This window comes from Paenibacillus kribbensis (assembly GCF_001705305.1).
Classification (GTDB): Bacteria; Bacillota; Bacilli; order Paenibacillales; family Paenibacillaceae; genus Paenibacillus; species Paenibacillus kribbensis_B.
Map to the genome: position 1 here is coordinate 115,027 of NZ_MCBP01000010.1, position 57,671 is coordinate 172,697.

49 protein-coding genes and 1 tRNA gene (2 of these 50 only partly in view) are annotated in these 57,671 nt (G+C 46.6%); 13 read left to right on the top strand and 37 right to left on the bottom strand.

What is annotated here, in order from left to right; all coding sequences use genetic code 11:
* The 4 genes from BAZ21_RS18120 to BAZ21_RS18135 all read right to left on the bottom strand — a co-directional run.
* A protein-coding gene (locus tag BAZ21_RS18120; RefSeq protein WP_068503749.1) for an aminotransferase class I/II-fold pyridoxal phosphate-dependent enzyme crosses the window boundary here: on the bottom strand, window positions 1-33 show its 5' end (the start). It extends 1,179 nt beyond the left edge of the window; 33 of the gene's 1,212 nt are visible here — the first part of the coding sequence; the start codon lies at window positions 31-33; the stop codon falls past the left edge of the window.
* Between the two features lie 12 nt (window positions 34-45).
* A complete protein-coding gene (locus BAZ21_RS18125) occupies window positions 46-546 on the bottom strand; it encodes an Lrp/AsnC family transcriptional regulator (RefSeq protein ID WP_010349225.1) in 501 nt (166 codons plus the stop codon).
* 131 nt (window positions 547-677) lie between these two features.
* Complete coding sequence (locus tag BAZ21_RS18130) at window positions 678-1,064, bottom strand: spore coat protein (RefSeq protein ID WP_068503752.1); 387 nt, start codon at window positions 1,062-1,064, stop codon at window positions 678-680.
* A gap of 33 nt (window positions 1,065-1,097) precedes the next feature.
* Window positions 1,098-1,334 carry a hypothetical protein gene (locus BAZ21_RS18135; RefSeq protein ID WP_007429544.1) on the bottom strand — a complete coding sequence of 79 codons (237 nt, stop codon included), beginning with the start codon at window positions 1,332-1,334 and terminating at the stop codon, window positions 1,098-1,100.
* 114 nt (window positions 1,335-1,448) lie between these two features.
* Between BAZ21_RS18135 and BAZ21_RS18140 the strand changes: the two genes are divergently transcribed.
* The gene (locus BAZ21_RS18140) at window positions 1,449-2,687 is read left to right on the top strand and encodes an NAD(P)/FAD-dependent oxidoreductase (protein WP_068503754.1); all 1,239 of its coding nucleotides are present in this window, start codon (window positions 1,449-1,451) and stop codon (window positions 2,685-2,687) included.
* A gap of 71 nt (window positions 2,688-2,758) precedes the next feature.
* On the opposite strand, the gene BAZ21_RS18145 is transcribed toward BAZ21_RS18140, so the two are convergent.
* The 4 genes from BAZ21_RS18145 to BAZ21_RS18160 all read right to left on the bottom strand — a co-directional run bounded on the left by BAZ21_RS18145 (window position 2,759) and on the right by BAZ21_RS18160 (window position 7,741).
* The gene (locus tag BAZ21_RS18145) at window positions 2,759-4,012 is read right to left on the bottom strand and encodes an MFS transporter (protein ID WP_068503756.1); all 1,254 of its coding nucleotides are present in this window, start codon (window positions 4,010-4,012) and stop codon (window positions 2,759-2,761) included.
* Between the two features lie 119 nt (window positions 4,013-4,131).
* The gene (locus BAZ21_RS18150; protein ID WP_068503758.1) at window positions 4,132-4,845 is read right to left on the bottom strand and encodes a hypothetical protein; all 714 of its coding nucleotides are present in this window, start codon (window positions 4,843-4,845) and stop codon (window positions 4,132-4,134) included.
* A gap of 55 nt (window positions 4,846-4,900) precedes the next feature.
* Window positions 4,901-5,314, bottom strand: a complete 414-nt coding sequence (locus BAZ21_RS18155; RefSeq protein WP_007429540.1) for a DUF350 domain-containing protein — start codon at window positions 5,312-5,314, stop codon at window positions 4,901-4,903.
* A gap of 60 nt (window positions 5,315-5,374) precedes the next feature.
* Window positions 5,375-7,741, bottom strand: a complete 2,367-nt coding sequence (locus BAZ21_RS18160; RefSeq protein WP_068503760.1) for an endonuclease MutS2 — start codon at window positions 7,739-7,741, stop codon at window positions 5,375-5,377.
* Window positions 7,742-7,894: 153 nt separating this feature from the next.
* Between BAZ21_RS18160 and BAZ21_RS18165 the strand changes: the two genes are divergently transcribed.
* On the top strand, window positions 7,895-8,254 hold the full coding sequence (locus BAZ21_RS18165; protein ID WP_068503761.1) for a phage holin family protein: 360 nt from the start codon (window positions 7,895-7,897) through the stop codon (window positions 8,252-8,254).
* A 152-nt stretch (window positions 8,255-8,406) separates the two neighbouring features.
* On the opposite strand, the gene BAZ21_RS18170 is transcribed toward BAZ21_RS18165, so the two are convergent.
* The 15 genes from BAZ21_RS18170 to ilvB form a co-directional block, all read right to left on the bottom strand.
* Entirely contained in the window at window positions 8,407-10,431 is a 2,025-nt protein-coding gene (locus BAZ21_RS18170) for a cell division protein ZapA (protein ID WP_068503762.1), read from the bottom strand.
* 207 nt (window positions 10,432-10,638) lie between these two features.
* Window positions 10,639-13,086: a phenylalanine--tRNA ligase subunit beta gene (gene pheT / locus BAZ21_RS18175; protein ID WP_068503764.1), complete on the bottom strand. Its 2,448-nt coding sequence runs from the start codon at window positions 13,084-13,086 to the stop codon at window positions 10,639-10,641.
* 28 nt (window positions 13,087-13,114) lie between these two features.
* The gene (gene pheS, locus BAZ21_RS18180) at window positions 13,115-14,146 is read right to left on the bottom strand and encodes a phenylalanine--tRNA ligase subunit alpha (protein ID WP_007429535.1); all 1,032 of its coding nucleotides are present in this window, start codon (window positions 14,144-14,146) and stop codon (window positions 13,115-13,117) included.
* Window positions 14,147-14,581: 435 nt separating this feature from the next.
* A complete protein-coding gene (abc-f, locus tag BAZ21_RS18185; RefSeq protein ID WP_068503939.1) occupies window positions 14,582-16,447 on the bottom strand; it encodes a ribosomal protection-like ABC-F family protein in 1,866 nt (621 codons plus the stop codon).
* Window positions 16,448-16,815: 368 nt separating this feature from the next.
* Window positions 16,816-17,856, bottom strand: a complete 1,041-nt coding sequence (locus tag BAZ21_RS18190) for a polysaccharide lyase family 1 protein (protein ID WP_068503766.1) — start codon at window positions 17,854-17,856, stop codon at window positions 16,816-16,818.
* 274 nt (window positions 17,857-18,130) lie between these two features.
* Window positions 18,131-18,201: transfer RNA gene (locus BAZ21_RS18195), tRNA-Gly, on the bottom strand.
* A 106-nt stretch (window positions 18,202-18,307) separates the two neighbouring features.
* The gene (locus BAZ21_RS18200) at window positions 18,308-20,449 is read right to left on the bottom strand and encodes a putative bifunctional diguanylate cyclase/phosphodiesterase (protein WP_068503768.1); all 2,142 of its coding nucleotides are present in this window, start codon (window positions 20,447-20,449) and stop codon (window positions 18,308-18,310) included.
* 338 nt (window positions 20,450-20,787) lie between these two features.
* Entirely contained in the window at window positions 20,788-21,888 is a 1,101-nt protein-coding gene (locus tag BAZ21_RS18205; RefSeq protein WP_068503770.1) for an ATP-binding protein, read from the bottom strand.
* 338 nt (window positions 21,889-22,226) lie between these two features.
* Window positions 22,227-22,643: a hypothetical protein gene (locus BAZ21_RS18210; RefSeq protein WP_007429530.1), complete on the bottom strand. Its 417-nt coding sequence runs from the start codon at window positions 22,641-22,643 to the stop codon at window positions 22,227-22,229.
* A 258-nt stretch (window positions 22,644-22,901) separates the two neighbouring features.
* Window positions 22,902-23,441, bottom strand: a complete 540-nt coding sequence (locus tag BAZ21_RS18215) for a peroxiredoxin (RefSeq protein ID WP_068503772.1) — start codon at window positions 23,439-23,441, stop codon at window positions 22,902-22,904.
* Between the two features lie 342 nt (window positions 23,442-23,783).
* The gene (leuB, locus tag BAZ21_RS18220; protein WP_068503775.1) at window positions 23,784-24,860 is read right to left on the bottom strand and encodes a 3-isopropylmalate dehydrogenase; all 1,077 of its coding nucleotides are present in this window, start codon (window positions 24,858-24,860) and stop codon (window positions 23,784-23,786) included.
* Window positions 24,861-25,153: 293 nt separating this feature from the next.
* A complete protein-coding gene (locus tag BAZ21_RS18225; RefSeq protein ID WP_068503776.1) occupies window positions 25,154-26,695 on the bottom strand; it encodes a 2-isopropylmalate synthase in 1,542 nt (513 codons plus the stop codon).
* Window positions 26,696-26,822: 127 nt separating this feature from the next.
* Window positions 26,823-27,815 carry a ketol-acid reductoisomerase gene (gene ilvC, locus BAZ21_RS18230; RefSeq protein ID WP_007429526.1) on the bottom strand — a complete coding sequence of 331 codons (993 nt, stop codon included), beginning with the start codon at window positions 27,813-27,815 and terminating at the stop codon, window positions 26,823-26,825.
* Window positions 27,816-27,977: 162 nt separating this feature from the next.
* Window positions 27,978-28,463, bottom strand: a complete 486-nt coding sequence (gene ilvN / locus BAZ21_RS18235) for an acetolactate synthase small subunit (protein WP_007429525.1) — start codon at window positions 28,461-28,463, stop codon at window positions 27,978-27,980.
* 1 nt (window position 28,464) lies between these two features.
* Window positions 28,465-30,210, bottom strand: coding sequence for a biosynthetic-type acetolactate synthase large subunit (gene ilvB / locus BAZ21_RS18240; RefSeq protein WP_068503778.1), 1,746 nt, complete (start codon window positions 30,208-30,210; stop codon window positions 28,465-28,467).
* Window positions 30,211-30,824: 614 nt separating this feature from the next.
* Between ilvB and BAZ21_RS18245 the strand changes: the two genes are divergently transcribed.
* Window positions 30,825-31,265, top strand: a complete 441-nt coding sequence (locus tag BAZ21_RS18245; protein ID WP_068503780.1) for a GNAT family N-acetyltransferase — start codon at window positions 30,825-30,827, stop codon at window positions 31,263-31,265.
* 33 nt (window positions 31,266-31,298) lie between these two features.
* On the opposite strand, the gene BAZ21_RS18250 is transcribed toward BAZ21_RS18245, so the two are convergent.
* From BAZ21_RS18250 to BAZ21_RS18290, 9 genes are all read right to left on the bottom strand, one after another.
* Window positions 31,299-31,637: a hypothetical protein gene (locus BAZ21_RS18250; protein WP_068503782.1), complete on the bottom strand. Its 339-nt coding sequence runs from the start codon at window positions 31,635-31,637 to the stop codon at window positions 31,299-31,301.
* Between the two features lie 263 nt (window positions 31,638-31,900).
* Window positions 31,901-32,860 (bottom strand): ABC transporter permease, encoded by a 960-nt coding sequence (locus BAZ21_RS18255; protein WP_010349245.1) that lies wholly within the window; start codon window positions 32,858-32,860, stop codon window positions 31,901-31,903.
* A gap of 1 nt (window position 32,861) precedes the next feature.
* Entirely contained in the window at window positions 32,862-33,941 is a 1,080-nt protein-coding gene (locus tag BAZ21_RS18260; protein WP_068503784.1) for an ABC transporter permease, read from the bottom strand.
* The gene (locus BAZ21_RS18265; RefSeq protein WP_068503941.1) at window positions 33,934-35,472 is read right to left on the bottom strand and encodes an ABC transporter ATP-binding protein; all 1,539 of its coding nucleotides are present in this window, start codon (window positions 35,470-35,472) and stop codon (window positions 33,934-33,936) included. Before BAZ21_RS18265 ends, BAZ21_RS18260 begins: the two co-directional genes overlap by 8 nt.
* 137 nt (window positions 35,473-35,609) lie before the next feature.
* On the bottom strand, window positions 35,610-36,647 hold the full coding sequence (locus BAZ21_RS18270; RefSeq protein ID WP_068503787.1) for a BMP family lipoprotein: 1,038 nt from the start codon (window positions 36,645-36,647) through the stop codon (window positions 35,610-35,612).
* A 371-nt stretch (window positions 36,648-37,018) separates the two neighbouring features.
* Entirely contained in the window at window positions 37,019-37,378 is a 360-nt protein-coding gene (gene rplT, locus BAZ21_RS18275) for a 50S ribosomal protein L20 (protein WP_007429517.1), read from the bottom strand.
* A 53-nt stretch (window positions 37,379-37,431) separates the two neighbouring features.
* Window positions 37,432-37,632: a 50S ribosomal protein L35 gene (rpmI, locus tag BAZ21_RS18280; RefSeq protein WP_068503789.1), complete on the bottom strand. Its 201-nt coding sequence runs from the start codon at window positions 37,630-37,632 to the stop codon at window positions 37,432-37,434.
* Window positions 37,633-37,652: 20 nt separating this feature from the next.
* Window positions 37,653-38,150: a translation initiation factor IF-3 gene (gene infC / locus BAZ21_RS18285; RefSeq protein ID WP_007429515.1), complete on the bottom strand. Its 498-nt coding sequence runs from the start codon at window positions 38,148-38,150 to the stop codon at window positions 37,653-37,655.
* 318 nt (window positions 38,151-38,468) lie between these two features.
* The gene (locus tag BAZ21_RS18290) at window positions 38,469-39,707 is read right to left on the bottom strand and encodes a glycosyltransferase family 2 protein (RefSeq protein WP_068503792.1); all 1,239 of its coding nucleotides are present in this window, start codon (window positions 39,705-39,707) and stop codon (window positions 38,469-38,471) included.
* 603 nt (window positions 39,708-40,310) lie between these two features.
* On the opposite strand from BAZ21_RS18290, the gene BAZ21_RS18295 reads away from it, so the two are divergent.
* Entirely contained in the window at window positions 40,311-40,838 is a 528-nt protein-coding gene (locus BAZ21_RS18295; protein ID WP_068503795.1) for a phosphatase PAP2 family protein, read from the top strand.
* A 51-nt stretch (window positions 40,839-40,889) separates the two neighbouring features.
* Window positions 40,890-42,023, top strand: coding sequence for an MGDG synthase family glycosyltransferase (locus tag BAZ21_RS18300; RefSeq protein WP_444939613.1), 1,134 nt, complete (start codon window positions 40,890-40,892; stop codon window positions 42,021-42,023).
* A 45-nt stretch (window positions 42,024-42,068) separates the two neighbouring features.
* Here BAZ21_RS18300 and trmB read toward each other — a convergent pair whose 3' ends face one another.
* Together trmB and BAZ21_RS18310 are read right to left on the bottom strand one after the other, a co-directional pair.
* Entirely contained in the window at window positions 42,069-42,782 is a 714-nt protein-coding gene (trmB, locus tag BAZ21_RS18305) for a tRNA (guanosine(46)-N7)-methyltransferase TrmB (protein WP_068503799.1), read from the bottom strand.
* A gap of 104 nt (window positions 42,783-42,886) precedes the next feature.
* Window positions 42,887-43,084 carry a hypothetical protein gene (locus BAZ21_RS18310; protein WP_068503801.1) on the bottom strand — a complete coding sequence of 66 codons (198 nt, stop codon included), beginning with the start codon at window positions 43,082-43,084 and terminating at the stop codon, window positions 42,887-42,889.
* A gap of 307 nt (window positions 43,085-43,391) precedes the next feature.
* On the opposite strand from BAZ21_RS18310, the gene BAZ21_RS18315 reads away from it, so the two are divergent.
* The 4 genes from BAZ21_RS18315 (at window position 43,392) to BAZ21_RS18330 (ending at window position 47,037) form a co-directional block, all read left to right on the top strand.
* Window positions 43,392-44,345, top strand: coding sequence for a TIGR01212 family radical SAM protein (locus tag BAZ21_RS18315; protein ID WP_007429509.1), 954 nt, complete (start codon window positions 43,392-43,394; stop codon window positions 44,343-44,345).
* Entirely contained in the window at window positions 44,346-44,927 is a 582-nt protein-coding gene (locus BAZ21_RS18320; protein ID WP_068503803.1) for a class I SAM-dependent methyltransferase, read from the top strand.
* Window positions 44,928-45,059: 132 nt separating this feature from the next.
* The gene (locus BAZ21_RS18325) at window positions 45,060-46,034 is read left to right on the top strand and encodes a type I phosphomannose isomerase catalytic subunit (RefSeq protein ID WP_068503805.1); all 975 of its coding nucleotides are present in this window, start codon (window positions 45,060-45,062) and stop codon (window positions 46,032-46,034) included.
* A 25-nt stretch (window positions 46,035-46,059) separates the two neighbouring features.
* Complete coding sequence (locus BAZ21_RS18330; RefSeq protein WP_068503807.1) at window positions 46,060-47,037, top strand: alpha/beta fold hydrolase; 978 nt, start codon at window positions 46,060-46,062, stop codon at window positions 47,035-47,037.
* Window positions 47,038-47,122: 85 nt separating this feature from the next.
* On the opposite strand, the gene BAZ21_RS18335 is transcribed toward BAZ21_RS18330, so the two are convergent.
* From BAZ21_RS18335 to BAZ21_RS18345, 3 genes are all read right to left on the bottom strand, one after another.
* The gene (locus BAZ21_RS18335; protein ID WP_084011744.1) at window positions 47,123-47,653 is read right to left on the bottom strand and encodes a YfiT family bacillithiol transferase; all 531 of its coding nucleotides are present in this window, start codon (window positions 47,651-47,653) and stop codon (window positions 47,123-47,125) included.
* 136 nt (window positions 47,654-47,789) lie between these two features.
* Complete coding sequence (odhB, locus tag BAZ21_RS18340; RefSeq protein WP_068503811.1) at window positions 47,790-49,076, bottom strand: 2-oxoglutarate dehydrogenase complex dihydrolipoyllysine-residue succinyltransferase; 1,287 nt, start codon at window positions 49,074-49,076, stop codon at window positions 47,790-47,792.
* A gap of 5 nt (window positions 49,077-49,081) precedes the next feature.
* A complete protein-coding gene (locus tag BAZ21_RS18345; RefSeq protein WP_068503813.1) occupies window positions 49,082-51,973 on the bottom strand; it encodes a 2-oxoglutarate dehydrogenase E1 component in 2,892 nt (963 codons plus the stop codon).
* Between the two features lie 445 nt (window positions 51,974-52,418).
* On the opposite strand from BAZ21_RS18345, the gene licT reads away from it, so the two are divergent.
* The 4 genes from licT to BAZ21_RS18365 form a co-directional block, all read left to right on the top strand.
* On the top strand, window positions 52,419-53,252 hold the full coding sequence (licT, locus tag BAZ21_RS18350) for a BglG family transcription antiterminator LicT (RefSeq protein WP_010349261.1): 834 nt from the start codon (window positions 52,419-52,421) through the stop codon (window positions 53,250-53,252).
* Between the two features lie 113 nt (window positions 53,253-53,365).
* Entirely contained in the window at window positions 53,366-55,276 is a 1,911-nt protein-coding gene (locus BAZ21_RS18355; RefSeq protein WP_068503815.1) for a beta-glucoside-specific PTS transporter subunit IIABC, read from the top strand.
* Between the two features lie 24 nt (window positions 55,277-55,300).
* Window positions 55,301-56,764 carry a glycoside hydrolase family 1 protein gene (locus BAZ21_RS18360; protein WP_068503818.1) on the top strand — a complete coding sequence of 488 codons (1,464 nt, stop codon included), beginning with the start codon at window positions 55,301-55,303 and terminating at the stop codon, window positions 56,762-56,764.
* Window positions 56,765-57,006: 242 nt separating this feature from the next.
* Window positions 57,007-57,671, top strand: partial view of an MFS transporter gene (locus BAZ21_RS18365; protein ID WP_068503820.1) — the 5' portion only. It continues 607 nt past the right edge of the window; 665 of the gene's 1,272 nt are visible here — the first part of the coding sequence; it begins with the start codon at window positions 57,007-57,009; its stop codon lies beyond the right edge, outside the window.

Consider the following 57,671-nt stretch of genomic DNA (forward strand, 5'->3'; position numbering starts at 1 on the left):
GCTATCGGTAAATACTTCTGATTTGAGATTCATCATGATCTTCCTTTACGGCGAAATCATCAGACGATTATCTTCCTGATGGTCCTCAAAGATAATTCCGTCCTGCTTGTATTTTTTTAGTGTAAAATTGGTCTTGGTGGACAATACGGAGTCAATAGGTGACAGCTTTTCAGACACAAAATTAGCGACCTCACGGAGGTTACGGCCTTCAACTTCCACCAGCAAGTCGTATGCCCCGGACATGAGATAAACCGATTTCACTTGCGGATACAAATAGATCCGTTCGGCAATGCCTTCAAAGCCTCTTCCACGCTCAGGTGTAATCTGTACTTCGATCAAAGCAGTAACCTTCTCGTCATCGACTTTATCCCAATTGACCACAGCGGCGTACTTGACAATCACATGCTGGTCTTCAAGCTCTTTAATTGATTTACGCACATCCTGCTCGTCAACTCCCAGCAAAGTAGCCAGCAAAGTCGGTGTTCTTCTTGCATCTTCTTTTAACAATTCCAATACTTTTAATTTCAAATCATCAAGTTCTGTCATTCTACATAAGGCCTCCATCAAAAGAGATTACTATACATCATACAATACGTACTTTAAACCTGCAAAGAAAAACCGTCCGCCCCGGTAAACCCGGCAGACGGACGGCTGTTATGGGAAATTGCTAACCCGTTTTACATATAATAAGGGTTGTGTTGATGAGAAGGCTGTCCCTGTTGATGCATAGGCTGACCATATCCTCCTGCAGAGGACGATTTTTGCTGAATGAACTGTTGGCATTCCTGTTGAGTCTTGCGAGCTTCTTGAATTTGTTTATCCACATCGGCGCGCAGCGCCTTGCACGTGATGGAGTACATATTGTTCTGACTCATCAGACGATACAGATCGCCTTGCGCGCGCAATGTATCGTTCGTAAGGTCAGTGAACATCTGGCGTACAGATGAACAATTGGATTCGGTAGTCGCCGTTGTATACTCCCCAACTGTACGTTTCAAATCAGCAAGAATGGTATAGAGCAAATCTTCTACGGGCATAAATGACATATTGTTCTGTGGATACATCCTGTCATACCTCCTTTATTGGTGAGTGCTGAATTACTGCTGCGGTTGCATAGGAGCAAGCTGTTGGTGCTGTTGAAGGGCATTTAAGAGCAGGTTCATGTGGTGTTCGTGCGTTCTCGCGAACTGCAAGCAGACTTGTTGAATGGCTGGCTGCTGAATAGACGCTGCTGTCGCCGCACATTGCTTGAGCAAAAGTTCTTCGTTAGAAATGGAGTCCACGATGTACTCCAGCTCTTTGCCAGTCAAAGGTTGCATGTTCATAGATTGCATAGTCTGTGCCTCCTTAAAATGTTTTGTTGCACGCTGGTTATCTTGTCCGTTTCGCGAAATACTATGTACGACATATATGAGATACTACATATTGCCTATAAGGAGTTCTATGATATGGATCTGATTAGTGGGAATACCTATTGGCCGAGTACGTTGGAGCAGCCGCTGGACTTTCCGCCTTTGACAGAGGAGTTGGATTGTGACGTGCTGATTATCGGAGGCGGAATGAGCGGGTCGCTCTGCGCTCGGCTGTTGGGAGAACGACAGGTGAATACAGTACTTATCGACAAGCGCAAGCTGGCTCATGGAAGTTCTTCGGCGAATACCGGGCTGCTGCAATATAGTAATGACAAGACATTAACCTCTTTTATACATACGCTTGGTGAGACTAACGGCGTGCTGTTTTACCGGATGTGCAAGGATGCTCTGGATCAGTTAGAAAAGCTGGCGACTACGCTGGATATCGATCCTTTCTTTATTCGACGCAGCAGCCTGTACTATGCAAGTACACCGGAGGATGTGCAGGTGCTACAGGAAGAATACAAGCAGCTAACCCGATTTGGTTTCCCGGTGGAATACTGGGATGAGCAGCAGGTGGCTGCCCGGTTTCCTTTTCGAAGGCCGGCAGCACTGTACACCCACGAAGATGCCGAGGTTAATCCATTTCGTTTTGCCAAAGGACTGTTGCAATCCGCGAATCGTCTTGGTGTGCGCTTGTATGAGCATACGGAAGCCAAGCATTTTGAATTCGGCGAGGATGAGGTCGTTTGTTATACCAGCGGTGGGACCATCCGGGCGAAAAAAGTCATTTTTGCAACAGGTTATGAAACACAGGAGATTAAAGTGGATCGCGGTGCCGTACTGGAAAGCTCTTATGCTATCGTCACCAATCCGGTAGAAAATTCATCCTTGTGGCACGAACAGTGTCTGATCTGGGAAACTGCACGGCCCTATCTGTACATACGCTCAACACAAGATGGACGTATCATTATCGGTGGTTTGGATGAGCCTGTGCTGGATTCGAACCAGCGTGAAATCAGGCTGCTGTACCAACAGAAAAAGCTGTTACAAGCGTTACAGGAGCATTTTCCCGATGTGCCTTTTCAGATTGATTATGCATGGGCTGCCGTGTTCGGCTCCTCTCATGACGGACTGCCCTATATTGGTCCGCATCCGCGTTTCCCGAACTGCTACTTTGTAGAGGGGTACGGGGGAAATGGGACGGTTACCAGTATGATGGCCGCACAGCTATTGGCTGATGAACTGACAGGCACACAGCGACCTGAACTGGAGCTTTTTTCACTAACCCGCACCACCAGTCCATCGCCCGAAACAACGAAGCCAGTGGTCTAATCATATGTACCGCGAAAAACCTCCTGCCACATCTAAAGTGGATCTGGAGGTTTTTTAATTGCCTTTTCAGACTATTCGGTTTGCTTGTGCCAGCGTCGTGCATTGGAATGAGATGTGTTCCGCTTTGTGTTTTGCTCCATTTTTAGCACATTTCGCATGAAGAACCATCCAGCCACCGGCATTAATGCTAGTCCAATTAACAACCAGATCATCGCAGCAGGGGCCTTGCTAATACTTAACACACCCAAAAAAATGAGCGTTCCAGTCAATCGGCCGACCATGAGGCATAGCTCACGCAGTACAACAAGTTCCACTCTCTGATTGGCATCTCCTTTGCTCGTTCCCATTAGATCAAAGCTTGCAGAAATCATGGGAATTAAATACAGAGGCATGAACAAGGCGGTGCCTATCCCCATGATCAGTAGCGTGCTATATCCCATGTGCCACAATAATGGTAAAAGCACAATCACCAGCAGCACGGCACCCAAAAGCATACCAGCAGAGCGATAGTGTGGTTTGAGCCATTTGCCAACAGCCCAAAAGCTGAAAAACGAAACACCTGACGTAATAAGTGAAAACTGTGCCAGCTTCCACTCCTGCTGCGTTACTACATACACAAGCAGTGTAATCAGGAAGGCAAAAACACCTTCACGGATGCCCTGTGCAACAAGGGATAACGACAACGGACGCCACATACTCCCTTTTTGTGACAATCGCTGCTTGGGCTCCTTCCAATTGTATTTTCCTGTCGTTTTGCGCTTACGTAGAAAGAAACTCAGCACCACCCCCACGACATAAAATGCCAGGGAAATGCTGAAGATCACGCGATAACCGGCATCATCCTCCATTCGGGCAATAATCCAGCCGGACAACCAAGGACCCACAATGCCAGAAAATGAGCCCAGCAAACCCACCCAGCCGTTAAAATGATCACGGCTTACCTGGTCTGTGACTTCAAAAAAAATCACATTAAACGCCAGCCAGAATAAACCCAACGCTGCCCCCAACAACATCCCGAGCGGCCATATGTAGTTCACAGCCTGCGGTCCCGTATATAATACGACCAAATAAAATAAGCCGGACATGGCGGTCCCTACGCGCAGAGCATTCATTTTGTTATGTTCCTTGACCCATTTCCCAGCCACCCAGACCATAATTCCAAGTGCAATTTGCTGGCTGACATTAAACCAACCAATCATTGCATAATCCTGTCTGCTTTTCCACAAATACACGTTAAGAAAAGTGCCGGACAAAGCTGCTGCAAACACAAACAATCCATTCAGGCTTAGCAGCAGAATGGATTGTCCGTTTAGGTTTGATTTCAATGCAGTTCCCCCTAACCGAAAATCACCCATCAGCTTATGACATACAAGTCAGCTTGCATTAAGATTTCTTCGATTTAAGATGCCCCTATCAAGCTAGGGACTATCCGGGGGATTGCTATTTAATTGCTGGAAATACCACTGAGCTTCTCCAGCATCCGCAGTCGGTCATCCTCTGAAAGCGTCTGCTGAACATGGAAACAGCTCGGACACACATAAACATTTAAGACAAAAGGCAAATCCAGAACAGGTCGGCCAAGCGCAGGAGAGCGCGACGGTTCAAAGCCTTCTCCGGTTACAGTTTGCATTCCCGCATGCAGCATATATTCTCCGCACTGAGAGCATTCAAGAACTTCATCCTGTCTATCCAGTATTTGTTCAGCGCCTTGCTCATAAGCCATCAAATCCGCACCGCTTTCTTCAAATTTTTGCAGGGTATGCAACACAGGCATCTTATGAAGTTCGTTGTCCTGCAACAATGGAGCGCCCTCTGGCTTTTCAACTACGGCTTCATCTTCTGCTTCATATAAAATATCCTGCTCCTCATCATCGCCAAGCTGAATGCTCAGTGTACGATAGCCCTTTAATGCTTCCTTCTCTTGAGAATGAAGCAATGAGCTGCCAGATGCAGCATGATCGTGTTTTGTATGTTCGTGCCGATTCTCAGCCGCATGTCTGTGTACAGACGCAGAAGTCGACTCAGACTCATCTTCATCATCGTTTATATCTGAGTATCCTTTCAGGTCATTATGGCAATAAGGACACTCTTCTTCAGGGCCCAGTTCTTCATCCCAAATAATTTCCATGTTACACCATGGACAAATAGTCATTTCCAAGCTTTATCATCCTTCCGTTCCCAAGCGTATACCAAGCTTTAGTATACAGGATGTGTCAAGTCACACTAGCACCAATGACATAAGATAATGATATCGAAATAATCATGGAGAACAAGCCGACAGCGCGGTTATCCTCTTTAATCTCCTGATCGATAGAAAATACCGGTGTCAGAAACTCAAACAGAAAATACGCCGCAAGCAGCAGTAAAAAGCCAACGAATGACCAAATCATCGTATCATACACACTGGATTTGGCTTCCATGGCAAAGCGGAGCACGTTGCAGATGCCGAACATTTTCCCGCCCGTAGCCATCGCTACCGAAATATTTCCACGCTTGATCTCTTCCCAGCATTTATACCGGGTTACGAGCTCAAAGCATGACAAAAATACAATCAGCTCCAGCACCGCCACCGAGAAATAGCCCAGCATCATTCCCAACGGATGTGATAGCAATTCATCAATCGCCATCTTCACTTCGTCCCTCCCGTTCTACAAAGCATTGCCGGCAGAAGCCGGCAAACCCGTAGCTCATTCCAATTCAGCAACAGTTACCCCTGTGCCGCCTTCATTGTAATTGCCAATGCGGTAGCTTTTCACATGCTTATGCTTGCGAAGATATTCCTGAATCCCAGTACGCAAAACCCCCGTGCCTTTGCCATGAATAATGTGAACCTGACCGAGATTGGCTAAAAATGCTTCATCCATGAAACGATCTACCTCTATTAGAGCTTCCTCCACATTCGCTCCCCGAAGATCAAGCTCATTGCGTACATTATCATCCCTCGTTCGTTTGACGCCTGTGACTGGCTTTTGAACCCTTGGTGCAGGCGTTTGAGCAGGCTGTAGCAGCTCCAAATCATCCAGACTGACCTTCATTTTCATGATACCCAGTTGAACGACAGCTTCCTTGCTTCCTGATAGCTCGACCACATGGCCTTTTTTGTTCAAGCTATGAACCGAAACCTCATCTCCGGCCATAATAGAACGAGTACGTGTAGCAGGACGTTTGACCGTGTTCTTCTTGCGTAGCTTAGGTTCAGCCTCATCCAGCTCTTTACGAGCTGCAATCAGCTTATGCTCCTTAACAGAAGCTCCTTCTTCCTGAGCCAGTTTGCGCAAATCGTTGATGATTTTCTCTGCTTCGCTACGAGCCTTATCTACTAGAACTCTTGCTTCATCCTCTGCTTTTTCCAGCATACGGTCCCGTTGTGACTCCAGCTTATCCAGCTCAGTCTGGTGACGGCTGCGCAATGCTTCCATTTCCCTACGCAGCTGCTCCGCCTTCTCCCGCTCCTGCTCAGCCGTCAAACGGTTCTGCTCCAGTGACGCAATCATGTGCTCAACGCGCTGATCTTCTTCCGTTACCTCACCACGGGCATAGTCTAAAATACGGCTCGGCAAGCCCAATCGCTCGGCAATGGCAAAAGCGTTGCTTCGTCCAGGTACACCGACCAAAAGACGATAAGTCGGGCTTAATGTAGCGACATCAAATTCCATGCTTGCATTAATGATTCCTTTGCGCTCATAGGCATACGCCTTCAATTCACTATAGTGAGTCGTCGCAACCATACGGCAACCCATTGCATGCATATGCTCCAAAATAGATACAGCCAGCGCCGAGCCTTCCGCCGGATCTGTTCCTGCTCCCACCTCATCAAGCAACACAAGGCTTTTAGGTGTCATATTTTTCAGAATGCTAATGATGTTGGTCATATGGCTGGAAAAGGTACTCAAGTTTTGCTCAATGCTCTGCTCGTCACCAATATCCGCATAGATGGCATCAAATACGCATAGCTGACTTTCATCCTCAACAGGTACAAAAAGTCCCGACATCGCCATCAAGCTTAGCAGACCGATGGTTTTCAGGGTAACTGTCTTTCCCCCTGTATTCGGTCCCGTAACGATAATGGAGGTGTAGGAATTGCCCAGCTCCACGTCAATGGGAACGACCTGCTCCAACGAGATTAGAGGATGCCTGCCTTTTTTCAGCTTCAAGTATCCGCGATCATTCATCAAAGGCAAGGTGGCCTTCATTTCACGGGCGAGACGCGCTTTTGCAAAAATAAAATCAAGATTGCCCAAAATGTCCACGTCATACAGCAGCATATCCGCTTGTTCGGCGACAAGCGCGGTCAGCTTTTGTAAAATGACTTCAATTTCACGTTCTTCTCTCAGTCGTGTTTCCCTCAGCTTGTTGTTCATAGATACAATCGATTCAGGCTCGATAAACAGCGTTGCACCGGACCCGGATTGATCATGCACAATTCCGCCAAAATAAGAGCGGTATTCAGCCTTAACCGGAATTACAAAACGATCTCCACGAATTGTAATCAACTGATCCTGTAGCATTTTGGAGACGGTGGAGGAACGAATCATGGAATCCAGCTTTTCACGAATACGCACTTCACCTGAGCGCAGCTCCCGGCGAATTTGCGAAAGCTCTGTACTGGCAGAATCCAGCACCTCTGCGTTTTCGTCAATGCAGCCTTTAATCGAGTTTTCCAAGCTTCTCTGCTCTGAAAGCTGCTCACTCCAAAACAGCAAGGTTTCGACAGGATTTTCCTCATGCAGACTTTCTACGTACACCTGTATACGACGTGCAGCCTGCACTGTAGTCCGAATGCCAAGCAGCTCCTGCGGACTCAGCGTTCCGCCAATACGTGCGCGTTTCACCGCCGGAGTAATGTCCACCACTCCGTTAAATGAAGGCACTCCTTTGAGCCGATCAGCGGCATAGGCCTCATCCGTGCCTTTCAGCATTTTCTTGATATGCTCCAAATCATCGCTGGGCTGTAGGCGAAGAGCTGTTTGCTGGCCTGTTGCTGTTTGGGCATAGTGACTTAGTTTATTTAGAATTTTTTGGTATTCAAGGGTTTTAAAAATTTTAGAGTCCAACTTCACTACTCCTTTCACTTATATCTATATTATACCGAAAGCCGCAAACTTACGCTATTTGCCAACACTGTTTTACACATAAGAAAGCTCCCTATGCTACACACTAACCTTTGTCTAACCCTGTAATTTCAAAAAAACGAAGGAGGTTATTCCGTGAGCATTCTTGGGCACATTGTGCGTTTCATCGTGGCCGCCCTGGTTCTGATGGTCGTAAGCTGGATCGTTCCCGGATTTAGTGTAGGCGGCTTTTGGAGCGCGCTGATCCTTGCGATTGTCATTGCCTTGATTGGTTATATTATTGAGGCCATGTTCGGTCGGCGCGTTTCTCCATTCGGACGCGGTATCGTAGGTTTTCTGGTGAGCGCTCTGGTTATCTGGGTGGCTCAATATATTGTGACCAGTGTGAGTGTTTCTGTGATGGGCGCATTGCTCGCTGCATTGGTTATCGGGATTATCGACCTGTTCATTCCGGTATCGACACCTTTTGAAGCTGGTCGTAAGGCCAAGAATTAATTTTCAGTTTACACCGCGGCAAAGCTGTCCCAAGCAGATTTATTCTGCCAAAGGACAGCTTTTTGTCATGCACACACCTACGGTGAATCCAATATACAAATAATCCCCGGCGATAAGCAGCCGGGGATTTGCGTTACATCTATAATCCGTATCTACTGATCCTGTTCGATGAGCTCAATCCATTCATTGTACTCCGTTTGAAGCTTGGTGTATTCTTCCTGCAATTGGTGCAATTCCGTTGAAATCTTTTCTGTATTTTCCCGATCTACATCCTGTTGAACTTGCAAAAGACGGAGCTGATGAGCCGCCATTTCATATTTTTGACCCACTTCATTAAGCTCAGACTGTAAAGCAAGCCGTTCCTGCTCTACAGATTGCTGTTCAGCCTTGGCCGTTTCGGCAGCTTCAACTGCCAAACGGATCTCCTCCTGCAGTTGCTCCTTTTGTTCAACCGTTACGGCTATTTCACGTTCCCACGAAGCAAATTCTTCCTTACGTGCAGCGTCTTCAGCCTCCCAACGTTCCACCTCGGCCTTCAACTGCTCATATTTAAACTGCCATTCCAACAATTCTTCTGCGGTACGTTCCAATTCACTCTGCCGTTCGGTATCTTCACGCTGGAGTTTCTTTATGTTCTGCTCCAATTGCTGAGCCCGGCTCTTCATGCTGCGATGCTGCTCCTGAAGCAGGTTGTAGGCCTGTATTCCTTCTTGCTCACGACCGTTTACCTTCTTCAACTCATCCTGGACACGTATTTGCTCAGACGAAAGCTCTTTGATTTTGGCTTCCAGTTGTAACAGACGCTGCTGCTGTGCCGCAAACTTGCTATTAACAGCTTCTACTTCTGCCTCAGCATGCTGTAATTGCTCCTGCGTTATTTTCTTCTGCTCTCGTGCCTCCTGTAGCGAAAGCTCCAATTCATCGACGGCATGCTGACGCTCCTCAGCAAGCTTCTGCCATGACTTCTCACTTTCAGCCAGTGCAGCCAGTTCGCTTTGCAACTTGCGAGAGGATACGTGCGCCTGCTCCAGCAGCTTGTGCATCCGGCGCTGCTCTTCCTCCAGCTTAGCCGCTTGCTGCTGCACAGCCTTGGCTTCCGTAGCCAAAAGATCATAACGCTCTTGCAGCTCTTCACGCGCAAGCGCATCCGCCTGTTCCCGTTCTGCTGCGGCCTGCCGCTGCGTTTCCAGCTGGGACTCCAGCTCGGTCTGCTGCTGCTTCAATAATGCAGCTTGCTCTTGCGCTTCTCCCAAACGGGATGCGAGCTCTGCTTTGCCGGCCTGTACCTCGTCCAACTGCTCCTGAAGCTCCTCGATCCGAATCTCCTGCTCCAGCGCAGCTTCCTCGGCCCGTTTCTCCGCTTCCTGGTGCTGGAGATTTCTCTCATTCAGCTCTTGCTGTGCCTGTGTACGCTCCTGCTCTAGCTGCTCATTCAGCCCGGAACACTTGGTCTGCCATTCTGTTACCTTCTGGCTATGCTCCTGCTGCAAAGCAGTACGCTGCTTGTCCAATTCTGCGCGTTGACGCTCCTGATGAGCCTTCTCCGCAGCCAAAAGCTTGGCTTCAGACTGCTTCACCGCCTCAGCCAATTCCTTCTTCGTCTGCTCCTCCGCCTGCCGTATACGGGCATTCGCCGCTTCCTGCTGCTCTTTCAATTTACGGGAAGCTTCTTGACGGGACTCCTCCAATTCACGTTTAGCCTGCTTTTGCTCATTTTCAAGCTCGGCTGCTTTCTTCTCCTGCTGTTCCAGCCTTATCCTCAATGCAGCAATTTCCTTGGCTGATACGGATTCGGTTTCTGCCAGCTTCTTCTCGGTCGCTTCCTTCTCTTCCTTCAATTGAATAAGAGACTGCTTCATATCTGTATTTTTCTGCTGCTGTTCTCCCAGGGCTGTCTGGAGTTGCGCCAGCTCTCCCCGGAGTTCGGCACGTTCCGCAGCTAATCGGTTCATTTGGCTTTGAATTTCCTGAATTTGTACAGCCTCTTCTGCCATATGGACTGCAGCCAGCACGGCAATTCGGGGCATATCCAGACGCGAATGAGCTTGAGAAATGCCGTGCATGCGTTCATCCACGTAACTGGCAACCTGTTTCATATAATCGGGATTACTGCCGACGAGTCTATAAGAAGTACCGTAGATCTCTACAGTGACGCGAGTACGATCCGGTGTAGTCACAATTATGCCCTCCTTCAATACTACTGTATGTTGATTCTAAGTTGTGTCCGATTCTATGGTACCCCGCCCTTGGTGGAGCTTTCAACCCCATAGTCCGGCTTCCCCGCAGCGGGTGAATATCAGAGTAGAGAGCTTCAACGATGATAGGCCAAAAAGCCGTATCGAACCTCTGTCACTAAGATTCGATACGGCTTCCCGCATTTCCTGCTACTTTCTCAATTCCGCTCCAAAAGTTTGCTCCAGAGACGTAACGACAGGAGAATGCGCTGCATTAATTTCTTCATCCGTCAGCGTGTGCTCCCAATGACGGTAGGTCAGGGATATAGCTACGCTCTTCTTGTCCTCACCAAGCTTGCTGCCTGTAAATACGTCAAACACCCGTGCATCCTGCAACAGTTCTCCGCCTGCAGCGTAAATAACACGAAGCAGTTCACCTGCCTCAACGTCTTTGTCAACCACGAGAGCAATATCACGTTCCACGGACGGGAAGCGAGCCAGCTCTCTAAATTGGATGTGATTGTTGGCATGTTCAACGATTTGCTGTAATGCAATTTCCGCCACATACGTATCATTCAGTCCATAAGACTGCTGCAATTCCGGATGGATCTGCCCAATCGTGCCGATCCGCCGGGAGCTTCCATTCACATCCAGCCATACCGAAGCGGAACGTCCCGGATGATAACTTTGTGGTTGGTCAGCTACATAACGAATGCTTGCACTCAACCCAAAATAGTCGAACACCGTTTCAAGTGCCCCTTTAATATCAAAGAAATCGACCTTCTCAGCACCGATGTTCCATTGCTTTTCACGGCGCACACCAGTCAACAACAGACTGAGCACTTGAATTTCCTGCGGCTGACGGGTTAATGTTTGCTCCTCTGTGTAAAATACAGTGCCTATTTCAAAAATCGCCAGATTCTCCTGCTTCCGGTTCATGTTGTATACCGCTGTATCCAGCATCTGCGGAATAATGCTCGTGCGCAGAACGCTGCGGTCTTCGCTCATAGGCATCGCCAAACGAACCGGATGGCTGCCTTCTGTCAGGGCATTAAACAAGCCCGCACTCTGCGGATGTACGAACGAATAACTGATTGTCTCTTGCCAGCCGCCATGCACCAGCAATTTGCGCAAAGAACGACGCAATGATTGTGATGCCGTCAATGCACCCGGAGTGGTCGGCCCTTCAATCGGCGTCGTCGGAATGTTGTCGTAGCCATATAGACGAGCCACTTCTTCGATAAGATCCACATCAATGGTGATATCCCCGCGGCGCGTAGGCACTTCAACTTCCATCACGCCTTGCTCTGCATCACCGCAACCAAAATGCAGTCTGCCAAAAATCGTTTTAACCTCAAGCAGTGACAGCTCTGTTCCCAAATATCGATTTATTTTATCTAGCGACAGCTTGATAATGCGATTTTCAGCTTTTGCAGAAGCAGATTCTACGATACCTTGATGTACAGTTCCCCCTGCGTAACGTTGGATCAGTGCTGCCGCACGGTTTACAGCAGGTACAACGGCACCCGGATCAACCTCTTTTTCAAAACGCAGACTCGCCTCCGAGCGAAGTCCAAGTTGACGGGAGGTTTTGCGCACCGTACCGCCATCAAACTTCGCGGATTCCAGCGCAATGCTGACAGTCGCATCTGTCACTTCCGAATTAGCCCCACCCATCACACCTGCCAGTGCAATCGGCTTCACACCGTCCGTAATCAGCAGCATTTGCGGCTCCAGCTTACGTTCCTGATCATCCAGCGTAATTAAGGTTTCGCCTGCGCGAGCGAGCCGAACTTCAATGTTGCCATTTTCCAGCTTATCCGCGTCAAAAGCATGCAACGGCTGACCGTATTCCAGCATGACATAGTTCGTAATATCCACGATGTTGTTGATCGGACGAATACCCGCTGCCATCAGGCGGTTTTGAATCCACAACGGGGAAGCCCCCACTTTTACACCTGTAATATAACGGGCTGCATAGTGTGTACACAGCTCAGGAGTATCTACCTTCACGGACAGATGGTCTGCCGCCGCATCACTGATTTCCACCAGATCCTTAGCCGGGTCAGCCAACGAAATATCTCGTCCCAGAATGGCGCTTACTTCATAGGCTGCTCCGTGCATGCTCAAGCAGTCCGAGCGGTTTGGCGTCAGATCAAAATCCAGTACGTAATCATCCAGTCCCAGCAGCTTCGTAATCGGCGTACCAATTTCAGCATCCTCCGGCAGCACCAGAATGCCTTCCTGCAATTCCTTTGGCAGCAGCTTGTCATTCATACCCAGTTCCTTAGCCGAGCAGATCATGCCCATGGACACAACACCACGCAGCTTGGCCTTCTTAATATGAAAATCTCCCGGCAGCTTTGCACCCACAACGGCAACAGGAACCTTTTGACCTGCGTCCACGTTTTTGGCACCACACACGATTTGCAGATCTTCTCCCTGACCCGCATCGACAATACACACATTCAGTTTATCCGCATCCGGATGCTTTTCCTTGCTTTTGACATAGCCGACAACAACGCCAGTAATCCCTTGATTGCGATGTTCGACTTCATCTATTTCAATGCCCGAACGGGTGATTTTCTCTGCCAGCTCCTCCGCGCTCACCTGATCCAGCGATACATAATCGGACAGCCACTCGAATGATACTTTCATATGGGTTCACTTCCCTTGATATAGTTGTTTATTGACGCGCAAACTGTTTCAAGAACGACAGGTCGCTGTTATAGAAATGACGAATATCGTCAATGCCGTATTTCAAAATGGCAATCCGCTCTACACCCATACCGAATGCAAAGCCACTGTACACCTCGGGATCAAAACCACCCATTTCCAGTACTTTCGGATGCACCATGCCACAGCCCAAAATCTCAATCCACACACGTTCGCCATTTTTCTTTACAAAGGTAACGTCAACTTCAGCGCTCGGCTCGGTGAATGGAAAAAAGCTTGGACGCAGACGAATTTCGGTCGATTCCCCGAACATTTCGCGTGCGAATTGCAGCAAGGTTCCTTTCAAATCACTCATGCGAATGTCTTTTCCAATCACAAGTCCTTCAATTTGGTGGAATTGGAAGGAATGTGTTGCATCGTCATCATCACGGCGGAAAACCGTACCCGGACAAATGACCTTAATAGGTGTTTCACCCTTCATGGCTTCCATCGCGCGAATCTGAACCGGTGACGTATGGGTACGCATTAACAGATCCTCGGTCAGGTAAAAGGAATCCTGCATATCGCGTGCCGGGTGATTTTTAGGCAAATTCAATGCTTCGAAGTTGTAATAATCCGTCTCTGCCTGTGGTCCCTCAGCCACTCGATAACCCATCCCTGTGAAAATGTCTTCGATCTGCTCAATCACTTTGTTGAGCGGGTGAAGTCCGCCTTGCGGCAACGCGCGTCCAGGCAGTGTAACGTCGATTTTTTCCGCTTGCAGACGTTCATTCGTTTCTGCTTTCGTGAACTCGTCCTGTTTGCGGTTGACCACTTCTTCAATTGCCTCGCGCACTTCATTGGCTACCTGTCCAACAACCGGACGCTCTTCCGCACTCAGCTTGCCCATACCGCGCAATATCTCAGTCAACGCACCCTTTTTACCCGAATATTTAACCCGCAGGTCAGCCAGTTCCTTGGCTGTTGCCACCTTCTCCAATACTTCCAGTGCTTCTTCCTTCAAGGCCAGCAAATGTTCCTTCATTTGGATGGTTTCGCTCATCGCCTGTTCAGTCCCCTTTCTTCATCTCCAGCTTTTCAGACAACAAAAAAAGGTCCTTTCTCCCGGTAAGGGACGAAAAGACCGTGGTACCACCCTCGTTAGACAATCAAGCTCAGCTCACCTCACCTATTACTCTGCCTATCGGCAAATACAGGTGCTTATTCACGCTATGCATCATCATCTCGCTCTGCACGTTGTAACGGTCGTGAACCGGTATCCTCTACTTGCCCATTCGCCATCTACATGACGCTTGAGGTTCAAGGAACTGCTCCGGAGCGAACTTCAACAGCCCATTATTTGCAGAAACGCTCTCAATCCTACGGCGCTTCCTCCCTGTTCAATCGGACACTGCCTACTCTTCTCCATCAAGACATTTTTAATTTCGAACTATTGTTCATTATTATATGCAAACTACCGCGCTTTGGCAAGCAGGGCCTACACTTCATTCTTGTGGATACCGGGAAAATCCAGCTGATCCAGCTTGGCACGAATGTGTCTGATTTCGCTCAGATGCTCATCATTCTCATCCATCATACCCGTCATTCCCATCAGCTCCGTAAGACGCAACTGTAATCGCAGACGCTCCTCGCGCTGCTCCTGATCCTCCGGCTCCTCTTGACGGCTTCGCTCGTCTTCTTGCTTTTCGTCGGCTGTTCCCTCATAGATCTCATATCCGCCTCCCGGCTTCATATCGAGCAGCCGGGTTGCCGTGCACCGCACCAGCTCCCGGTCATGCGAGACAAGCACCAACGCCCCGTCATAGCTGCGCAGAGAATCCTCGACAATCTCACGGGTTTCAATATCAAAGTAATTTGTCGGCTCATCCAGCACCAACAGATTGGCTCCACTAAAGAACAAGCGTAGAAAAGCTGCTTTGCATTTCTCCCCCATACTGAGCGTCCCGATCCTTTTGAATACGTCTTCTCTGGCAAAAAGAAAGCAGCCCAGCACCGTTCTCGCTTTCGTCTGTGTCATTGTCGGGAGGGAAAGCAGACTGTCCAGCAACGTCTGATGCTCTGGAAGCTGCTCCAGCTCCTGTGAGAAATATCCGATCTTCAACTGTGGATTGGCTGTAATTTTTCCGGTCTGAGTCTCCAACTGACCTGTTAATAATCGAAGCAGCGTGGTCTTGCCAATTCCATTCGGTCCCCGAACGGCGAGGCGATCACCACGCGCAATGTTCAGATTAAGATCCTTCACAATGACACGGTCGCCGTAGCTAAAGCCAACCTGCTCGGCACGCAGCAAATATTTAGCCTGAAACCCGCTGTCACTTAATTTCATATGCAAAGACGCAGCTTCACGCGGCTTTTCCACCCGATTGGCTTCCAGCCGCTCCAACTCCTTCTCCTTCGCATGATAACGGGAAATATTTTTATTAGCCTTGGCCTTATAAAAGCTCTGCGTAATACCCACCTCAACATCGGAGGCTGCACGATGCGCTCGATTAAACCATTCATTGTAATTTCGAATCGTTTCCTCCAACGCCTGTCTCGCCAGTTCCTGCTTCCGATAGCTGGCTTCCTGCTCTCGCAGTTCGCGCTCCTTTTGCGCTTTATACTCCTTATAGCCGCCTTTATAGCGCTCAATGCCCGTGGATGCCAGCTCAACTATGCTGGTAGCCACCTTATCCAAAAAGGCTCTGTCATGCGATACAAACAGCAGCGTTCCGTGATACGTGGACAGCCACTGCTCCAGCCAAAGCAAGCTTTCGGCATCTAGATGGTTGGTCGGCTCATCCAGCACCAGCAGCTTCGGCTGACTGACCATCAGCCCGGCCAGCCGCACTCTCGTCTTCTGCCCGCCACTCAGGTCACCATAAGCAATGGACCACGTCTCCGCAGGCATTCCCATTCGGGTAAGCGCCTTTTCCACCTCAGACTCCCAGGCAAAGCCTTGCAGGCGTTCATATTCATCCATCAGCTCGCCATAACGCTCCAGATGGTGCTCCGTATCCTTCCCAGCATCGGTCAACTCAGCTTCCAACTGTCCCAACGTTTGCTTGAGACGCCAGTGCTGAGGGCTAGCCTGCTGTGCGGCCTCCAGTGCAGTTCGAGACAAATTCACTGTATCCTGCTGCTTCAGCCAGCCCCGCTCTTCCAGCGGCAAATCATGCTCTACTTGACCAGAGGTTGGCGCTTCATCACCCAGCAGTATTCGTAATAGTGTCGTTTTGCCTGCTCCATTTCTTCCAAACAGCGCGAGCCGCTCTCCCTCTGTCATATCCATTGACACATTCTCAAACAAAGAGGTTCCGTTCCATTCCTTTATTACATTTCGAACACGTAAAATCGTTTTCATACCACGATCATCCTTTCCCAGTCCGGTTTCCACACCGGAAGCAATAAAAAAAGCCGCAGAAGGCTGCGGCTTGCATACAAGGAATACAGAATGACTGCTATGAATCGTTTCAGAACATACGCTTATGCACAAATAAAACCATGAACGAAAAAAATGACTCCCGTTCCGGAATAAACGTATACGTCCCAACTCTCATTTCAGACACACTTCTCCCCGTTGCAGCTTACAGCCGCCTGCCAGTAACTGTGCAGTTGAATGGGAAAATCAGTGTGCTTACTTCATCGGACGTATGGTTACCTTCCTTTTCATGGGATACTTGCTTGCAGTCAGTATAACAGAACAAAACAGATTTGCAAACAAAATGAGGGTTATTTTCCGAATACCAAAGTTGTATTAGAAGAACCAGCATATTTAGTTACAAACTCTTTCGTATACTCAGGAGTTTGAACCTGGTAGCTGTAGTTCTTGCTTGGATTCCAACGGGTCACAGGCGATTTTTGGTTCTTGATGGCAGGATAACTACCCACATCTTTAAACTCGCCATTGGCTTTATCATCGAGAATTCCACCCTTTTCACTACCTTTGCCAAAGTAGTTGTACTCCGAATAAATTCTTGCATTGGTAGCTATTGTGTAAGCCAACTGGAAATTATTGATATAGTTATTTTTAACATGGAAATATCCGTATCTCATAAGCCCTGGACCACGGACAAGCAAGTTTTCAAAATAATTATTGGCGATTGTGATATGGGGCATGCCATCATAATTTTTATTGCTATCATCAGGGTAGCCCAGAATGAGACCATATTTGTGATTAGCAAACTTCGAATTACTGATGGTTACATAATCGGCCGATTGTCCTACATACAAAAGCTTGTCCAAATCCGAACCATTCGGATCATAATTGTGACCCGCAAAAGTAACATGATCAATCCAATAATTAGTACCCGCAGTAAGATATAGCTGGATGTCATCGTTGCCTTTAATGTTGGCACTGTGCTCAAAGGTTAAATTTTGAAAGATTACATTTCCGGAGTTAGCTGTTGTTTTCAAATGAATATTGACCAGCTTGTTTTGCGCGTAAGAGCCAATAAGTGATTTGTTGGAGCCAATGTTGACGACGGTTTTAGAGGAGGCAGAAATATTCTTTTCAATCACCAAAATTTTCGGAGTGGAATCCCCTAACTGATTTTTCAAATCATTTAGATTGTTGATATAGATAACCTGCCCATTTTTTCCCCCGGTTGTACTAGGCTTGGAAGCCCCATTTTCATTTTTAGCCTGTCCAGCAAAGCCAGTCAATCCATTCGTCGACGTATTCGGAAAGTCAGCCGCAGCGAACGTAGAACTTACCGGAAAGGTGAAGAGCACAAACGTTAAGGCTAAAAAAAGAAAAGAAAATTTCCTCATCACAGGTACACCATCCTTTTTTTGTATTATATTCCATTGATGCGACTATACTTATTTTTTAGGGGATGGTAAATAGTTCTTTTTATCTGTTTATTTATAGCATATAAGAGAAATATTTGGATTTTCGTTTTGTATAATAGTGTAAAATATGGTTCATAAGAACGTAAAAAAACCGGGATACCCAATGGACCCCCCGGCTAAAGTATGTTCATCTAATTATGAGCAAAACAAAAACCCTTGCAGTACAAGGGTTTCTAACGTCTCAAAACAAGAAAGCGGGTGATGGGAATCGAACCCACGCTATCAGCTTGGAAGGCTGAAGTTCTACCATTGAACTACACCCGCATTTTAAAATATCTCAATTCTTATGTGGACATGATCAAACTATTGTCAAACAACTGAATCAGGATGTTATATAGTATAACTCACCCGTTTGCAAAATGCAAGTAAACTACATACTATCCTGAGACAGCCAATTCATAGGCTCGCGTAAAAATAATTTTTCAAAGGCTTCTGCCGGAATAGGACGACTAAAGTAATACCCCTGCCCTTCATGACATTCCTGGGCCTGCAAAAAATGAAGCTGTTCCTCGTTTTCTACGCCTTCTGCCGTAACCTTCAGCTTCAAATGATGAGCCATGGAGGCAATGGTAGATACGATGGCCGCATTTTTGCTGTCGACCAGTACCTCATTTACAAAGGAACGATCAATTTTAAGACGATCAATCGGAAGATTTTTCAAATAATGCAACGAGCTGTAGCCTGTACCAAAATCATCGATACTGATTGCAACCCCGATGGCCTTTATTTTTTTCAACTGTTCAAAGGCTCGATCCTTGTCAAAGGTCATACTTTCAGTAATCTCCAGCTCCAGATAGCGCGGTTCCAATTCTGTATAGGCCAAAATGCCCTGAATGTCATCCACCAGTTTTTTTTGCTGAAATTGGCGCATGGATAAATTGACCGATATGGGGATCGGTTGATATCCGGCCTCCTGCCAGCGCTTGTTTTGCAGACATGCCTCCCGAAGCACCCACTCTCCCAACGGCACGATCAGACCGCTTTCTTCGGCCACCGTGATAAAATCTCCCGGCATCACCAACCCGCGCTGTGGATGATTCCAGCGCACTAGTGCCTCTAAACTGGTCAACTCGCCGCTTTGCAGGTGAACACGTGGTTGATACACCAATGAGAATTCTTCATTTTCAAGCGCGCGCCGCAGATCATTTTCCAATTGGAGTCTTTCATGCGCCCGCATCTGCATCACACTGGTATACCGCTGAAAATTCACTCCTTGTTCCTTGGCACTATGAACAGCAGTATCCGCATTCTGAATGAGCTGCTCGCTCTGATCCGCATCTAACGGGTACAAAGCTATACCTACGCTCACCATTACATGATAAGACTCTCCATTAATAGGAAAAGGCTGATCGAACAGCTTCACCATATCATCAATCCGACTTCTCATGGCCCCCATATCTTCGTACCCTGTTAGAAGAAATGCAAATTCATCTCCACCCATGCTGAAGACCTCTTCCCCCTCATGGCTAAAATGCCCCAGGCGTTCGCCTACCGCATACAGCAGGTAGTTCCCTGCCATATGTCCAAGCGAATCATTAATCGTTTTGAAACGATCTATATTCAGCACTAAAAGCGCTACAGTCTCATCAGGTTTCAATGAATCACGCAGCATTTTATCCAGACGTTGGGACAGTCGGCGACGGTTCGGAAGTCCTGTTATATCATCTGTATAGGCAATGAAATTAAATTCAGATTCCGCAGCCTGCTTTTCCCGGTAGGGAATGAGAACCATTTGCCGGACCAAACCGCTCAGCAGAATATAAAACGCCATCGTATTGGTTAAAAACCCCATAAGGTGATTAACATCACTCATTTGTTCAGAAGACATATAGAACAGCTGACTCACAATACAAAGCCCAGTCCCGCGAATCATAAGCAACATGCCATGTTCCTCCGGGTGAAATTCGCGATATCTTCGCACCCCGAAGACAATAGTAGATACGAGCAGAAACATGATAGCCAGATTCAAGATCCATCCGAGGGTGTCCGCTTCATATCTTATATGAAGATCCGGCAATCCTGCACCATAAGCCTTAAGCCCCCCAAGAATGAGCAGAGTGCAGCCTACACCTGCCCACAAAGCAACGGTCTTGTATCCAGAATTTGTTTTTCTATAGGGGAGCAAACAAATGATTAGAAACATAACAGATGTAAAGACACGATTCACAAACAGAAGCCATAACGAAATGCTCGGAGACAAAGTAAAGTCCGTCAGGCTTACGAAGCTAACCGAAACGACATGAACAAGGTAAAGCAGACCAGCCACCAGAAATGTAGGCGCGATAAAAAGTCTCTGCAAGGATAACTGCTCCAGCAGAACGGACCAGGATTGATAAAAAATAGAAAAACAAATCGCAGCGCAGGCAAATCCTATAACCGGATATACCAAGAAAAAAACATTATGAGAGTATAACTTATTCAAAGTTACATGAAATAACTGAACCAAGACAAACAAACCTATCGCAGCAATGCCGATACCTACCGTTTTCTTTACTTCCAGTCGTATACTCATCCAGCCTCTTCAGCCTCCTGCATATCGGAGATTCCGATCTCTAAGACGTTTGACAGCTTTGGAAGCCGTTGTTTAAGTCTATAGTCTCAAAAATAATGTTGTATTCTGGTATATAATAGCATTTAATCTGTGAAAGGTGAATCTTTTTTTAGTCTTATATTCACGAATTCATTTTCGCATTCACGCAAAAAAACGAGCTTACAGCCCCAAAAAAGCGCATGATCTCTTCAGATCATGCGCTCCAACCGACATTTTTCAACTAAGTGATACCTATACTCCAGTGCTGCACAACGCAAAAGAATTTGCACACAGTGCTCTCTTGCGAAAACTGTACATTTTTAAACCACAGGAAGCGTGATTTTAAATTGTGTTCCCATTCCATGCTTGCTGTCTACATGAATAAAGCCTCCATGATTTTTGATAATTCGATAGCTCACAGCCAATCCCAGACCCGTTCCACTTTCTTTTGTTGTAAAAAAAGGATCGAATAAACGTGACAATGTATTGTGATCCATACCCAATCCGTTGTCTTCAATACAAATGTGGACATAGGAGCCCTCGAGCACCGTATGGATATCAATACATCCTTCTCGTTCCCCGCTGATGCTTTCAATGGCATCCATCGCATTTTTAATCATATTGAGAATAACCTGCTTAATCTGCTTTACATCAATGGAAACCTTCATGAGCTCGTTATTTTCATCCAGTGCGATCTGGCAGCCCTTCATCAACGCCTCGCTTTCTGTCAGCATCACAACCTCTTTCAGCAATCCCATTACAGATACAGCCGTTTTTTGCGGAGCCGAAGGCTTGGACGAATTCAAAAACTCGTAAATAATGTCGTTCGCACGATCAATTTCGGTTAAAATAATGCGGGCATACTCATCCCTGCCCAACTCCATCAAATGAGGTCGAAGCAATTGAATAAAACCCCGGATTGCAGTAAGCGGATTACGGATTTCATGGGCTATGGAAGCAGAGATTCGTCCCAGCATCGCCAGCTTGTCATTTTGGTATGCCGTCTGCTCAATCTGCTTGTAATCCGATACATCCTTGACGCTAAACAAAAAATCGCCATCCATCTGATCCCCGTAGGTCACTGTCATCAACCAATGCCGACCATACTCATCAATCAACTCGTGATAGCGCTTTCTATGAAAGATAGTTTCTTTATAAATCCGCAAGATTTTCTTCTTAAACCGACTTAACTCAGGAAGATGCAATATCTGCATCAGGTTGCGACCCGCCAGCGAACTACGTGGTAATTCCAGCAATTTCGCCATTTGCACGTTAATAAAGCTCAGTACCCCGTCACTGTCAAACAGCATGATACCACTATCCAGGTTCTCCAGCACATTTTCATACTTGTTATTGGCGATCTGTGTGGGAGGGCAAGCTCCCACGGTATCAAGCAAGGCTTCTTGGAATTCACTGATCATGCCAGGCTTCCCCCTTGTTTCGGAATGATAAACTGGCCGTATCGGACGCGTAACATTCTTGAAGAAGAGAAAGACAATCTATCGACTACCCTTCAATGGTGTAGAAAACAGATTCACAAAACTCCGACCAACTCTTTCCAATTCGAGTCTTATTTCATGATAGACAAAATCAAGGATTCGAGTCAATCGGAAAAAGTGTCGAATCCATACTTTTATCCTGTTTTCTTTCGTCATAATATCTGCGCAACATTACCAAAACGAAAGAATAAGTTAGGAATATGCGCCCTACACACCAAAGAAGCTCTCGAGAATTGAGAGCTTCTTTGGTGTGTAGGAAGTCAACTGCCGCTCTTATTATGTTGAAGCCGGGATCGTCTTTGGCTCATCACAGCCAGTCTTCTCTTAAGCTCTCCCTGCCATTTTTCATCATTCATCTGTTTGGCTACCATCAATAAATCAAGTGACATGTCAATTTGACGTTTCACAATTTCAAATGCATCTTCACTCTCACGATTTACACAGTTTTCAAATATCGTATCATCATCTTCCATGACATAATCCTGAAAATCAATCTCGCTTGCCCCATCTCCATGTGCATATTCAGCCAAAATTTCGTATTCATTTTCGACTTTATAATGAACTTCAATGCGACGACATACCGGGCAAAACAGCAAAGGAACATTATGGACTTGGGTACGATAATGCTTCAGCGTTCCCTTGGTTCCTACCATGCTTGCTCCACAGCAATAACTCATCCGGGCTCAGCCTCCTCTGAACAAAACCTGTTCTGCCTTGTTATCCTCTACACTACCTTATTCGCTTTCATCTACCAAAATTCCTCTAGGACACAACAACATTTCCATAATTATTTGTTACTCACTCTGTACTACTCCATACCAACAAACTCACTTCTAATATTTGTACTACATAACACAGGCAAGCAAGCCCCCAATATCGGCATAAAAAACCGTTTTGGGGGCTTGCTTGTTGAATATAAATTGGTGAATCTGATATTACAGGTTTTTGTCGCCTGGTTTCCAGTTCATCGGGCACAAGCCACCGGATTGCAGAGCTTGCAGTACACGCAATGTTTCTTCTACACTGCGACCCACATCGTTATGGTTAACTACTTGATATTTCAGTTCGCCTTCAGGATCAATGATGAACAAGCCGCGCAATGCAACGCCTTCTTCTTCGATCAGAACGCCATAATCGTTTGCTGTTTTTTTGGTGATGTCAGAGGCCAACGGGAAGTTCAGTTTACCCAGACCATTATTTTCTTTAGCTGTGTTAATCCATGCTTTGTGACTGTGTACAGAGTCTACACTGATACCCAGAATTTCAGTATCCAGCTCTTTGAATTGGTCAGCAGCATCGCTCAATGCTGTAATTTCCGTTGGGCACACAAAAGTGAAATCCAGTGGATAGAAGAAAAATACGAGCCATTTGCCACGGTAATCGGAAAGCTTCACCGAACCAAATTCTTGACCGTCCCCACTTACGGTTTCCAATGCAAAATCAGGTGCGGGTCTTCCTACCAATCTTTCTGCCATAACATGAAATCCTCCTTTAAAATATGTAAGAAAAACACCGTTTGTGTTCTTCTCAATCATCTGTATTGTATTAAACAACTTACTTGATAAATGTTATCATTCGCACAATTCAAAGTCAATATTGTAACCATTACTTTTTTATAATTATTTTAAACTAGATGAAAAATTCACAATTTATACACATCTTGAGTATCTTACACTTACTGATACGCAAGCAGCCCCTGATTACTCAGGAGCTGCCGTGCCAAACATGGAATTATAAAAGCCTACGATATGATTCATTGTATAACCTTACTATATAATAGGAAGCTTTTTTTCAGAACAGGTTCGTTTCTGGAGCTTTTAGCGAATAGCTACTGCAATCAGATCGCCCATTTGAGTTGTCGAGATGGCTTGAGATTTATCTACCGCAATATCCGCTGTGCGATGCCCTGCATCCAGTACCTCAGCTACCGCTTTCTCAATAGCGTCAGCTGCTTTCTCATACCCGAAGGTGAGGCGGAACATCAAAGCAACGGACAATATCGTTGCAATCGGATTGGCCAATCCTTGACCTGCAATGTCCGGTGCCGAGCCGTGCACTGGCTCGTACAGACCAAAACTGCCTTCTCCAAGTGATGCAGAGGACAGCATACCGATAGACCCTGTCAACATAGCCGCTTCATCACTTAGAATATCACCAAACATATTTTCCGTTACGATGACGTCAAAGCTGGATGGACGACGCAGCAATTGCATTGCACAGTTATCCACCAATACATGCTCCAGCTCTACATCTGGATAATCTACAGCGACCCGGTTAACTACTTCTCGCCATAAACGGGAAGTTTCCAGTACGTTAGCCTTGTCTACCGATGCGAGCTTTTTGCGGCGTTTTTGTGCAATCTCGAAAGATTGGCGAACAATCCGCTCAACTTCCGTTACATTATATGCACAGGTATCAACTGCCTCCTCACCCTGAGCACTCTCACGTCTGAACTTCTCACCGAAGTAGATGCCGCCCGTCAGCTCACGCACGACGATCAGATCCGTTCCTTCCAATACTTCTGGTTTCAGTGTAGAAGCGTCCTTAAGACAATCAAAGACCACGGCGGGACGAAGATTCGAAAACAGGCCGAGCTCTTTGCGAATACCCAGCAGTCCGGTTTCAGGACGAAGTTCCTTGGGATTGTTGTCCCATTGAGGTCCACCTACCGCCCCCAGCAATACGGCATCTGCAGACTGACATACAGCCAGTGTTTCTTGCGGCAATGGTGTTCCCTTTTTATCAATAGCGATTCCACCAAACAGCGCATGCTCCGTTTCAAACGAAAGGCCAAACACTTCTTCCGTACGCTTTAAAATTTTCTCCGCCTCAGCGACTACTTCCGGTCCGATTCCATCACCAGCTATTACCGCAATCTTTTTCACGTCTGCCATCACGTACACTCCTCTTGTTATACAGCCCTACGGGCGTATTTTTCATATCTTCTTTGTAACATATATGGCAGGGCTTTGACTAAGATATAGAATCTATCAATTCAATAGGCTCAGCCTATAAGACGAATTTTTCATTTGAAACAACAAAACAGGACCGGGAATCCCCGATCCTGTAAGCATTTTACATAATTCGATTTGCAATGCTCCAAAGTACAATTATAGACGAACTAAACTGTTTCGATCTATATACTGCTGATTTGAAATCGCTTCGGGGATTTATGCAAAATGCTCATTTAGGAATTATAATCTACGCGATTGCTGTAGTTTTTGCGCTTGTCGATCAAACCGTTCAGTGCATCCACGTAAGCTCGGGCACTTGCTTCCAGAATATCGGTGCTTACGCCACGCCCCTGCACAGACAGCCCGTTTTGCGTCAGCACCACGTGCACTTCACCCAAAGCATCCTTACCATGAGTAACAGACTTGATGGAGTAATCCGACAGTACAACGCTCTCGCCGCTGGCTTCATCAATCGCATTGTAAATCGCATCGACAGAACCGTTTCCTTCAGCCTCCGTCTCAATAACCTGACCTTCGTCATTCACCAGACTCACTTTGGCAGAAGGCGTAGTCTCATTGCCATAGGTTACGAACATCGTTTTCAGCGTGAAGACCTCAGGTGTATCTGCCAGCTTTTCTTCCAGCAATGCCAAAATGTCATCATCCGATACTTCCTTCTTCTTGTCAGCCAAATCCTTGAACTGCCCGAAAGCTCGGTTCAGCTCTTCTTCACTCAATTCGTAGCCCAACTCGATCAAACGCTCGCGGAAGGCATGACGCCCGGAATGCTTGCCCAGAACCAGCTTGCTTTCCTTCAGACCGATACTTTCCGGCGTCATGATTTCATAGGTCGTTTTTTCCTTCAGCATACCGTCTTGATGAATACCTGATTCATGTGCAAAAGCATTCGCACCAACAATCGCCTTGTTCCCCGGCACTACCATCCCTGTCAAACGGCTGACCAGACGGCTCGTACGAGAAATTTCTGACAATTGCAGAGATGTTTTGGCCTGGAAAAATTCCTGTCTCGTTTCCAGCGCCATTGCAATCTCCTCAATAGCTGTATTGCCGGCACGTTCGCCAATGCCGTTAATGGTTCCCTCAATCTGATCCGCCCCGTTCAGGATTGCAGCCAGTGTATTAGCGGTAGCCATGCCCAAATCATTGTGACAATGCGCACTCAGTTGAATCTTATCTACATCAACTACATTTTCCTTGATATGCTTGAAAATGTTACCGTATTCATAAGGTGTCAAGTAACCCACCGTATCTGGGATATTGACGACAGACGCACCCTCCTGTACAGCCATGGTGACCATTTCGACTACAAAATCAAGCTCTGTACGACCTGCATCCTCCAAAGAAAATTCCACTTTGGGCAAATATTTCAATCCGTAGCGAATGGCTGAACGGGCAGTCTCCAATACCTGTGCCTTCTCCATCCGCAGTTTATGCTGACGGTGAATCGGCGAGGTTGCCAAAAAGATATGGATACATGGGTCCTGTGCTCCCTTGAGCGCCTCGCGAACCGCATCAATATCCTGCTCCCTTGCACGTGAAAGCCCGATGACTGTTGAATTTTTGACAGCCTTGGCAACCGCATTAACAGCGGCCAAATCCCCCGGTGAAGCAGCCGGGAATCCTGCTTCCATACGGTCAATCCCCAGTTTTTCCAACTGATGGGCGATCTCTACTTTCTCACGGGTATTCAAGTTCACGCCCGGTGATTGTTCTCCGTCTCTCAACGTTGTGTCAAATATATATATTTTGCGCAACGTAATACACCTCCCTCAGGATTAGGACCTTTAAATTTACAATGCGGCTCACGCAATAAGCAGGGCCGCATTGTAAGATAAGCTTTATGAATGAATCATATTGTCGAACACATAGTACAAAAAGAGCTTACTTTTTGATCCAATGCATCATTTCACGCAATTGTCCGCCCACCACTTCAATCGGATGGTTAGCTTCGTTACGACGAGTAGCCGTCAGGAACGCGCGTCCGGATTGATTTTCAAGGATAAAGTCACGAGCAAATTTACCTTGCTGAATATCAGTCAATACTTCCTTCATCGCTTTCTTCGTATCTTCTGTTACCACACGTGGTCCAGTTACATAATCGCCATATTCTGCTGTATTACTGATGGAATCGCGCATCGTTGCCAATCCGCCTTCATACATCAGGTCAACAATCAGCTTAAGCTCATGCAAGCATTCAAAGTAAGCCATCTCAGGAGCATATCCTGCTTCAGTTAATGTTTCGAAGCCTGCTTTTACGAGTGCGCTCACGCCGCCACACAATACCGCCTGCTCACCAAACAGATCCGTTTCCGTTTCTTCACGGAAGGAGGTTTCGATTACGCCCGCACGTGTACAACCGATGCCTTTTGCGTAAGCAAGACCGATTTCTTTGGCTTGACCCGTTGCGTCCTGCTCAATTGCGATCAGACCCGGTACGCCAAAACCTTCTACATAGGTACGACGTACCATATGTCCTGGGGATTTTGGAGCAACCAGCAATACATCACTATCTTTAGGAGCTACGATTTGTCCGAAATGAACATTAAAACCATGGGAGAACAAAAGAGCTGCACCTTTTTTCAGGTTAGGTTCAATTTCATTTTTGTAAACAGAAGCTTGTGTTTCATCCGGCAACAAAATTTGAACCACATCTGCACGGCTTGTTGCATCAGCTACGTTCAGAACTTCAAAACCGTCGTTTCTTGCGACATCAGCTGATTTGCCTTCACGCAAACCAATAACAACATTCACACCACTGTCACGCAGGTTTTGTGCTTGAGCATGTCCTTGGCTACCGTAACCGATAACGGCAACTGTTTTTCCTTTCAATACGCTAAGTTCTGCATCTTTTTCGTAGTACGTTGTAACTGCCATGGTTAATTTCCTCCTTTTAATTGGACCCTTCATAATGAGCGGGTACTCCAAGAGATTTTGCTCGCAAATACTATCTAAAAATCTCTTCGAGCCCCCGCTCTTATGCGGGCGGTTCTTTATTGATGTAATGCGCTATAAGCGGTAATCCGTTAAAGCTCTATATTAAGCATTGCCACGTACCATAGCTGTAACCCCGGTTCGGGTCAGCTCACGAATACCGTAAGGCTTCAGCAACTCGATCATGGCGTCTATTTTTTCGGTATCGCCAATGACCTGAACAATCAAGCTCGTTGTCCCAACATCAATTACAGCTGCTCTGAACGTTTCCACCACACCCATGATTTCCGGCCGCTGAGGTGGCTCCGCCTTTACCTTGATCATTGCCAATTCACGGGCCACCATAGGTTTGGAGCTGAGATCGATGACCTTGATTACATCAACCAGCTTATAAAGCTGCTTTTCAATCTGCTCCAGATTGTTCTCGTCTCCTACAGTTACAATGACCATACGGGATAATCCGACTTCTTCCGATTGACCAACGGTTATACTCTCAATGTTAAAGCCACGGCGACCGAACAGGCCGGACACACGCTGCAAAACGCCGGGATGATCATTTACCAGTACAGCAATGGTATTTTTAGTCGTCATTTTACTCGTCCCCCATCAGCATTTGATCAATTGTCGAACCTTGCGTCACCATCGGATATACATTCTCTTCCTTGCTGACTACAAACTCGACAACGACCGGTCCGGGTGTATCAAGCGCCTCCTGCCAAGCCCGACGTGCCTCTTCCTTATTCGTAGCACGCAGACCTTTTACACCGTACGCCTCGGCTAGCTTTACAAAATCCGGGCTTCCAGCCAGATCAATGTGACTATACCGGTTGTTATAGATCAATTCCTGCCATTGGCGAACCATTCCAAGCACCTGATTGTTAATGATTACGATTTTGACCGGGATGTTGTTGATCGCGCAGATGGCTAATTCCTGCGAACACATTTGCATACCGCCGTCTCCGTTAATCGAGATTACCAATCTGTCGGGATTGGCTACCTGAGCGCCAATCGCTGAAGGAAAACCAAAGCCCATCGTCCCCAGTCCGCCCGAAGTCACCCATGAGCGCGGCTGATTGAATTTGTAATACTGTGCTGCCCACATTTGATGCTGGCCCACGTCCGTCGTAACGATTGCGCCGCCTTTGGTCGTTTCATCCAGCAGTTCAATAACCCATTGTGGCTTGAGCACTGTATCGGAGTCCTTATAAGAATAAGGCTTCTCGTTCTTCCATCGCTGAATTTGTGCTCTCCATGCATCTGCCCGATCTGCGCGTTTCACATCCTGATTCAGCAATTCCAGTACCGCCTTCACATCGCCTACAATTGGAATATCGGTCGCTACGTTTTTGCCAATTTCAGCAGGATCGATATCAATATGGACGATTTTGGCTTGTGGAGCAAATCCATCCAGTTTGCCTGTCACCCGATCATCAAAACGAGCACCGATACAGATGAGCAAATCCGACTGTTGAATAGCCAGATTGGAGGTGTACGTTCCGTGCATCCCCGGCATTCCCGTCCACAGCTCGTGTCCACTTGGGAAAGCTCCCAGTCCCAGCAATGTTGTCGTAATAGGAATTTCCGTTTTACGAACAAACTCGTAAAGTGCCTCATGTCCACCGGAGTATACAACCCCGCCACCGGCCAGAATGAACGGACGTTCTGCCTCGGAAATGGCCTGAGTCAGCTTGTCTAGTTGAATTTTATTAGGCGTCACTGTCGGGCTATAGCCCCGCATGGTCACAGGTCCCGTTTGTGGAACAAACAGCGTTTGGGCTGCCGAAATATCCTTCGGGATATCAATCAGCACCGGTCCCTTGCGGCCTGTGTTGGCAATATGAAATGCCTCATGGATGATCCGCGGCAGTTCCTCTACGTCTCTCACCAGATAGCTGTGCTTCGTAATCGGCATTGTAATTCCCGTGATATCAGCTTCCTGGAAAGCATCCGTGCCGATCAGGGAGGATACTACATTACCGGTGATGACCACCAACGGCACCGAATCCATAAAAGCCGTCGCAATACCAGTTACCAGATTTGTCGCACCAGGTCCGGATGTCGCGATACAGACCCCAACTTTACCGCTTGCCCGTGCATAACCATCTGCCGCATGAATCGCTCCTTGCTCGTGACGGGTGAGAACATGCTTGAAATCCTTAAAGCCATACATCGCATCATAAATATAAAGCACTGCACCACCAGGGTATCCGAAGACACAATCTACTCCCTCCAGCAACAGGCTACGGAGCAAAATTTCCGAACCTGTAATTACTTCAGGCTTCATCCACTTTTGACGTAATTCATCGGTTGACCGAACTTCAGGAATTTGTGCACTCATTGGTCATCCTCCTTTACAAAATTTACATACAGCTGACATTTGTGAAAACAAAAAAACCTTTCATCCCTAGAACAGACTTGCTGTTACTGAGGGACGAAAGGCTGTAGCTTCCGTGGTACCACCCGTGTTTGCCCGATATCTCACAATATCGAACCTTGGCAGGTACAGAAATCACAAAGGATCTCCATATCTGGCGTCTGTAACGTAGACCGTACGATTTTCCCTAATAGGTGAATCGGTGCACCGTTAAAATTCATCGGGCCCAAATACTTTTCAGGAAAACAGCTCCAAGGTGAGCTCGTTAAAAAGGGATTTTGGTGAAGCTTGCAGCTAATGCCTCACTCTCTGAACAAAAGAGCCCTAATCACTTCGTCCTCTTCATTGCCGTTGTGTTCATGTCATTCTTTCAAATGTTTAGACACATTATATGTCCCCCATCTGGGATAGTCAATACCCAGATTTCATAAAAATTTATGTTTATCTTTTGAAACGCCTCAAAGTCGCACGCATGCAACCGATGCCCGCATATGATAAAAAGACCACACGGTAAGACGGGTGTACACCTCCAAAGCCACGTCTTGTCTTGTTAACTGGGTAGAAAAGGAGGCCTGTTTATGATTCGCAAACGCATCGCTCAGGATGATACGGTGATCTTTCGTCTGATCGAGCAGGAGCTTGTCCCCCTATCACATTTAACCGCCCAGGAAATGGAACAAATACGTAAAGAATTACCCCGGCGCTTAAACCGGGGCATCACTTTTGTGGCTTGCAGGCCGGATAATGCACAGGTTGTTGGCTTCATTCATGTTATGCTGCATGGAGAACTGTTATACATTGATTTGATCGCAATTTCTTCAGCTCATCAAGGTAAGCACTACGGAAAAAAATTGCTGGAATATGCCGAGCACTACGGGCGAATGCGACGCTGCAAGCGAGCCAAAGTCATGGTAGACGAAGACAATATCCGGGGAATCCATTTTTATCTGCGCCACCAATATCAAATATTGCGCTACGTAGCCCTGAGTCGATGCCACGAACTTGAAAAATCACTGTGAGAAACGGCCTCTTGGGATCATGATCTTGTTATCCTAAAATAAATTGGGGGCAAACGGATAACCTACTCCGGAATACCCTCCGTTTGTATACGGGCCAGGCTGGGGGTCGTATCCCGGTGCACCATAACCTGGTCCGTAGCCATTATATCCGCCGTAGGCATAAGGAGCCGTGCCGATGGCAAGCAAGTCAAACAACACCAGGGGAATAATCGCCTTCGTGTTTACTTTTTTCTTGCGGCTTGGTTGGAGAACCAGTCGGTTACCCGAAATGCGGATCAGCTTGCCGCTGACCTGGGAACCATCCTTGCGAGTAGCGAAGATGACTTTGCCGACAAGCTTCTCCACCTGCTTTCTGGTTACTGCCTGTTTCATCGTATTTCCTCCTTCTTTCTCAACGAATGGACAGATTGAACGGCTCCTTGATAGCTCACCACTACCACAAAATAGACCGGAGCTGACAGGGGCCGAGCGTCCGTCCAATCTGCATAGCACATTCTATTCTCTTCATACCAGAAGCGTATGTTTAAATGCCTGCACAACCTAAAAAAATCTAGTACCTGCAGATGCAGATACCAGATTTTCAGATGCCCAATTTACAGTTTTAAAACATACAATTGCCAGCTGTTGATGACTTATTAACGCTTGCTAGGATCATAAAGCTGACCCAAAGCAGCCGGAGCTCGTGACCGGCCTACAGCTGCTACCAATACAATAATCGTCAAGAGATACGGCAGCATAAAAATAATTTCCTGGGGAATACTTTGCGACCATGCAAACAACTGTACATAATTGCGAATTGCTTGTGAAAAGCCGAAAAATACGGCTGCGCCAAAAGCACCAAGCGGATTCCATTTGCCGAAAATCATAGCAGCAATAGCAATATATCCCTGACCGGAAACTGTATTATGCGAGAACATATTGGTGGTAGTCAGGGTGATCGTAGCTCCACCAATACCTGCCAACGCACCACTGATCATGACACCGATATAACGAAGGCGATTAACCTTGATACCTACTGTATCCGCTGCACCCGGATGCTCCCCAACCGAACGCAAACGCAAGCCAAATGGAGTTTTATACAAGGTGAAATATCCAATAATAACTAGCAAAATAGCCAGATACGTCGTTGGATATGCCTGGAAAAAAGCTTTCCCTGCAATTGGAATATCCACAAGGTAAGGAATGGATATTTCGTTAAACCCTTGAATACGACCAGTGTCACCATCACCCTCAAATAAAAGCTTGACCATGTATAGCGTACTACCTGCCGCCAGAAAGTTAATGACAATCCCGCTTATGACTTGATCGGCTTTAAACGTAATCGAGGCTACAGCATGAATCAACGAAACCAGAATACCGAACACCGCAGCCGACAGTACGCCTACCCAAGCTGCAGAAGTGCCCCCCAGTCCCGCTTGTTCGGCATAAAATCCGCCGACACCAGCTGCAAACGCCCCGAATACCATAAGTCCTTCCAAGCCGAGATTCGTTACACCGGATTTTTCTGAAAAAACTCCGCCAAGAGACGCAAATATAATCGCCGTCGCAAAAACGAGCGTTGTATGGATTAATTCACCAAGTGTTAACCAACTCATTTTACAACACCTTCTCTTTCTTCCGCTTGGAGTAGAGCGGCTTCACAACCCAACGCACAACTCCTTGGGCCGCAATGAAGAAAATAATCGAGCCAATAACCACCCGGATAATTTCGGGCGGTACATCCGCGCTAAAGCTCATGCCTGCAGAACCATACGTAAGCGTTCCGAACAAAACAGAGCCCAGCAGCACGCCGAACGGATTATTCATCCCGATTAGAGCCACGGCGATACCGTCAAAGCCTGTTCCCGGTGATCCGGCCATGACGGATTGGTAATGGAATACCCCCAACACTTCAAATGCACCCGCCAATCCCGCAAAAACACCACTAATGAACATCGCTTTTATGATATTACGATTTACATTCATACCAGCATAACGGGATGCATCCTGATTAAATCCGACAGCCCGAAGCTCATAGCCCTGCTTTGTTTTCCACATGAAAATATAGAAAAATACCGCCGCCAGCAAAGCAATAACCGTGCCCCAATGGACCCGGGCATTTCCCATCATCTGCGACAGCCATTCGATAGAAATGGAAGCGGAAGGCAAAATATCCATCGAACGATTTTCACCCTCCATTAATGCGAACTGATTAATCACCAAGTTAGCCAAATACAGGCCGATCCAGTTCATCATGATGCATGTAATAACTTCATTTACGCCTCGCTTGGCCTTCAAATAGCCCGCAATCGCGGCCCACAGGCCACCAAAAATCGCCCCTGCAATCACAGCCAGCGGAGCATGAATTATGGCAGGCAGTCCATGGAGCTTGATGCCTACAATTGAGGCGGCTGTCATACCTACCAGAAACTGACCTTCACCGCCAATGTTAAACAGTCCGGCGCGAGCAGCAAAAGCAAATGCCAGGCCCGTTAAAATCAATGGGGTCATTTCACGGATAGCCTCGCCAAAGTTGTATGAATCTCCGTATACACGGCTAAACAATGCGGAATAGGCCACAATCGGATCATACCCGCCAATCAGCATCACGACAGCACCCAGAAGAAGGCCCAAAATAATAGATACCAGTGCCAGTACAAAGGAGTCTTTCGTAAATATTTTCAATAGGTTAGCCATTCTCTGCTCCTTTCTTCACTGCACTTCCTGCCATCATAAGTCCCAATTCCTGGTCATTCGTTTCTTCCGGCAACACTTCTCCGACAATTTTGCCCTCATAGATGACAGCAATTCGGTCGGACACATTCATAATCTCGTCCAGCTCAAAAGAAATAAGAAGGACCGCTTTACCTTGATCCCGCTGAGCAATCAGCTGTTTCTGGACAAACTCAATGGCCCCGACATCCAGACCACGTGTAGGCTGCGCTGCAATAAGAAGATCCGGGTTTTTATCAATTTCACGCGCAATGATAGCCTTTTGCTGATTTCCACCAGACAACGCTCTTGCCTTTGTGTGAATATCAGGTGTTCTTACATCGAACTTCTCGATAAGACTTTTTGCCTGTTTATCGATAGCCTCTTTGTTCAAAAAGCCATTTTTACTGTAAGGTGCTTGATAATACGTCTCCAGCACCATATTTTCACTCATGGAAAAATCGAGCACCAGTCCATGTTTATGGCGGTCCTCCGGTATATGTGAAACACCTGCCTCGGAAATTTTGCGTGGCGGCTGGTTTGCAATCTCTTGCCCAAGCAATTGAATGCTTCCACCATCGACCTTGCGCAAGCCTGTCAAGGCTTCAATCAGCTCACTCTGTCCATTGCCGTCTACGCCAGCAATCCCCAAAATCTCGCCCGCCTTAACCTTCAGGTTCAACTCATTCAGAACACTAATGCCATCCTTGTTTTTAGAGACCACATGGTTCATTTCGAGTACAGTCTGTCCTGGCTGTGCAGGCTGCTTGTCCACTTTAAAGGACACACGACGACCTACCATTTTCTCCGCCAACTCATTCGGTGTTGTTGCTGACGTTTTGACCGTGTCAATAACCTGACCTCGACGAATAATTGTAACCGTATCTGCAATTTGCATGATTTCTTTGAGCTTATGCGTGATAAGAATGATGGATTTACCCTCAGCTACCAAGCGCTTCATAATGTCCAGCAGCTCGGTGATTTCTTGTGGTGTTAACACTGCGGTAGGCTCATCGAAAATGAGAATATCTGCACCGCGATAGAGGGTTTTGATAATTTCCACACGTTGCTGCATACCAACGGATATATCCTCAATTTTGGCATTCGGATTCACTTGAAGCCCGTATTGCTCAGACAACCGCTGTACTTCGGCGGCAGCCTTTTTATAATTGATTTTCAGACCCTTACGCGGCTCGGAGCCCAGGACAATATTTTCAGTAACGGTAAACGGCTGCACGAGCTTAAAATGCTGATGCACCATGCCGATCCCCAGATCAATCGCCTTGTTGGGGCTATCAATCTGTACTGGCTTACCACCGATTTCAATCGTCCCTTCTTCTGGCTGATACAGTCCGAAAAGAATATTCATAAGCGTAGATTTACCCGCACCATTCTCACCCAAAAGGGCATGAATTTCTCCCTTATGCAGCTTGATGCTGATAGAGTCGTTGGCAACGATGCCTGGGAATCGTTTTGTAATTTTCTTCAACTCAACGACGGGGGTCGCTGCATCCATGAAATCACCCTTATACACTTTATAGTATGTGCTCCAATGAGCTGACTGACCTTTATTACTCGTATAACTCCAGACGTAAGAACAAGGCTAGTCTTATGAACCAGCCTTGTCGCCACCTCTATGTTCTTCAAACCCGTTTATTTCGAAGGAACTGTAATTTCGCCCTTAATAATTTTTTGCTTATATTGTTCTACAAGATCAAGTACGTCTTTAGGGACATTTTTCGTGGATGTATCCGCCAGACCAACTCCGTTATCCTTCAGAGCCAGTGTTTCAATACCACCCTTGAACTTACCGTCAACAACTTCTTGAGATACGCGTTTTACAGCTTCATCCACACGTTTCACCATGGAGGTCAACGTTACGTCGTCACCAAACTCAAGGGATTGGTCTTTATCAACACCGATAACCCATACTTGCTGCCCTTGTTTCTTCCGTGCGAGTGCTTCGTTAAATACGCCTGTACCCGAGCCGCCAGCCGCGTGGAAAATAATATCTGCACCATCGTTGTAGATCGTTGCAGCAGCAGCCTTGCCGAGATCCGGCTTATCAAATGCGCCAGTGTAGTTTACTTCCAATTTTGCATTTGGATTTACAGCTTTAATCCCTGCTTCGAAGCCTTTTTCAAAACGTTTGATCAGCGGGCTGTCTTGTCCACCCACAAAACCAATTTTGTTTGTTTTGGTAAGCTTACCAGCTACAACCCCTACCAGGAAGGAACCTTCATTTTCAGCAAAAACAACCGATTTTACGTTAGGCGCATCTACGACACTGTCGATGATCGCCAGATTTTTGTTCGGGTTATCTTTTGCTACTTGTCCAATCGCATTCGCCAGATTAAAACCGATTCCCCAAGTCAGGTTAAAATCACCCTTAACAAATTGGTTCAGGTTAGGAATATAATCTTGATCCGATTTACTTTGCAGGTATTTAACTTTAGCACCTGTTTCTTTCTCAGTGGCTTGCAGTGCTTCCCAAGCAGATTGGTTAAACGATTTGTCGTTTACTCCACCCACATCTGTAACCATGCCGATTTGGACATTTGATGTTTTGGCAGAACTGCCTGTGTCCCCACCACTTGCGTTGGACGCACCTTGGTTTTTGCTACCGCAGCCTGCGAGAATGACCGAGATCGCCAGCAGCATAACCAAAGACATACTGAACATTTTCTTCATGCTGATACTGTTCCCCCTTAGTGTTAGATCCCTGGAACTGCCTCTTTTTCTTTGAAAATGGTACATGCCATACATGTCATTTACTGACGAGACAGATCGTACAGAAGACTTACTTTAGAGATTATACAATTATGATCGGCTAAAATCTAGATAATTAATAACCTTGGGTCAATTTTTTTTGAATTTCCATAAATGTAAGCGTTACAACTTAAAAAAATACATACATTCTGCCATCACACGTCATATTCATTCGTATTTTGGGGAAATTATACCTTTTCGCATCACAAAACATATACAAAAAAAGGCATCCCTACACAGCGTACTGCTTGGGATACCTCTTTTACCACTTTCGTGGTCTCCACGCTCAATAATTAAGCGTTGATTTTGCCTTTAGCAACAGTTGCCAAAGAGTTGAACGCATTGATATCGTTGACTGCAAGATCAGCCAAGATTTTGCGGTTAATGTCCACACCAGCCAGTTTCAGGCCGTGCATCAGTTTGCTGTAAGACAAACCATTCAAACGAGCTGCTGCATTGATACGCACGATCCACAGTCTGCGGAAATTACGTTTCGTCTGACGACGGTCACGGTATGCGTAAACAAGTGATTTCATTACCTGCTCGTTAGCTGTTTTAAAAATGCGGTGTTTAGAACCAAAATAACCTTTAGCAAGCTTCAATACTTTTTTATGACGACGACGAACGACGAATCCGCCCTTTACTCTTGCCATATCAAAAGACCTCCCAAATAATGTTTATGCTTTATTTATTGCCGAGCTTTATGCTATTTGAGGTTAGCAAGACCTTGTTTCAGACGTTTAACGTCCCCAGGTGCCATCTCAGGGTTAGTACCCAGAACACGTTTTGCACGTTTGGATTTGTGGGAAAGCAAGTGGTTTCTGTAAGCTTTGTAACGCATTACTTTACCAGTACCGGTAATCTTGAAGCGGCCTTTAAGGCTGCTATGTGTTTTCATTTTAGGCATTGAACTTCCTCCTTAATTTATCATTGACTCTTTGGAGCCAATATCATAATCATGCTGCGTCCTTCGAGCTTGGGTTGGCGCTCCACGGTACAAAGATCAGCAACTTCCGTTTTCACACGCTCGAGAATTTTTTGTCCCACATTAGCATGGGTAATTTCACGACCGCGGAAACGAACAGAGCATTTCACCTTGTCCCCTTCATTCAGGAACTTCACCACATTGCGAAACTTGGTTTGGTAGTCATGTTCCTCGATGTTGGAACGGAACCATACCTCTTTGATGTCAACGATCTTCTGGTTCTTACGGGCTTCCTTTTCTTTCTTCTGCTGCTCATAGCGGAATTTTCCGTAATCCATAATCCGACACACGGGCGGCTTCGCTTGAGGCGCCACGTTCACGAGATCCAAGTTTGCGTCAATCGCCATTTGCAGAGCTTCACGAGTCGGTTTAATCCCGATTTGTTCCCCGTTCGCACCAACAAGACGTACTTCTCTCACCCGAATCTCATCATTGATCATATGTTCCTTACTAATAACCCTCCACCTCCAGAACCTGTTATTTTTGTATTTTGTGTATAGACACAAAAAAGGGATGACGACTGTACAGCCGACATCCCTGTCTGATACTCAATTCATCATGAAAATTCAATTCACAAATCATTGGATCATGACCAGCCGGCAATACCGGGCAGGTGAGAAGTCGGACCTTCTGCTTGCTAATCCATATTCTTCAATTAACATACTCATGTATCTTATCATCTTGCAGACGATGTGTCAACACCTTTCAAAGAAATAAGTGACACCTCGCCTCTTCGGTACATTTATACCGTTCTGCAATTATCCTTGCTTGCTCTGAACCTCTTCCAGACGAACGACACGCGTATGCTGAGTGTGGCTCCATTGCTTGTTGTTCTGTGTGAAGAACGCATAGAACGTAATCGGGTACCAAGAAACCAGATAGACTGGGAACAGCAGCAAGTACAGATATACTTTTTTGAACGTGACCTTTTCCAAGATCATCGCGATCAAAAAGGTGATAATATTCAGACTCACAGCCACAAAACCGGTCCAAGCAGGGAATTGTACATAGATATTTTCGATATTAGGTCCACCAAATAACGCAATATCTACCCACATCACCATTGTCATCAAGAAGGTAAACAATACGATATACACGTTCAGACCATAAAGAGCCATATCGAATTTAATCAGGCTTCTATGCTTGATACTTTGCCACAGCAACGGGAAGAAATAACGACGAGCGACCGTGAAATGACCCTGCATCCAGCGCAGACGCTGTCTGGACGAAGCTTTGAACGTCAACGGCTTCTCATCATACACCTTGGCATCGTAATTAAATCTTGGATATACATTGCGTTGTGTACAACGCATGGTGAATTCCAAATCCTCTACCAGACTTGTTGCACCCCAGCCCATTTCCTTGAGCAAATTCGTTTCAAAGCACATGCCTGTACCACCAAGGAAATTGGCCATATTCAGGTTGTGGCGCGACAGCTGCCACAGACGGTTGATGTACCAGTAAGATACCCCGTATGCCGCTGTGATCCAAGAATCCTCAGGATTTTTGGTATCAATGTACCCCTGAATAACACGGGCCCCTGTGCACAAATCATTGTTCATTTCACTCAAAAAATTGGTATGCGCCAAATTGTCAGCATCAAACATGACAATAGCATCATATTGGCGCGGCATAGCCCATAATTCCTTGAGCATCCACTCAATAGCGTAGCCTTTACCACGCAAATTCGGATTCGTGCGTTCACAAGCATTCATACCGTGAGCGCGAACGATGTCTGCCGTCTTATCCGTACAGTTATCACAAATCACGAATACATCGTATAGTTCCTTCGGATAGTCAAGCTGCTTCAGGTTTTCCATCAATGCTCCAACAACCTGTTCTTCATTGTGGGCAGCGACCAAAATGGCAAATGATTTTTCTGGAGCTGCTTGCTCTTTTCTTTTTTTGCGTACCAATCCGAACAAGGAGAATGCAAACTGATAGACAGCGATCACTGCCAGTATGATCTGGAGCGTCACAAAAATAGCGTCTAACATAATCTCTTGTTACCCCCTTTTTATACCCCTTAAAAATCTTGCGTTTATTTGTTTTCTCTCTGTGTAGCGCAAGTTGCGGCGCTTTTGTGCGCCTTTTTCTGTAATTTTGACCCGACCCTTGCTTTCTTCATTGGCTGTGCGCAGCCCCCTTTTGGCTGACACAGGAATGCCATTACGATTTTCGTTGGTTTTCAATCTTTTGTCAAAGCCTCAAAACCGATCTCAGCAGCAAAATAACACGACAAACTCCCATTTAAGTCGAGAATGCGACGCTGGACCTCTCATTCATAACGCTTAGGTCTTATTTTCATCCATTTGCTAACTTTTTATTTCTTTGGTCCCTCCTTTTTGTGGGCCAATTAGCAACCACTTCTAATCACTCTATCTTATTAGACGGATGAACGCAAAGAAAGTTATACAATTCAGCTTATATTCCTTAAACATTTTTGTGTAGAATTGAACCAAGTGAGTGGTGATTCTTGAAATGAATAGCGTTTAAAAATATGATGGGAGCAAGAGAATAATTACTTATGGCCTGATTCTGTCAAAGTGATTGAAAATATTTGCCGACCTTACCCTGAAACGGCAACCGGAGGAAACCAAATGCAACGTCTAGTCGTAAAACTTATAAACCTGGAGCAGCAGTTGTTCAAATGGATCAACGGACGCTTACACAACCGTTTTTTGAACTTCTGGCTTTATTATCTTACACATTTGGGCGGGGCCACTTTTACAATAGCCTCTACGTTACTTATGTGGTGGCTCGCTCCGAATCCATGGAAGGATGCCGCTATGAAGGGAGCCATTGCTTTGGGGGTCAGTCATATCCCCGTAGCGATTGTCAAAAAGCTGTATCCGCGGATTCGCCCATATTTGGCGCTACCGGGTACAAATACATTTCGCAACCCCCTGTCGGACCATTCTTTTCCCTCAGGGCATACAACCGCCATTTTTTCAGCTACCGTTCCTTTTATGCTTCAGTCACCGATGCTTACCCTGCCGTTGTTGCCTGTAGGAATAATTGTAGGATTTTCCCGGATATACTTAGGGCTTCACTATCCCACGGATGTACTTGCAGGAGCGGTTATCGGAGCTTCTGCAGCAATAGGGACGGTTGCATTCTGGCCTTAAAGCCGATATGGTATGATTGAGAACATCCCAGCAGGAACAGGTGAAATGAGAGTGGCTAAAAAACGAGTGTTATTATTATCGGAAGGTTTCGGTGCCGGACATACTCAGGCTGCATACGCGCTCTCAAGCAGCTTGCGGAAGCTTTCTCCGAATGTGCAGACCCGAGTGCTGGAGCTGGGGAGCTTTCTGAATCCAAGAATGGCCCCGCTCATTATTACAGCATACAAGAAGACTGTTGTATCGCAGCCTCGCCTAGTCGGATTGGTTTACCGTCATCAGTACAAAAAATCATTAAACCGTCTTACAACGCTCGCTTTGCACCGTCTGTTCTACACACAGACCCGAAACATTCTTCGGCAGCTCCGTCCCGATTTGGTGGTATGTACTCATCCTATCCCGAGTGCAGTGATTTCACGCTTAAAGCGCTTAGGCTTACATGTTCCGCTTTGTACTGTCATTACAGACTACGATGCACATGGAACATGGATCAGTCCCGAGGTTGATCGGTACTTTGTATCTACGCCTGAAGTCATGCGCAAGCTGCGCGCACGTGGAGTACCCGTGTCGAAAATCCAGGTGACCGGTATTCCGGTTCATCCAAATTTTTGGGAACATCCGGGGCACGATGAAATTCGGGAACAATTTGGCCTTAAGCCCATCCCGACCGTACTCGTTATGGGCGGCGGCTGGGGACTTATGAACGACGAAGTCATTCATCGCTCGCTTACCGAGTGGAGAGAAAACATTCAATTTATTTTTTGTTTGGGTCACAATGATAAAATGCGTCGTAAAATGCAGCTGGACCCCCTTTTCAATCATCCGAATATTCATATTTTCGGATTCACACGGGAAATCGACAAATTAATGGAGGTATCGAATCTTCTTATTACCAAACCCGGCGGAATGACATGTACCGAGGGGTTAGCCAAAGGGATTCCGATGCTGTTTCACAAACCTCTTCCCGGACAGGAGGAGGAAAATTGTCAATACTTTACGGCTCAAGGCTTCGGAGAACCGATTACTTCGCTGGATGTTGTCGTTAAATGGATGAACCGATTACTACACGATTTTCCGGAAATCGTTCGCAAGCGACAGGAGCACGTCCATAATGTAGCGCGATACTATCCTCTTCAGAGCGCACAGAGTATTTTGGATATACTGGAACCAAACGGGGTGCATTCCTAAAAAGGAAGCACCCCGCTTTATTTTAACAGCTATATCGCTATCGCTTTACTTTCCGTACTTTTCAAGACGCATTTTTTCGTATTCCTCCAAAGCGTCTTTGCCAATCAGCACCTCGACACGATGGATATTCATACCTTTGCCCATAAATTTTTGTTCATATTCCGTCATAACATGCTCCTCGTTAATCCCCTCACGATGAAGGTTCAACGAAATATTCGTCATTTGCAGACCGCTGTCGGCAAATGAATTCAGGGAAAACTCAAACAGTGTCTCCGAATCCGTCTTAAAGTGAATTTGCCCTTTGCTGTTCAAAAGCTGGCGGTACTTGTCCAAAAAGCGCGGATGCGTCAAACGACGGCGTGCATGCTTGGTTTTAGGCCAGGGATCACTAAAATTCAAATAAATGCGTTCAATTTCCCCAGGCTCAAAAACATTCTCAATCTGTTCAATGTTTGCCAGTGCCAATTTGATATTGGGCGGTGTACCGACCTCTGTATCGCTCCAGGCCAGACGAGACTTTTCCGTTGCACGTCGTACCAGTTCATCGTACATATCAAAGCCAATGTAGTTGACGTCCGGATTCCGGAAGCTCATTTGGCTAATAAACTGTCCCTTGCCCATGCCAAATTCCACATGAATCGGACGATCATTGCCGAAAAGCTGCTGCCACTTTCCTTTATACTGTGTCGGCTCCAAGATGACCAGGTCCTGTTGTTCTTCCAAGCTTTCCCTTATTCCTTTTCTTCCGCGTAAACGCATGTTACTCCTCCATATACTCTGTTATCAAGGAAAAAGGAATTCCACCCCCGCTTGAAGATACGGAAATGAAATTCCTTTTTCAATATATTTGGATTGGGGTCCAACTAATTTAATTGTTCATAGTCTACCGCATCAACAGGTGAAAAATCAATTGTCTTTTGGCAAGCCGCTCTGATTTTCTGACGTGCGGCCGTTCCAATCTGACGATCCTGCCCAAAACGGACACCAGTCAGCGCCAGCGCCTCATCAAAGGTTAGCTCAACAGTAACTTTATTCATACGTGTTTTATCCTGCGTATTCATAAAAAATCACCTCACGGGTTATTAATGTTGGAACCGACGTGCACTTCCCCTACAGCAGGCGATAGAAACAGTATAGCTGCCTTCCTGAAAAATCATCATTAGCCGACAGCTAATTTTTATTTCCAGGATCGAAATCAGTCCTTATATCGTATGTCTGGTACCGCTTACAATATAACATATCGTGTAACCTTTTTCAATCCTGAATCCAGTAAAATCCGCACTTTTTATCGCCTTTTCTGTCAAGTGATTCCCAATTAAGACTGATTTTTGTTACAATAAGATGATCGTAAAAAAAAGGAGTACACCCATGAAAACAGATTTGTTGCCTGCTCCTCTCCTATGGGGAGATAAACGGTTCCATACTTGGAATTACGAAATGCGCGAGCAATTTGAAAATAAAGTGTTCAAAGTTATGCTGGATGCGGGTTTTACTTGTCCAAATCGCGATGGTTCTATTGCCAAAGGAGGCTGCACTTTTTGCAGCGCACGCGGGTCGGGTGATTTTGCCGGACGTCGCCGTGATGATCTGGTCACCCAGTTCAATACGATTCGGGATCGTCAGCATTTAAAATGGCCAAACGCCAAATATATCGGCTATTTCCAAGCCTATACCAATACGTATGCCCCGGTTGAGGAGTTGCGGGAATACTTCGAGGTTATTCTGGAGCAGCCGGGGGTTGTGGGACTGTCCATCGCTACCCGCCCTGATTGCTTGCCTGACGATGTGGTGGATTACCTTGCCGAGTTGAACGAGCGCACGTACCTGTGGATTGAAATGGGACTGCAAACCGTCCATGAATCCACCTCAGAGCTGATTAACCGTGCCCATGACACTCAATGCTATCTGGATGCGGTGGAAAAGCTGCGCAAGCGCAATATTCGCGTGTGTGCCCACATCATTTATGGTCTTCCGCAGGAGACGCATGAAATGATGCTCGATACGGGACGCGCAGTAGCGGCTATGGACGTGCAAGGCATTAAAATTCATTTGCTGCATCTCATGCGCAAAACGCCGATGGTCAAGCAGTATGAAGCGGGCTTGTTACGCTTCCTGGAAAGGGACGAATACGTTAAGCTGATCGTTGATACCCTGGAATTTTTGCCGCCCGAGATGATCGTTCATCGGCTGACTGGAGACGCTCCCCGCGATTTGCTGATGGGACCCATGTGGTCGCTCAAGAAATGGGAAGTACTTAACGCCATTGATGATGAGCTGAAATCGCGTGAAACGTGGCAGGGCAAATACTGGAGGCAGCCATAAATGGGTTTCCTGTCTGTCTTGAGCTATGCTCATCAATTGGTGGCTGCGCGCGTGCAGCCAGGCGATGCTGCTATAGACGCCACAGTCGGCACAGGGGCAGATACGCTGTTTCTGGCTAAGGCCGCTGGCAAACGAGGCCGTGTCTACGGCTTCGATATTCAGCAGGAGGCATTGCAGCTCGCCTGGTGTCGTCTGGAAGAAAATACCTCTTCCTCATTGGCAGAGGTATCACTGCTGCTGCAGGGTCATGAGCAAATGAGGGAGGCCGTTCCCGACAACCTGCATGGCAAGGTCGCTGCGGTTATGTTTAATCTCGGCTACTTGCCATCCGAAGGTGCCGATCCATCTGTCATCACGCATACGGACAGTACGCTCGCCGCACTTGAAGCGGCCCTGCAGCTGCTGCGACCACGCGGTATTCTGACCGCCGTATTATATCCAGGGCACGCCGGAGGCAGTGAAGAAGCGGAAGCTGTCCTTCAATGGGCTTCTGCTCTCCCCGTCTCCATCGGCCAAAGTATTATTTACCGTCAATTACAACGAGACACCTCGCCATATTTGGTGGCGGTTGAAAAAAAATAGCATACCGGCTTATCAAGCCAACTTATCCAGGTTATGTGCGGCTTTTTCCAGCCGCCTTACATATATCATTTTTGTGAGTCGTAAGGGTTATTCTGTTGTGCACTCATTACTCATTCATGGAGGAGAGAAATTATGCTGAAGCCATACCCGCTGCAATTTCAACCTGAATTTAAAGAAAGAGTCTGGGGAGGACGAGCATTAGAGCAATTTGGTCTAACCCCACCAGAAGGACATATTGGCGAAGGATGGATGATTGCCGACCATCCGAATGGAACAACAACGGTCATCAATGGCGAGTTAGCAGGCAAAGGGCTGGATGAAATCCGTGAAGCTTATGGACAGGAATGGCTTGGAGCCAAAGGAGTATCGGAAAAAGGTGGCCGCTTCCCGCTTCTGATCAAGCTGCTGGATTGCAATGATGATTTGTCCGTACAGGTACATCCGACAGATGATTATGAGGGACTTCCAGCCGGAGAGCTTGGAAAAACCGAAATGTGGTATGTGCTGGATGCCAAGCCGGATGCGAAAATCATTTATGGTCTGACAGAAGGTGTAACGCGCGAAAGTCTGCGTACAGCTCTTGAAAGCGGAGACATCCTCGGCAGCTTGCGTCAGGTTCCTGTTGAGGCAGGCGATACATTCTTCATTCCCGCCGGAACTGTACATGCGCTGTGCGCGGGTGTTGTCGTTGCTGAAATCCAGCAAAATTCGGATACGACCTATCGGTTATATGACTACAACCGCCCTGGTTTGGATGGCAAGCCCCGTGAATTGCATATTGAGGATTCCCTCAATGTGACATCTTACGAAGGTGCAGGCGCAACAACGATGAAAACCGGTGGTTTACAACCGGGTGAATGGCTCCAGCTTGCAGCCTGTGAGTATTTTGTCGTAGAAAAGGGAATCGTAGATGGAAGCTGGTCGCTTTCCACAACGAAAGACAGCTTTACTATTCTTGTCATTTGCGAAGGCAGCGGCACCCTTACCTGGGACGATAATGCTGCATCTCTTTCCTGTAAAGCTGGAGATTGCTTCCTGCTGCCTGCCAATCTGAACGGTTACACATTGAGCGACAAAATGACCGTACTTAGATCTTATCTTCCTTAAAGCTTAAAGGATGTGATGTCTAATCATGCGGGAATACACCTTCACCATCGTTGAAAACGACGGAGCTGAGCTTTTTGCCTACCGCTGGCTTCCCGATCAGCAGATCCCCCTAAAGGGGATTATACAAATTTCACATGGCATGTGTGAGAGGTCCTACCGCTATATCCGACTGGCCGAGAAGCTCACTGCTTCCGGCTACGGTGTGTATGCCAACGATCATATCGGTCACGGGCGCACAGCTGGTGATCTTGATAAGCTCGGTATGCCGGGAGCAAATGCGTTTAATCGAATGGCAAACGGCATGCTGGGGCTAGGCGAAATTGTGGCTAAGGAGTTCCCAGATCAGCCTCGTTTTTTGCTGGGTCACAGCATGGGGTCCTTTTTAACCCAAAAAATAATGTATGACGACAGACAGGAGTATCAGGGGTTTATTTTATCGGGAACGAACGGGCGGCGTGGTCTGTTAAAGCTCGGAGAGCAGCTTGCCCTGGTGCAAGCCAAGCTGCAAGGAATGGATCATCGCAGTATGCTGCTCAATGCGATGGTCTTTGGCGGTTTTAACCGTGCCTTTCGTCCGGTGCGTACGGCATTCGACTGGCTATCCCGTGATCCAGAGGAAGTAGATCAATTCGTACATGATCCATGGTGTGGAGCCATCTGTACGACAAGCTTTTTTCTTGATTTCTTCAGGCTGCTGCAGGAAATCCATTGGCCTTCCTCGCTGGAAAGCATTAACCCTAAACTGCCAGTCTACATATTTGCCGGAGATCGTGATCCGGTAGGATTGTTCGGTAAAGGTGTATTATCGCTGGTCGATATGTATCGAAGCTTGGAGCTTCAGGATGTGGAATATCGCCTCTACCCTGATGGTCGCCATGAGATGCTGCATGAAACAAACCGCGATGAGGTCATGACTGACATTGTTGACTGGCTGGACCGTCATATTAACGCAGCAGCGACTCCGGTTTCTGTTTTATCTGGAGGCTCTGAGGCATCTTCATAAATAGCTCTTAACAAAAAGAAACCTTCAAAACCACGGTTAACGTGAGTTTAAAGGTTTCTTTTTTCAGTTCAGCTTATGTTGAAAATCACCATGCATTCCGTTCTCTCAGGGAGGTGATATGTGCCGTATGATGCTTGCCGTGCCAGGCATAGATGCCGATGTTTCGTTCGAGCCGGATTGTCTGGCCTGATTCAGGATGAATAAACGTTCGATGCAGCTGATCTTCTCCTAATGATCGCAACACGATGGCCCACCGTTCATGCAGCCCTTCCAGCAATTGCAGCGAGGGTTCCAGTGGAAGCTCGCTGGCGTCTGGCATTTCAGCCCAACGTCCCTCATCGTATGGCTTGATTGTCGGTGTATCCTCCGTCAGCGCCAGCTTAAAACGAATATAGCTGTTCATATGGCTGTCTGCCAAATGATGAACAACCTGTCTTATCGTCCAGCCCCCTTCACGATAAGGCGTATTAAGCTGCTGCTCATTCAATCCCTCAACCGCCTGACGAAGCTGCGAAGGCAGTTTAGCAATGTCGTGAATCCATGCCAGAAGCTGTTCTTCTGTAATCATATCCGGAGCGACGAACGGCCCAATCGGGTAGCGCAAATCTTTGTCCAAAACATTCCCCACCCTTCTCTGCATCTGAGTGTCTATTAGGTCTGAATCTTATGGTATAACTATGCAGGAAAAAAAGCAGACCCGCAAGAGCCTGCCTTTTTCACATCCATCGTACTTGGATATAACTGGATCTCTATTATCCCTCCAGCAGCAGGGATTCTGGATCTTCCAGCAATTCTTTGACCGTTACCAAGAAGCGAACCGCTTCGCTGCCATCGATAATCCGGTGATCGTAAGACAAGGCGATGTACATCATCGGGCGATTTTCCATACGCTCCTCATCAATGGCAATCGGGCGAAGCTGGATTTTGTGCATTCCCAAAATACCTACCTGCGGGGTGTTCAATATTGGCGTAGACAGCAGGGAACCAAAAATACCTCCATTGGTAATGGTAAAGGTTCCACCTTGCAAATCTGCCAGCGAAAGCGAGTTGGAGCGTGCCTTGCCAGCCAAATCTGCAATACTTTTCTCAATTTCAGCAAAGCCGAGACGGTCAGCGTCCCGTACGACTGGCACGACCAAACCTTCCTTGGCAGATACAGCAATCCCGATATCATAGTATTTTTTCAGTACAATATCATCGCCGTTAATTTCTGCATTCACGGTAGGGAATTGCTTGAGTGCGCCAACCACTGCTTTCGTAAAGAAGGACATAAAGCCGAGTCCTACATCATGCTTCTCCTTGAACTTATCTTTACGGCGTTTACGAACATCGAGAATGGCGGTCATATCCACTTCATTAAAAGTGGTAAGCATGGCGGCGGTTTGCTGTGCCTCAACGAGGCGCTTGGCAATCGTCGCTCTGCGACGAGACATCCGCTGGCGTTCTACAGGCTTGCTATACTCCGTTTGAGATGGAGACGAAGCCGCAGGCTTGTTGGCAGCAGAAGACGCAGGTGCAGTCGATGCTGTACGCGCAACTTCAGCGCTGTTCGTATGCGTTTTAACATCCTCCTGGAACACACGTCCGAGCGGGTCTTTTCCCTGTACCTGCTCCAGATCAATTCCACGTTCACGCGCCAGCTTCCGGGCGGATGGAGATGCCGTCTGATTTCCCCCGTCACTATTGGACGAAATAGGCTGTGCGGCCTTTTCCACTACTGCAGAAGCCGGTGTAGTCGCTACGGGCGGTGCCTCCGGCGCTTTGGTCGGTGCTGCTTCTCCGGCACTGGCTGCTGCGTTACCACTGCCACTTCCGATCAAGCCAACAGCTTCACCGATGGACACGGTCTCTCCCTCCTGACGAAGGATCTTCTGGACGACTCCCGCTTCTTCTGCACTAATTTCCAGGTTGACCTTATCCGTTTCCAGCTCCAGTAGAACATCCCCCTGTCCTACGGAATCCCCTTCCTTCACAAGCCATTTGGAAATTGTTCCTTCCGTGATGGATTCTCCCATTGCCGGCACTAAAATATCGCTCACAGCCGCTACCTCCCCAGTGTAATATTGTTTTTGGAATCCTGCTTCAACGCTGATTGAATAATCCGCTGCTGTTCTAGGCTATGCACTTGCTGATAGCCGCTCGCCGGGCTGGAACGTTCCGGTCTGCCTGCGTAACGAATTTCCGCTCCTTGCGGCACAACATTCCGCAGACGAGGCTCAATGTAACTCCAGGCCCCCATATTTTTAGGTTCTTCCTGAACCCATACGAATTCTTTGACATGCGAGAAGCGACTGAAAATATTTCGAATTTCCTCTTCCGGGAAGGGATACAACTGCTCCACACGAATAATGTGCAGACGCTCCTCTGCCTCATTTTTATCCTTCTCCAACGCCTCTTCCAGATCAATCGCAATTTTGCCACTGCACAGTACAATGCGCTCTACACGATCCGGGCGTGCACCCAGGCCGGGCTGCTCCAGCACAGGACGGAATGATCCCTCGCTGAACTCAGAAGCAGGCGAAGCGACACGGTTGTTGCGAATCAGGCTTTTCGGCGACATCATCACAAGTGGACGCGCTTCCTCACTATCGCTTAATGCAGCCTGACGGCGCAACAGATGAAAATACTGTGAGGCACTGCTCAGGTTGGCGACAGTCCAGTTATTTTGTGCGGACAACTGGAGGAAACGCTCCAGCCGTGCACTTGTATGCTCCGGTCCTTGTCCTTCACTGCCATGCGGTAACAGCATCACCAAACTGGATTTCTGTCTCCATTTGGCACGGCCCGCGGAAATAAATTGGTCGAAAATAACCTGGGCGCAGTTCGCAAAATCGCCGAATTGTGCTTCCCAAATGACCATTGTCTCGGGAGAAAACACGTTATACCCATATTCAAAGCCGAGCACAGATGCCTCAGATAAAGGGCTATTATGAATACTGAACGAAGCACGCGCTTCCGGCAATGTATGCAGCGGGCAATGTGTATTGCCGGTTTCAGGCTCATGCAGCACGAGGTTACGGTGAGCAAAGGTCGCCCGCTCCGCATCCTGACCCGTCATGCGAATCGGCTTGCCATCTGCGAGAATAGTAGCCAGGGCCAGCGTCTCCGCCAAGCTCCAATCTACCTTTTCACCCTCGTTCAGAGCTGTTTTTCTGCGCTGTAAAATGCGATCCAGCTTCGGATATACATGAAAATCTTTTGGCCATTTGAGCAAGTTTTCATTGATTTGGCGCAATTTTTTCAATTCCACCGCAGTACGGACCGCAGAGTCCTGATTTTTTGTTGCCTTAACAGCAGTAAACTCAGGCTCCTCTTCCGGTTGATTCTTCACGTGCTCATGCGCTTCCTTCAGTCGGTTTTGCACCTTTTCAATGAGTCCGGCACTAAACGTTTCATCCACAATACCCTGCTTCATCAGATTTTGAGCATACAATTTGCTCACCGTCGGATGATTCTTCACCTTGCGATACACCAGCGGCTGGGTTGTTTCCGGGTCATCGGATTCATTGTGACCATAACGACGATAACCAATCAGATCAATCAGGAAATCCTTCTTGAAACGATTGCGGTATTCACCAGCCATACGAGCTGCTGCAATACAAGCCTCAGGGTTATCCGCGTTCACGTGCACAATCGGGATTTCGTAGCCCTTGGCCAGATCGCTGGCATAGCGGGTCGAACGTGAATCAACACTCTCTGTCGTAAAGCCCAGACGATTATTCACAATAATATGAACCGTACCGCCATTACGGAAGCCACGCAAATTTGTAAAATTAAGCGATTCTGCCACGATACCCTCACCCGGGAAAGCCGCATCGCCATGCATGATAATCGTAGCCGCCTTGCTGACATCCAGCTTCGGATAGCCTGCTTCACTGCGGTCTTCCTGCGCTGCGCGGGAAAAGCCTTGTACGACCGGATTCACATACTCCAGGTGACTCGGGTTATTCGCCAATGTCAGGCGGGCTTGTACCGCTTCCCCGTCCTTTACAAACCGATCGGCTCCCAGATGATACTTCACATCTCCAGTCCAGCCGTAGTTAATTCCGGTAGAGCCTTCCGACGGGATCAGATCCTTATTCGGGGAATGATGAAATTCAGAGAAAATTTTGCTATAAGGCTTGCCCAGCACATGAGCCAACACATTCAGACGGCCCCGGTGCGCCATACCCATCAGGACGTGACTTGCTCCTGCATTCGTCGTGAGTCGAATAATCTCGTCGAGAACGGGGACAAGGACATCATTACCCTCGATGGAAAAACGCTTCTGTCCGACAAACGTTTTATGCAAAAACTCTTCGAACTGCTCTACCTCTACCAATCTGCCCAGCAGCGCCTTGCGTTCCTGTGTTGTGAGTGGCTTGGAGGACCAGCCGGATTCTGCATAGCTGTTCAGCCAGCTGCGTTCCTCCTCGTTATGAATGTGACTAAATTCATAGGCAATCGGTCCTGTGTATGCTACACGCAACCGTTGAATGGCTTCCCATCCGTTAAGTGTTCCCGCAGGAGCGTTATCCCATATTAAAGAGGCCGGAAAAGCCTTTAAGTCCTGTTCAGTTAAGCCATAAGATGCTGGATCAAGCAAGCGTGTATCCTGCTCGGCATCCAGTTCCAGCGGATCTATTTGGGCGGCCAAATGTCCGTATTCACGGATATTCCACACCATTTTTCCCGCTGTAACCGCTTTCTGTAATGTGTTCGAATCGAGGCTCCCCAGAGCATTTGCCGGGGGTCCCTGCAATTTGTAGTCTATCATGGAAGCAGCCGAGTATTCGGATTGCGGCGGCTCACCCCATTGATCAAACAGCTCGCGGTAAGCCGGATCAACCGTTCCGGGGTCCGCTACATACTTTTCATACTGGTCCTGCACATAACCTAGATTAGGTCCGTAATACGTCTGCCAAGGTACCTGTCTGCTGCTCTCTTCCATTGTCATCTCGTTCCCTCCGTCAAATTTTGAAATTCATAGCTGGACGGAAATCATTTTTAATTTTGTTTTTTTGTTAAGCCTTAAATTAAAGTTGTTCACAATATGCTCACATTATATGAAATCCTACATCAAAAGTCGAATTCCACAGTTCTTATTCCTCTTCCATTGTATAAACTTTTCTAGCTATGAGCATTTCCTTTTTCTCAACATATCCATGCGTAAATGAGATCAATCGGGCTTCAATCGGGCTTATAGTAGTCTTTAACATTTAAAGATTAGAATGTGGCACAAAAGGATATCCTAATCACAAAAAAAGTTGACAACGTTTTCAGATCATGATAACTTATCCGTGAGGCTTGTTACCGGTAATGCGGGCAAAACCACAACGGAGATGATATTTGTTTCTGTTGTAGTTTTGCCTTTTTTTATTCCTCAAAATGGGTGATTCGATGTGATAATTAAACAAATTTTCAACAATAATATCGTCAGCACAGTGGATGATAAAAACCAGGAGTTGCTTATCCTCGGCCGGGGTATCGGGTTTAACTTCCGTGCGGGTGATCCGATTGACGAAAAGCGGATTGAGAAAATTTTCCGTCTGCAGGATGCAAATATTTATGAGAAGTTTAAAGCCACTGTCATGGAAGTTCCGATTGATATTTTACAAGTCACTGATGACATTGTTAGTCTGGCGCGCACGCAGTTGAACAAGAAAATAAGTGACGGCATTTATGTCTCCTTGTCAGATCATATTCATTTTGCTATTCAGCGTATGGAGCATGACATGATTGTACGCAATCCACTGTCATGGGAGATTCAGCATTTCTATAAAGCTGAGTATGATGCTGCCAAAGAATCACTGACACTTTTGCGCGAACGTCTGGGCATTGAATTCCCAAAGGAAGAAATTTGTAATATTGCCCTTCATTTCGTGAATGCTGAAATTAATGATTCGATGAATGATGTCACTCATATGATGCAGCTGCTCCAGGAAATCATGAATATTATCAAATATCATTTTAATATGGAGTTTAATGAGGATAGCGCGAATTACTTCCGCTTTATTACACATCTCAAATATTTTTGCCAGCGCGTGATTACACACTCGAGCCATGACGATGCAGAAGAATATTTGTATGAAGTCGTGAAAAAAAATTATGCGGGCACTTTTAAATGCATTGGGAAAATTGAGAAGTTTATTCAAAAGAATTACGAGTATACCATGACGCACTCTGAGCAGTTGTACCTGACACTTCATTTGGAGCGCCTCATAAAAAGAAAATAAAATATTATCCAGGCTTGTAACTGTTAAATCAGGCAAAACCTGAATGAAAAGGCTCACGATACGTGGGTCTGCTCATTCAGGTTTTTTTTATCTAAAAATAGGAGGAATTCAAGATGGATCAGCAGGAAACTGCCCAAAAAATTGTCGACTCTGTTGGTGGAACAGGCAATATTAACTCCGTATACCATTGCGTTACACGCTTACGCTTTGATCTCAAGGATAACGGTAAGGTCAAGCAGGATGAATTAAAGAAGTTGGATAAGGTTATGGGAACCAATGTATCTGGAGATCAGTTCCAGATCATTATCGGCAATGAAGTCAGCAAAGTATTCGATGCAATGGCGCATCTATACCCTGTCCTAAAGAACGACTCCACCGAAAAGAAGTCTTCTGAAAAAAAGAAACAAAATGCGATCTCTAACTTGTTCGAGTTCATTGCAGGTGTGTTTGCCCCTATTTTACCTGCCATTGCTGGTGCGGGCTTGCTCAAAGGATTGATTGCTTTGCTCGTATCCGTAGGCTGGCTTACAGCGGGGACCGATACGTACCGAATTTTCTCAGCGATCGGGGACGGAGTCTTTTATTTTCTACCTTTACTGATTGCTGTGAGTGCGGCTCGTAAATTTGGATGTAATCCTTATGTGGCCGTGGCTGTGAGTGCAGCACTCATGTACCCTGACATGGGGGCATTATTATCAAGTGGTCATGCTGTTTCCTTTATCGGTGTTCCGGTTACGCCTGTTACTTATGCGTCCTCCGTTATCCCTATCCTTCTTGCCATTTGGTTGATGTCTTATGTGCAAAAGGGCGTAGACCGTATCATTCCTTCATCTTTTAAGCTGCTGCTCGTGCCCTTAATTACGATGATTATTGTCGTTCCGGTTACACTGATCGCTATTGGTCCGCTGGGTACTCTGATTGGTAGTGGACTGTCTGGCGGTATCAATTGGCTTATTTCGGAAGGCGGCTGGTTTGCAGGTATTATTTTGGGCGGGGCTATGGCATTGATCGTGATGACAGGCATGCACTATGCGCTAGTTCCAGTCATCATCAGTAATTTGGCTAAACTGGGTTTTGATAAATTCCTGCCGCTAACCTACATCTCCAATATGGGTCAGGCAGGAGCAACCATGGGGGTATTCTTTCGTGCCAAGGATAAGAAGCTGAAATCTATGGCATTTTCTACAAGTCTGACAGCACTTATGGGTGTTACCGAGCCTGCTATGTATGGGGTGAATATGAAATATAAACGACCTTTTATAGCGGGTATGATCGGTAGTGCTGCAGGCGGCGGGTTCTCTCTCGCCTTTGGTGCCAATGCCTATGTGCTGGCAGGAAACGGGGGAATTCCAGGGCTACCTGCATTGATTGGACCCACCTTCTGGTATGCAGTGGGCGGTATGTTGATCGCATTCGTGGTAGCCACAATCGCAGCTATCCTGCTCGGCATTAACGAAGAACAGAGTGGCGAAGCCGTACAAACCACGAGCGAAACGACCACTTCTTCTGCAGACCGTGACGACTCGACAGATTCCTCTAAAGAACTGCAGGAAGATTTAAATATTCGAGCTACCAATGAGACGATTCTTGCTCCCATGACAGGCCGTTCGATTCCGCTGAAGGAAGTGAATGATCCGACATTCGGTGACGAATTGATGGGCAAAGGTGTTGCCTTTGTTCCTGTTATTGGAGAACTGTCCTCTCCTGTAAATGGCACTGTGTTAAATGTGTTCAAGACTAAACACGCCATGGTTATTCGCAGTAATGACGGTGCAGAGCTGCTCATCCATGTGGGCATCAATACCGTTAAGCTGCGTGGGCAGTTTTTTGAAGCCCATGTTCAAGCTGGCGATGTAGTTCAAGCTGGTGGTAAACTGCTCACATTCGATCTGGAGCATATCGCTAAGGATTATGACATCACCACAGCGATGGTTGTCACCAATACAAGCGACTATCAATCTGTTTTTCCCATCAAGCTGGGTGACATCACCATGAAGGAGCCTGTGCTGAAGGTAGAAATCTAAAAACCGATAAAGGAGCATACACTCATGAGTAAAACACAAGTATTTCCAGAGCATTTCCTATGGGGAGGTGCTATCGCCGCCAATCAAGCAGAGGGGGCATTTGACGCAGATGGCAAAGGCTTGTCTACCGCAGATATGGTTCCTTATTATAAGAAAAAAGACTATGCCAACCTAAGCGCCCTCATGCACGTATCCAGCGAAACGATTGCAGAGGCCATGAAAACCAAAACAGCCGCGGGTTATCCAAAGCGTTATGGAATTGATTTTTATCATCATTATAGAGAAGATATTGCATTGTTTGCCGAGATGGGCTTCAAAACATTCCGTCTCTCCATTAACTGGAGCCGCATTTTCCCTAATGGAGACGACCATGAGCCAAATGAGGCTGGCCTACAATTCTATGACAATGTTTTTGATGAGCTACGCAAATACGGTATTGAGCCTCTGGTAACGCTATCCCATTATGAAATGCCGATGACGCTGGTATTGAATTATGGCGGTTGGGCAAACAGAAAAGTCATTTCGTTCTTTGTAAAGTATGCAGAGACCGTTATGAATCGATATCAGGATAAAGTAAAATACTGGCTGACCTTTAATGAAATCAATACAACGATCATTGAACCGTTCACAGGCGGCGGAATTGTCGGTGACAAAGAAGTTAACCTGCTGCAAGCGTCCTATCAGGCATTACATCATCAGTTCGTTGCCAGCAGTCTAGTAACGAAAAGAGCACGTGAGATTAGCCCCGTGTTTCAAATTGGCTGTATGTTAGCCAGAATGATCCATTATCCTGCTACGAGCAGCCCCGAGGATGTACAGCAAGCTCAGTTCGACAACCAGATGAATTTGCTGCACACCGATGTTCAGGCCCGCGGCAGCTACCCGCCAATCATTAAGCGCTATTTTGAGGAGCATCAGATTCATATTGTAAAAGAAGCAGAGGACGATCAGATTTTGAAAAAAAATACGGTCGACTTTATTTCCTTCAGCTATTATACATCCCTTATCTCCACCACTACGCCCGAGAGATATGGATCTACAGGAGGTAACCTGTACAGTACAGTTAAAAACCCAAATCTGAAGGTAACAGAATGGGGCTGGCAGTTGGACCCGATCGGCTTGAGAACGGTTTTGAAAGAACTTTATGATCGCTATCAATTGCCATTATTTGTGGTAGAAAACGGATTAGGGGCCAAGGATACGATCGAAGAGGATGGCTCCATTATAGATGATTACCGTATTGATTATTTCAGACAGCATATTGGACAATTAAAAGAAGCCATTCTGGATGGCGTTGAAGTGATGGGCTACACCAGTTGGGGAGCGATTGATATCATCAGCGCATCCACTTCAGAAATGTCCAAACGCTACGGATTTATTTATGTGGATCAGGATGACGAAGGTCACGGAACCCTTAACCGCAAAAAGAAGAAAAGCTTTGACTGGTATAAAAAAGTAATCGCTACAAATGGCGAGGATTTAGCTTAATTAAGATTGGGGACTCCCCCCCATTTATGAATCAGGAACCAAAACACCTGGCAAGTTAAACAGCCAGTCGTCGGATATCAACCGGCGGCTGGTTATTTCGTTTATGTTGCTCCTCACACTACGCCAACAAACCCAAATTTTATTATGACATTAAAGTCACTTTTCTGTACAATATTCCTACTTTTCACTATTATTTTAATTAGGCATCTAAAAACCGCTTTGAAAGCGAAAGGGATGGAACTGTGACTGGATTAAAACAAGTACTCAGAAACAAGAATTATGTCAGGCTTTTTCTGGCAACGTTCGCCTCACAATTGGGAGGAATTATTGGGGTTACTGCATTCATGTTTTATTTGTTGAAACGGTTTACGAATCAGCCATACTATGCAACGCTTGCCGAGTTAATGTATTCGCTCCCGATGCTGGCAGTATTTCTCGTAGTTGGAGTACTTGCAGATCGGATGGACCGACAAAAAATCGCTGTTAATTGTGACTGGATCAGCGCTTTATTATCCTTATGTTTGCTCATTTTTATTTGGGTTGATTCTATTCCTTTGATATTTGCCTTCCTCTTCATCCGTAGTGCTGCTTCCAAATTTTTTTTCCCAGCCGAAAGTGCCCTTATACAGGGAATCTTAAGCAAAGATGATTACACCATTGCAGCAGGCCTCAATCAAATGATAGGGAGTCTTTTCATGTTATTTGGAGCAACTCTGGGGGCCGTCGTTTACTGGCATTTTGGAATTACTGGAGCCATCCTAATTGATGCTGTTTCTTTTATTGTTTCTGCTTTGCTTATTCGTTCCTGCAAAATTCAAAAGGAAGTACGCCTTCCGAACGGGGCACATCAATTTAAACAATTAAAATTCAAACTGATCATGCATGACTTTAAACAAGGGTTTCTTTA

What these genes read in the sequence shown, in the direction of transcription:
- BAZ21_RS18125 (WP_010349225.1), bottom strand. Translation starts at nt 546, where the DNA reads ATGACAGAACTTGATGATTTGAAATTAAAAGTATTGGAATTGTTAAAA.
- BAZ21_RS18130 (WP_068503752.1), bottom strand. Translation starts at nt 1,064, where the DNA reads ATGTATCCACAGAACAATATGTCATTTATGCCCGTAGAAGATTTGCTC.
- BAZ21_RS18135 (WP_007429544.1), bottom strand. Translation starts at nt 1,334, where the DNA reads ATGCAATCTATGAACATGCAACCTTTGACTGGCAAAGAGCTGGAGTAC.
- BAZ21_RS18140 (WP_068503754.1), top strand. Translation starts at nt 1,449, where the DNA reads ATGGATCTGATTAGTGGGAATACCTATTGGCCGAGTACGTTGGAGCAG.
- BAZ21_RS18155 (WP_007429540.1), bottom strand. Translation starts at nt 5,314, where the DNA reads ATGGCGATTGATGAATTGCTATCACATCCGTTGGGAATGATGCTGGGC.
- pheT (WP_068503764.1), bottom strand. Translation starts at nt 13,086, where the DNA reads ATGAAAGTATCATTCGAGTGGCTGTCCGATTATGTATCGCTGGATCAG.
- pheS (WP_007429535.1), bottom strand. Translation starts at nt 14,146, where the DNA reads ATGAGCGAAACCATCCAAATGAAGGAACATTTGCTGGCCTTGAAGGAA.
- abc-f (WP_068503939.1), bottom strand. Translation starts at nt 16,447, where the DNA reads ATGAAAACGATTTTACGTGTTCGAAATGTAATAAAGGAATGGAACGGA.
- BAZ21_RS18190 (WP_068503766.1), bottom strand. Translation starts at nt 17,856, where the DNA reads ATGAGGAAATTTTCTTTTCTTTTTTTAGCCTTAACGTTTGTGCTCTTC.
- BAZ21_RS18200 (WP_068503768.1), bottom strand. Translation starts at nt 20,449, where the DNA reads ATGAGTATACGACTGGAAGTAAAGAAAACGGTAGGTATCGGCATTGCT.
- BAZ21_RS18205 (WP_068503770.1), bottom strand. Translation starts at nt 21,888, where the DNA reads ATGATCAGTGAATTCCAAGAAGCCTTGCTTGATACCGTGGGAGCTTGC.
- BAZ21_RS18210 (WP_007429530.1), bottom strand. Translation starts at nt 22,643, where the DNA reads ATGAGTTATTGCTGTGGAGCAAGCATGGTAGGAACCAAGGGAACGCTG.
- BAZ21_RS18215 (WP_068503772.1), bottom strand. Translation starts at nt 23,441, where the DNA reads ATGGCAGAAAGATTGGTAGGAAGACCCGCACCTGATTTTGCATTGGAA.
- leuB (WP_068503775.1), bottom strand. Translation starts at nt 24,860, where the DNA reads ATGGCAGACGTGAAAAAGATTGCGGTAATAGCTGGTGATGGAATCGGA.
- ilvC (WP_007429526.1), bottom strand. Translation starts at nt 27,815, where the DNA reads ATGGCAGTTACAACGTACTACGAAAAAGATGCAGAACTTAGCGTATTG.
- ilvN (WP_007429525.1), bottom strand. Translation starts at nt 28,463, where the DNA reads ATGACGACTAAAAATACCATTGCTGTACTGGTAAATGATCATCCCGGC.
- ilvB (WP_068503778.1), bottom strand. Translation starts at nt 30,210, where the DNA reads ATGAGTGCACAAATTCCTGAAGTTCGGTCAACCGATGAATTACGTCAA.
- BAZ21_RS18245 (WP_068503780.1), top strand. Translation starts at nt 30,825, where the DNA reads ATGATTCGCAAACGCATCGCTCAGGATGATACGGTGATCTTTCGTCTG.
- BAZ21_RS18250 (WP_068503782.1), bottom strand. Translation starts at nt 31,637, where the DNA reads ATGAAACAGGCAGTAACCAGAAAGCAGGTGGAGAAGCTTGTCGGCAAA.
- BAZ21_RS18255 (WP_010349245.1), bottom strand. Translation starts at nt 32,860, where the DNA reads ATGAGTTGGTTAACACTTGGTGAATTAATCCATACAACGCTCGTTTTT.
- BAZ21_RS18260 (WP_068503784.1), bottom strand. Translation starts at nt 33,941, where the DNA reads ATGGCTAACCTATTGAAAATATTTACGAAAGACTCCTTTGTACTGGCA.
- BAZ21_RS18265 (WP_068503941.1), bottom strand. Translation starts at nt 35,472, where the DNA reads ATGGATGCAGCGACCCCCGTCGTTGAGTTGAAGAAAATTACAAAACGA.
- BAZ21_RS18270 (WP_068503787.1), bottom strand. Translation starts at nt 36,647, where the DNA reads ATGAAGAAAATGTTCAGTATGTCTTTGGTTATGCTGCTGGCGATCTCG.
- rplT (WP_007429517.1), bottom strand. Translation starts at nt 37,378, where the DNA reads ATGGCAAGAGTAAAGGGCGGATTCGTCGTTCGTCGTCGTCATAAAAAA.
- rpmI (WP_068503789.1), bottom strand. Translation starts at nt 37,632, where the DNA reads ATGCCTAAAATGAAAACACATAGCAGCCTTAAAGGCCGCTTCAAGATT.
- infC (WP_007429515.1), bottom strand. Translation starts at nt 38,150, where the DNA reads ATGATCAATGATGAGATTCGGGTGAGAGAAGTACGTCTTGTTGGTGCG.
- BAZ21_RS18290 (WP_068503792.1), bottom strand. Translation starts at nt 39,707, where the DNA reads ATGTTAGACGCTATTTTTGTGACGCTCCAGATCATACTGGCAGTGATC.
- BAZ21_RS18295 (WP_068503795.1), top strand. Translation starts at nt 40,311, where the DNA reads ATGCAACGTCTAGTCGTAAAACTTATAAACCTGGAGCAGCAGTTGTTC.
- trmB (WP_068503799.1), bottom strand. Translation starts at nt 42,782, where the DNA reads ATGCGTTTACGCGGAAGAAAAGGAATAAGGGAAAGCTTGGAAGAACAA.
- BAZ21_RS18310 (WP_068503801.1), bottom strand. Translation starts at nt 43,084, where the DNA reads ATGAATACGCAGGATAAAACACGTATGAATAAAGTTACTGTTGAGCTA.
- BAZ21_RS18315 (WP_007429509.1), top strand. Translation starts at nt 43,392, where the DNA reads ATGAAAACAGATTTGTTGCCTGCTCCTCTCCTATGGGGAGATAAACGG.
- BAZ21_RS18320 (WP_068503803.1), top strand. Translation starts at nt 44,346, where the DNA reads ATGGGTTTCCTGTCTGTCTTGAGCTATGCTCATCAATTGGTGGCTGCG.
- BAZ21_RS18325 (WP_068503805.1), top strand. Translation starts at nt 45,060, where the DNA reads ATGCTGAAGCCATACCCGCTGCAATTTCAACCTGAATTTAAAGAAAGA.
- BAZ21_RS18330 (WP_068503807.1), top strand. Translation starts at nt 46,060, where the DNA reads ATGCGGGAATACACCTTCACCATCGTTGAAAACGACGGAGCTGAGCTT.
- BAZ21_RS18345 (WP_068503813.1), bottom strand. Translation starts at nt 51,973, where the DNA reads ATGACAATGGAAGAGAGCAGCAGACAGGTACCTTGGCAGACGTATTAC.
- BAZ21_RS18355 (WP_068503815.1), top strand. Translation starts at nt 53,366, where the DNA reads ATGGATCAGCAGGAAACTGCCCAAAAAATTGTCGACTCTGTTGGTGGA.
- BAZ21_RS18360 (WP_068503818.1), top strand. Translation starts at nt 55,301, where the DNA reads ATGAGTAAAACACAAGTATTTCCAGAGCATTTCCTATGGGGAGGTGCT.